This is a genomic window from Microbacterium sp. A93 (assembly GCF_051842835.1).
In genome coordinates this window covers 171,863-228,270 of record NZ_JBPXMT010000002.1, presented here as the reverse complement: position 1 = coordinate 228,270, position 56,408 = coordinate 171,863, and the positions used below count along the sequence as shown (strand labels likewise).

Here is a 56,408-nt window from a genome sequence, read left to right as displayed (position 1 = left end):
CACGGTCAGGACGGACTCCTGGTCGTAACCGGGCCGGCCCCTTCGGGGGGCCGAGGGGGCCTTGGGCGCGGTGGGCACAGGTTGCTCCTGGAGTGACAGGCCTTCCCTGGGGGTGGGTGGAGCCCAGGGAAGGCGCGGTGAGGGGTCAGAGATTGCGAAGGTCGTGGATCCGCTTCAGCTTACCGATCGAACGGGCCAGCGATTCGGGTTCCGCGACCTCGATCCGGCACGAGGACCCGATGTGGATCTTGATGAGCTTCTGCAGTTCCGACGCCGCCGCGGTGGCCCGCTCTGAGGTGCAGTCGACGCGACGCTCGATCTTCACGGCCAGCTGGTCCATCCGGTCGGGGCGGGTGATCTCCAGCTGGAAGTGCGGCGAGAGTCCCTGCACCTTCAACGCCAACTCCTCGATCTGGCTCGGGAACACGTTGACGCCGCGCAGGATGATCATGTCGTCCGAGCGGCCGGTGATGCGGCCCATGCGGCGGTGGCCGGGGCGCTCGCTGCCGGGCAGCAGGCGGCTCAGATCGTGGGTGCGGTACCGGATGATCGGCAGCGCCTGCTTGGTCAGCGCCGTGAAGACCAGCTCGCCGGGCTCGCCGTCGCCGAGCACCTTCGTCTCGTCGAAGGGGTCGAGGATCTCCGGCCGGAAATGGTCCTCCCAGATGTGGCAGCCGTCCTTGGTGCGGTAGGACTCTCCTGCTACGCCCGGGCCCATGACCTCGGAGAGGCCGTAGATGTCACAGGCATGGATATCGAACATCTCCTCCAGCTCATGCCGCATCTCCTCGGTCCAGGGCTCGGCCCCGAGTACGCCGACCTTGAGGGAGGACGCTCGCGGGTCCAGGCCCATGCGCTGCATGGCGTCCCCGATCGTGAGCAGATACGTGGGGGTGCACAGGATGGCGTCCGGCTGGAAGTCCTGGAGCAGGGTGATCTGCTTCTCGGTCTGGCCCCCGGACATGGGGATCACCGTGGTGCCCAGGTACTCGGCCGCACCGTGGGCACCCAGACCGCCGGTGAACAGGCCGTAGCCGTAGGCGTTGTGGACCTTCCAGCCCTTCTGGACGCCGGACAGGCGCAGGCAACGGGCGCCGAGCTTGGCCCAGTCGGTCAGGTCCTGCCGCGTGTAGCCCACCACGGTGGGCAGGCCCGTGGTGCCCGAGGAGGCATGGATCCGGGCGACCTCCTCCTGGGGCACGGCGAACGCGCCGAACGGGTAGGTCTTGCGCAGGTCCTCCTTGTCCGTGAAGGGGAACTTGGCCAGGTCGGAGAGCTCCTTGAGGTCGGAGGGGTGGACTCCTGTGGCGTCGTACTTCTCGCGGTACATCGGGACGCGATCGTAGGCGTAGGCGACCGTCTGCTGCAGCCGTTCCAGCTGCAAGGACTCGATCTGGTCGCGGCTCATCGTCTCCTCCGGGTCCAGGCCCGGGGTTGACGCGGTGGGGTGGAGGGTCTCGGTCATCTGGTGCCTCATTCGTACTGGCGGTGGTCGGTGGTGAGGTGAGCGGTGGGGTCAGCGGGCGGGAATCGTGCGGCTCCGGCCGCGGAACTCGGCGATGACCTCGGTGCCGCCCTCGAGGAGGGACTGGAGCACCCGGACGTCATAGATGCCGCTCCGGCCGGACTGCTGGCGGCGGTCGGCCACGGCGGTCAGCAACCGCCCCGGGATCCCGGGTTTGAGGAAGTTGATGTCGACGCCCGTGGCCACGGTGATGGTGTCCTCGGAACCCTCCGGCGGATTGCAGGCCAAGGCGAAGGCGGAGTCCGCGAAGGCGAAGACCATGCCGCCGTGGGCGATCCCGAAGCCGTTGAGCATCTCCTGACGGAGGCTCATGGTGATGGTGGCATGCCCGTCGGAGACGGACTCCACGGCGATCCCCATCCATGCGCTGGCTCGGTCCCCGGCCAGGATGGCATGGTGTTCCCCGAGCTCGGAGGTGAGAGGTGCACTGGCATCCTGGCCCGCCACGGCAGCGGTGCCAGCCTCAGCCTCAGACCTGGTACTGGATGTGGTCATGCGCACTCCCAATTTCTTGACTGAACGATCATTAGGTAATCGTACTGTGTGACGTGGGTCAAATTCCATGGCATGGCCGTTGCGGGCGGACGGTTGACTCGGGGCCGCCGAATGGATATATACTGAACGAACGGTCGGTAAATGCGACCTCAGCGACGCTGACCATGAACGGGCGGCGTGGCCGGGCTGACGTCTGGTCCCGCTGTGACGAACTCCCAGAGAATGAGGTGGGCACCATGGCCGATCACCAGCAAACCGGCAGTCATCTGACCGCTGTGCAGTCAACCGAGGATGCCGAGGGCCAGAGCCGGTTCGACGCGATCATCGCCGACGACTCGCGGATCGAGCCCCGTGACTGGATGCCGGAGGCGTACCGGAAGGCCCTGACCCGACAGATGGGCCAGCATGCGCACTCCGAGATCATCGGCATGCAGCCGGAGGCGAACTGGATCACCCGCGCCCCGAGCCTGAAGCGCAAGTCCATCCTCATCGCCAAGGTGCAGGATGAGGCTGGCCACGGCCTGTACCTGTACTCGGCCACCGAGACCCTCGGCACGGACCGTGACACGATGAACGACCAGCTGATCTCCGGCCGGGCGAAGTACTCCTCGATCTTCAACTACCCGGCTCGCACGTGGGCCGACATGGGCGCGATCGGCTGGCTCGTCGACGGCGCCGCGATCGCCAACCAGGTCCCCCTGTGCCGCGCCTCCTACGGTCCCTATGGACGGGCCATGGTGCGGATCTGCAAGGAGGAGTCCTTCCACCAGCGGCAGGGCTTCGAGATCCTGCTCGAGCTGGCCAACGGCTCCGAGAGCCAGAAGAAGATGGCCCAGGATGCCATCAACCGGTTCTATGCACCGTCCCTGATGATGTTCGGACCCTCGGACAATGATTCACCGAACTCCAAGCAGTCCATGGCCTGGAACGTCAAGAGGTTCTCCAATGACGATCTGCGCCAGCGCTTCGTCGGCATGATCGCCGAGCAGGTCAAGGTCCTGGGCCTGACCCTGCCGGACCCGGAGCTTCGTTACGACGAGGGGACCGGCCAGTGGATCCACATGGATCTGGACTGGGACGAGTTCAACCGGGTCGTCAAGGGCGGTGGCCCGTGCAACTCCCAACGGTTGGCGCGCCGCCGCGAGGCCCATGAGGAAGGCGCCTGGGTCCGTGAGGCCGCAGCCGCCTATGCACGCAAGCAGCAGGAGCAGAAGGAACAGGTGGCATGACGATGAGCACTCCCCAGGACAAGCGGCAGAACGCCTCATCCGCCAGCTGGCCCCTCTGGGAGGTCTTCGTGCGATCCTCGCGCGGGCTCTCCCACGTCCACGCCGGGTCCCTGCACGCGCCGGACGCGGAGATGGCCGTGCGCAACGGGCGGGACCTCTACACCCGCCGCAACGAGGGCGTCTCCCTCTGGGTGGTTCGCTCAACGGACATCCTGACCTCGGATCCGGATTCCAAGGACGCCATGTTCGAATCCCCCCAGGGCAAGGACTACCGGCACGCCACGTACTACACCAAGAGTGAGGGGGTGAAGCACCTGTGAGCGCCTCGACCAGCACAGACCGTAGCCTGGACAGCTTCGGCGACGCCGCGGCCTCAGCCACCCGCGTCACACCTGGCAATGCCCTCCGTCCCGAGGACATCGCCCTGCGCGACACGGCCCCGGCCACCGAGGCGATCGCCCAGTACGCGCTGTGGCTCGGAGACGACGCGCTCATCTACGCCCAGCGCAACGCACACTGGGTCTCCCGCGGCCCGGAGCTCGAGGAGGATGTCGCCCTCGGCAACATCACCCTGGACCAGTTGGGGCACGCCCGGTCGTTCTTGACCTATGCGGGCAAGAAGTGGGGCAAGACGGAGGACGAGCTGGCCTACTTCCGCGAAGAGGAGGAGTTCACCTCGCTGCACCTCGTGGAGCAGCCCAACGGCGACTTCGCCCAGTCCACGGTCCGCGGCCTGTTCCTGGCGATCTACCAGCACCTGCTGTACAGCCGGCTGCTCGAGTCCTCGGACCAGACCCTGGCGGCCATCTGCGCCAAGGCGGTCAAGGAGGTCGACTACCACCTCGAGCACGCCGAGCTGTGGACCCTGCGCCTGGGTCAGGGCACCGAGGAATCCGCCCGCCGGATGCGCCGGGCCCTGGACAAGCTCTGGCCGTACGTGGAGGAGATGTTCCAGGACGAGGCGCTGAACAGCGAGCTCGAGGGCGTGGCCCCGCGCCCGTCCACGCTGCGCGATGAGTGGCATGCCCGCCTCACCGACATCCTGGACCGCTCCGGCCTGGCCGTCCCCGAGGTCCCCGCCGCGATGTGCTTCGGCCGTCGGGGTGAGCACTCCGAGTACCTGGGGTTCATCCTGGCCGAAATGCAGGTCCTGGCGCGCAAGCATCCCGGCGCCACCTGGTAATCACCGCGACCCCACGGAGGACCACCATGACCGTTTCCACCACCAGCAGACTCCACCAGATCGCCTCGCGGGTGACCGACCCGGAGATCCCGGTGCTGACCATCGCCGACCTCGGCATCCTGCGGGACGTGACCGCGGGACCGGAGGGGGCCGTCGTCGTGACCATCACGCCGACGTACTCCGGGTGCCCGGCGATGGACGTGATCGAACAGGACCTGAAGGCCGTGTTCGCTGCCGAAGGGTACGAGAAGGTGATGGTGGACCGGGTCCTCTCCCCGGCGTGGTCGACCGACTGGATGACGGACGAGGGCAAGACCAAGCTGCAGGAGTACGGCATCGCCCCGCCCACCGGCAAGGGCCATCGCGGCACGGTGACCCTGGGCATGATCGTGAAGTGTCCCCGCTGCCATTCGCTGAACACGCGTGAAATCTCCCGCTTCGGTTCCACGGCCTGCAAGGCGCTGTACTCCTGCAAGGACTGCCTGGAACCCTTCGACTACTTCAAGGTGCTCTCATGAACGCAAGTGCAACCGAAACCGCCCCCTCGCGCCGCCGTGCCACGTTCCACGAACTCGAGGTCGCCGGGGTCCGCCGCCTGACGGCCGACGCCGTGGAGGTGACGTTCGCCGTCCCAGAGGAGCTGGTGGACGACTACGACTACGCCCCCGGCCAGTACGTGGCCCTGCGCAAGCAGTTGCCGGATGCTGAGGGGGCCCTGCACGAGGTACGCCGCAGCTACTCCATCTGCGCCGAGCCGCAGCCGGGTGAGGTGCGCGTGGCCATCAAGCGGGACCTGGGCGGCTTCTTCTCCTCCTGGGCGAACGAGAACCTTGTCGCCGGGGACACCATCGAGGTGATGAGTCCGACCGGTGCCTTCATCTCCAAGCACCAGATGACGGCACTGAACGATCCGGAGTCCATCGACACGGATGCCGAGGACACCTTCGTGGCCGTGGCCGCCGGTTCCGGGATCACCCCGGTGATCGCGATCGCCCGCACCGTGCTGGCCGCCAGCGAGAAGGTCCACTTCAACCTCATCTATTCCAACAGGGCCGCCATGGACGTGATGTTCCTGGAGGAACTGGCGGACCTGAAGGACCGTTACCCGTCCCGGTTCGCACTGCACCACGTGCTGACCCGGGAGCAGCGGATCTCACCGCTGCTGTCCGGCCGGATCGACCACGAGAAGCTCTCCACCCTGCTGTCCACCGTGATCCAGCCGGAGGCCGTGGACGAATGGTTCCTGTGTGGGCCGTTCGAGTTGGTCCAGATGGTGCGGGACGAGCTCGCGAGCCTCGAGGTGGACCCGGACAGGGTGCGGTTCGAGCTGTTCACCACGGGAGACCCGCAGAAGGGGCGCCCGGAGGGCAACATCGGCCGCCCGATCGTGGTCGACGATCAGGGGGACAACATCCAGATCTCCTTCACCCTGGATGGGCTGCAGGGAGAGGTGAAGTCCCCGAAGGGCCAGCGGGAGACCGTGCTCAACGCCGCCCTGCGCGTGCGCCCGGACGTGCCGTTCGCGTGCGCCGGCGGCGTGTGCGGGACCTGCCGCGCCCAGGTGGTCGAGGGATCCGTGGAGATGGACGAGAACTACGCGCTGGAACCGGACGAGATCGAGAAGGGCTACGTCCTGACCTGCCAGTCGCACCCGACCTCGGACACGCTCGTCGTCAACTACGACGCCTGATCCCGACGCCTGATCCCCACGCCTGATGTCCACACCGGCCCGACGCCCGCACCCACATCCGTCCCCACGCCCAGGAGGCATCTCGTGATCCAGCTGACCATCGCCGACGGCATCGCCGAGGTCGTCCTGAACGCCCCGGAGAAGATGAACGCGTTGGGCCTCACGGCGCTCGCAGAACTGCAGAAGGCGTACGACGACGCCGCTGCCGCTGCCTCCCGCGGTGAGGTGCGGGCCCTGCTGTTGCGCGGCGAGGGCCGCGGCTTCTCCGCGGGCCGGGACATCTCCGGCGTGGTCCCCGCCGACGACGATGTGATGGGCTACCTCGGCGACGCCGTCACTCCGCTGCTGCAGAGGATGGCGTCCTTCCCCGCACCGACGTTCGCGGCCGTCCAGGGCGCCTGTCTCGGCGTGGGCCTCGGGCTGGCGATCGCCACGGACGTGGTCTACGTGGCCGAGAACGCCAAGATCGGCTCGCCGTTCGCCAACCTCGGTGCCACCCTCGACTCGGGCGGTCACTGGTTGTTCACGGAGCGCCTGGGCACCCACCGCACCCTGGACCTGATCTACACGGCCGAGCTGATCAGTGGTGCAGAGGCCGTGTCCTCCGGGCTGTTCTCCCGGTCCATGCCGGCCGAGACGCTGCTGGAGGACACCCGGGCGATCGTGGCGAAAGTGGCCTCCGGCGCCACCGGGGCCTTCGTGGCGTCCAAGGAACTGGTGGCGCAGATCCGCGACGAGCGGCTGGGGCTCTGGGCCTCCATGATGAACGAGAACCGGGCCCAGGCCGACCTGTGCGACACCGCAGACTACGCCGAGGGCTTCGCTGCCTTCCAACAGAAGCGCAAGCCGGTGTTCCGGGGCGCTGTCTAGGACCGAGACCGGCTACAGGACCGTGAAGCCCTCCGGCAGGTCCCCGCGGCCCGTGATGGCCATGACCAGATCGACCGCCTGGCCGTTCTCGACCGCGAGTTCGGCCGCCAGGCTGATGACCTCGGGCCACGCCGCCGAGAGGCCCGACGGGACGTCCTGCCCCGTGGCGCGGGCCAGGTCCGCCGTGTGGACGGCCAACTCGAAGGTGCGGCTGGGCAGATAACCTGCCAGAGTCATGGTGCCGACGGGCGTGCGCAACACGGCGTCGTCCGGGGTGCGGTCCACCACGGCCATGGTCAGGACGCGGTCCCGGTCGATGGCCTGGGCGGGTTCGTCCCCCAGCGCCTGGCCGGCGAGCCGGCCGCGTTCGGCCACGCCCTCGTCGTCGTGACGGCCCCAGAAGGCCCGGTAGTACGCGACCGGCCCGTCGACGAACGGGGCGCCCGGTTCCGTCCCGGCCTCCAGATAGGCGGTGACGTTGACGATGGCACGGTTCACGTGGCCGGCCAGGTCCCGCACGGTCCATTCGCCGAGGCCAGGAGCCTCCCAATCGATGATGTTCGCACAGACCGTGGCCAGGGCCGTCGACGCGGCGCGGTAGGCCTCGACGTGGGGTCGAGGGGCGGGTCCGGTGGGCAGCGGGGTGGGGGTGGCTGTGGGCTTCATGTCCTCAGGATCACATGAGCACCCGGTCAAGGTCAGCGTCTGGTTGACGTGGCCCCCGGCGCTGCGGACGTGGTGGTGGCCTCGGCGTGGCCATCGCGCTCGAGGCGATGCGGATGGTCGAGGCGGGCGTGGCCAGTGCCGAGGAATTCGACAACGCCATGGTGCTCGGCTACAAGCGCCCCACTGGGCCGCTGCGCACCACGGACATCGTGGGCCTGGATGTGCGCCTGGGCATCGCCGAATACCTGGTCTTCACTCGAGGCGAGCTCGGCCGCAAGTCCGGGCAGGGCTTCTTCGACTGGAGCTGACCGCCCCTGGACTGCTCTCGAACCATGATCACGGCCGCGCCAGAGGTCGGGACACACCGAGCCGGTCGACAGTTGTCGCTCTCGTGATCTTGGTTGGCCTCCGGCTCAGCGGGCGTCCACGTCCTCGAAGATGAGGAACGTCTGGGTGTCGAGCACTCCGGGCATCGACTGGATCAGATCGAAGACCACGCGCCGCAGGTCCTGGTTGTCCCGCGCCCGGACCAGCATGATCACGTCGAAGTTCCCACCCACCAGACTGACATGGTGGACCTCGGGGATCGCGGACAGGGCATCCCGCATCTCCCGCCAGCCGTGCTGGCGCAGCTTGAGCGTCACGTACGCCGAGGATCGCAGCCCGGCGCGCACGGGCTCAACCACCGCGCTGTACCGGGTGATGACCCCGTCATCCTGAAGCCGGTTGATCCGGGCGTAGGCGTGGGCCCGGGAGACGTGGACCCGCTGGGCCAGGGCCGTCACGGACTGCCGGGCGTCCCGGGTGAGTTCGGCGAGGATGCGATGGTCCACGTCGTCGAGCCGGGTCGGTGTGTTCTCCATCGGATCCCCTTCGGCATTTCAGTATCAGAACATCCACCAAAGTAGCCTGCCTCAGCCAGTCCGTCCACGATATTCGGGACTTGTGGCGACGGATGCCGTGCCAGAGTCACACTGGGGGTAGCAAAGTGTCGTCAAAGGTGACGGAGCCCACTGTGGCACCCGGCCGAACCCAGGAGGAACCATGGAGATCACCGACACCGCCCGGAGCTTCGGCATCTCTCCCGAGGACTACATGCTCCCCTCGCGGCACCTGATCCGGATGGTGGATCCGAACGGGGCCCTGCTGCCGACCGCGGAGCAGGGCACCGAGCCGGGACACGAATACCCGATCCCGGACGACGAGGTCCTGGTGCAGGCCTACCGCAAGCTCGTGGCGGGCCGGCGCATCAATGACCAGAACTCGGCCCTGGTCCGCCAGGGCCGGATGGCGGTCTATCCCTCCAGCCACGGCCAGGAGGCCTGCCAGGTGGCGGCGGCCGCCTGCCTGTCCGAGGGTGACTGGCTGTTCCCCACCTACCGGGACACCGTGGCCGTGATCTCCCGCGGCGTGGACCCGATGGAGGTGATGACCATCTTCCGTGGCGACTGGCACGGCGGTTACGACCCGCAGCGGGAGAAGGTCGGCATCCAGTCCACCCCGCTGACCACCCAGCTGCTGCACGGCGTCGGGGTGGCCCACGCCGCCCGGTTGCGCGGCGAGGACACCGTGGTGGTGGCCCTGTGCGGGGACGGCGCCACCAGTGAGGGGGACTTCCACGAGGCTCTGAACTTCGCCGCCGTCTTCCAGCTGCCGGTGATCTTCTTCGTGCAGAACAACCAGTATGCGATCTCCGTGCCGCTGGCCCGCCAGACCGTCGCGCCCTCCCTGGCACACAAGGCCGTGGGCTACGGGATGGCCGGGGAGCGCGTGGACGGCAACGACCTGGTGGCGCTGCTGTCCGTGCTGGAGCGCGGTGTCCGGCTGGTCCGCGCCGGGGCCGGCCCGCTGCTGGTGGAGGCCCACACCTACCGCATCCAGGCCCACACCAATGCCGACGACGCCACCCGCTACCGCGATGATGCGGAGGTCCGCGAGTGGCTGGCCAAGGACCCGGTCACGCGGATGCGGACCTACCTGAGCGGCCGCGGCCTGCTCACCGGCGACCTGCAGTCGCAGTTCGAGCAGGAGGCAGAAGAGGTGGCCCAGGCACTACGGGACGGCATGAACCAGGAGTCCGCCCCGGACCCACAGGAGTTGTTCCGGCACGTCTACACCGTTCCCACGCCCCAGCTGGCCGAACAGGCGGAGCGGCTGGCGGAGGAACTGGCCCGTGAGGAGGCATCATGAGCAGCATTGAATTCACCGGCACGGACACCGGCGCCGTGGAGGTGGCCGTCGACGCCGCCCGTGAGTCCGCCACCCGGGCCGGGGGCGCCGGGATCCCACGGGAACGCCCGGAGTCCCCGAAGGCGCCGGTGCGGACCGGCCCGGTCACCATGGCCAAGGCGCTCAACGCGGCCCTGGCCGATGCGATGACGGCCGAGGCCGGGGTGGTGATGTTCGGCGAGGACGTGGGCACCCTGGGCGGGGTCTTCCGCATCACCGACGGGCTGGCCGATCGCTTCGGCACCGGCCGCTGCTTCGACACCCCGCTGGCCGAGTCCGGCATCGCCGGGATGGCCGTGGGCATGGCGATCAACGGGATTCGCCCGGTCATCGAGATGCAGTTCGACGCCTTCGCGTACCCGGCCTTCGAGCAGATCGCCTCGCACATCGCCAAGATGCGCAACCGCACCAGCGGGCGGATGGCCCTGCCGATCGTCATCCGCATCCCGTACGCCGGTGGCATCGGAGGGGTGGAGCACCACTGTGACTCCTCCGAGGCGTACTACGCCCACACCCCCGGGCTGAAGGTCGTCACCCCGGCCACCGTGGCGGACGCCTACCTGCTGCTGCGGGCCGCGATCGACTCCGATGACCCCGTGGTGTTCATGGAGCCGAAGAAGCTGTACTTCGCCAAGGACCCGGTGGACCTGGACGCGCTGCGCGAGCAGTACGACGCCGGCCGGTCCGGTCCCGGTGCCGGTGCGGATCCGCGCGCAGCGCTGGAATCCGGCGGGGCCGCCGTCGCGCGCCAGGGCACCGACGCCACGCTGGTGGCCTACGGTCCTTCCGTGCCCACCGCCCTGGCCGCGGCCGAGGCGTCGCAGGCCGAGGGCCGGTCCCTGGAGGTCGTGGACGTGCGGACCATCGTGCCGTTCGACGACGCCACCGTGACCGCCTCGGTGCGGAAGACCGGGCGCGTGGTGGTCATCTCCGAGGAGACCGGCTTCGGCTCGGTGGCCGGGGAGATCGCCGCCCGCATCCAGGAGCGGTGCTTCCACTCGCTGGCCGCCCCGGTGCTGCGGGTGACCGGATTCGACGTGCCGTATCCCGCGCCGAAGCTCGAGCAGTATTTCCTGCCGTCGGTGGACCGCATCCTCGACGCCGTCGACGACCTGCAATGGGAGGACTGAGATGACCGTGCGCACGTTTCTGCTGCCGGACCTGGGGGAGGGGCTGACGGAGGCGGACATCGTCCGCTGGCTGGTCGCCGCCGGGGACACCGTGGCCGTGGACCAGCCGATCGCCGAGGTCGAGACCGCCAAGTCGCTCGTGGAGGTGCCGTCTCCCTTCGCGGGGACGGTGGCGACCCTGCACGCCGAGGCGGGCACCACCCTGGAGGTCGGGAAACCGCTGCTGTCCGTGGAGGACGGCGCCGCCCCGGCCGAGGGGACCAGCGCTGGGCCGCCGGCGGAGGGCGCCCAACCCTATGGTGAGGAGGAAGAGGACGACGGCGGCTCCGGCAACGTCCTGATCGGCTACGGCACTCCGGGCGGAGCCGCGAAGGGCCGCACCCGGAGACCCAGGCGTCCGGTCCCGGCTGCTGCCTCGACCGCCGTTCCGGCCGCCTCGACCGCACCTCCGGCCGCCGAGGAGCGGCAGGCGCCCCGCGTGGTGAATCCACTCGTGCGCCGGCTCGCCCGCGAGCACGGGGTGGACCTCACCGCCGTGCGGGGGACCGGGCCCGGTGGGCTGATCCTGCGCGCCGATGTGCTCTCCTCGGCCGGCACCACGGCAGGCGCGCCGGGAACCTCTGCCAACCCGGCCGCGTCCGGAGGGGCGTCGTGGGCCCCGGAGCCCACCGAGGCACTGGACCCGCGCACGGGACTGACCGTGGCCGGCGTCGAGAAGGTCTCCGGGGTGCGCAAGGTGACGGCCGCGGCGATGACCCGCTCGCGCCAGGAGATCCCCGAGGCCACCGTGTGGGTGGACGTGGACGTCACCCCGCTGGTCCAGCTGCGGGCGGCGATGAAGGCGGGCGGTGACCAGGCCGTGCCCGGAATGCTCGCCTTCGCCTCCCGCTTCGCGCTCGCGGGCCTGGCACGGTACCCCGCGCTGACCCACCGCTTCGAACAGGACGGTGCGGGCGGACACCGGATCGTGTCCTTCGACGGGGTCAACCTCGGCTTCGCAGTGCAGGCCGAGCGCGGACTCGTGGTGCCCTCGGTCCGCCGCGCGCATGAGATGAGCGCCCGCCAGCTGGACGCGGAGCTGCGGCGGCTCACCGAGCTCGCGCGTTCCGGCAAGGCGACCCCGCACGATCTGGGCGGGGGCACCTTCACCATCAACAACTACGGGGTGTTCGGCACCGACGGCTCGGCGGCGATCATCAACTACCCCGAGGCCGCGATCCTCGGGATGGGTCGGATCATCGACCGGCCCTGGGTGGTGGACGGCGAGCTGGCCGTGCGCAAGGTCATGCAGCTGTCCCTGGTGTTCGACCACCGCATCTGTGACGGCGGCACGGCCGGCGGGTTCCTGCGCTATGTGGCCGACTGCTTCGAGAACCCGGGTGGGGTGTTGGCGGACCTGTAGGTGCCAGGAGGGGGTGTTCCGGCGAAACGGTGACGGCCCAGCCTTACGGTGTCTGGGCGCCTGTTTCGGCCAGTGGCGCCGCCCCGAAGTAGGCGGACATCAGCTGCTCTGCGGCCGCCGGGTCCATCACGGTGGCCATGCCCCACACCATCAACGCGCCCAGCAGCAGGCTGACGGCGATCCAGATCGCGGATAGCCGTCCGAGGAAACGCAACTCGCGGACCGACTCGGGGTTGCCGCCGTGGGTCAGCGAGTCCCAGGCCAAGCGGGCGCTCTCGCCGGGACGAGGTGCCAGGACGCCGCCCTCGATCCGGTTGGGGGCGGCATCCGTGGTGCCGTCTCGCAGGGTGGCCACCGTCTGGCCGGTGCGGTGGTCTTGGCGTAACCGCAGGATCTGATGGCCGTGCCGGGCGAGCAGGATGTCCTCACCGAGGCTCCCGGCGGAGGCGCCGGCGAAAGGCCGGGCGCTGGGGCGTCGCACCGGGCGGACGGGGCTCGCGTGGCCCTCGGGCGCGTGGCGGGAAGATTCAGGACTCCTCATGATTTGACCATAGGCGTCATAGTGGGCTTGGATCCCCGGAATGGCGGGCCTTGTAGCCAACTTCACCTGGAGGTGTGAGCCCGCAGACAGAATTTTTGGTAGTCAAACGACGTGATCCCTCGTGATAAAGCACAGATGATCTCGGGACATCGAGCAAAGGTCTGCTGTTTTTGACTATGCTTTGGTGATGACCATCACCACGCCTCCACGCACTGCCGGTCCCGGCAAGGGCGCGGCTCGGGCCGCGACCCCCGGCCTCGACCCGGTGGTGCTCGGCCGCCGCCTGCGCCACCTGCGCAAGGAGGCCGGACTGACCCTGGACCAGACCGCTGAAGCCGTGGGGGCCACCGGCTCCCACCTCTCCCTCGTGGAGAACGGCAAGCGCGAACCCCGGTTGTCCCTGGTCTCCAAGTTGGCCACACTCCACGGGGCCACGGTGGAGGAGCTGCTGGCCACGGAGGCGCCCAGCCGGAGGGCGGCCCTGGAAATCGCCGTGGAGAAGGCCCAGCGCACCGAGCACTACGCGAGCCTGGGGTTGCCCCAGATCAAGATCTCCCCGCGCACGCCCACCGAGGTGCTCGAGGTGATCGCCGGGCTGGAGTCGGAGCTGAACCGGCGCATGGAGGAGCAGGCCGCCACCCCGGAGGAGGCCCGGCGGGCCAACTCCGAGCTGCGCCAGGAGATGAAGGCGCGCAACAACCACTACCCGGAACTGGAGCGTCAAGCGCAAAGCCTGCTGGACGCCGTCGGGCATGCGGGGGGCCCGTTGAGCCACCATGCGACCGCCGACCTGGCGGACCACCTCGGGTTCTCCGTGCATTCGGTCTCCAACCTGCCCCACTCCACCCGCTCCGTGACGGACCTGAAGAACAAGCGCTTCTACCTGGCCCGGGCGCGGAACCCGGACCATGACCTGCGCTCCGTGCTGCTGCAGGCGATCGCCTCCTACGTGCTGGGTCACGGGGAGCCGGTGGACTACTCGGACTTCCTGCGCCAGCGGGTCTACACCAACTACTTCGCGGCCGCGCTGATGATGCCGCAGAAGGAGACCGTGAAGTTCCTCAAGAACGCCAAGGCGCAGCGTGACCTGGCGATCGAGGACGTACGGGATGCCTTCGGCGTCTCCTATGAATCCGCGGCCCACCGCTTCACCAACCTGGCCACCGAACACCTCGGCATCACCTGTCACTTCCAGAAGGTCCACGAGTCAGGGGTCATCCACAAGGCCTATGAGAACGACGGGGTGTCCTTCCCCGCCGATCACACCGGGGCGATCGAGGGCCAGCAGGTCTGCCGGAACTGGACCTCGCGCGAGGTCTTCAGCGTGGGCGACCGTTTCCGTGCCTTCAACCAGTACACGGACACCCCCGCGGGGACGTACTGGTGCACCGCCGTGGTGGAGGGCCACTCCTCCGGGTTCTACTCCCTGTCCATCGGGGTGCCCTTCGACCAGGCGCGCTGGTTCCGTGGCGCGGACACCACCTCGCGGTCCGTGTCCAAGTGCCCGGATCCCGCGTGTTGCCGCGTGCCCTCGCCGGATCTGGAGGCGGACTGGGGCGGGCACGCCTGGCCCGCCGCCCGCGCCAACGCGCACCTGCTGGCGGCCCTGCCGTCGGGTGCCTTCCCCGGCGTGGACGAGGTCGAGGTCTTCGAATTCCTCCGGGCCCAGGAAGGATGACTCCCTGCCCCGGCACCTGCTGGCGGACCCGTCGGCCGGCCGGGGGAGAAGACTAGGCCACTCGACGTCACATGTCCCGTCTCTGTGAGAAAATGGAGGTCAGCCAAACTCACGGAAGGCACCCGGCCCGTGGACGGGTCAGGTGGTGGGGGAGGCCTTCGCGCCGAAGGAAAGTGACGTATACATGCAGTTGAGTCCCGGCAAGCTGGTTGTTCACCCCCACCATGGTCCCGCGGCGGTCACGAACCGTACGCAGCGCACCGTGAAGGGGACGGAGGTGACCTACATCGAGCTCACCATCCGGAGCAACAACCTGGTGGTGTCCATCCCAGAGTCCAAGGTGGAGGACATCGGTGTGCGCGAGGTCTACGGCCTAGCCCACCTGCGCACCCTGCTCGAGGTGGTGCAGGAGCCCAGCGGCGTGGAGGAGAAGCAGTGGTCCCGCCGCATGAAGGCGAACCAGGAGAAGGTGGCATCCGGGCTGCTCGAGCAGATCGCCGAGGTGGTCCGGGACCTGGGCCGCCGCCGGGACACCAACGGTTTGTCTATGGCGGAGAAGGACCTCTTCCGCAGCGCGCAGACCCCGTTGGCCGCCGAGGTCGCCCTGGCCCTGGACGTCTCTGACGAGGAGGCCGTGGAGGTCATCGACGCCGTGGCCAACGGCGCCTCACTGGATGAGCTGGGCTTCGCCGCGGACGGTTCCGCAGCGGGTGCCGAGCCCGCGATGGCCTGACGCGCCCGGTTCACGGAGGCAACTGAGTCCCACGAATTGACACCTGTCCCTGGAGACAGGGGCCAATTCGTGGGACTCAGTTGTCTCTGACGGCCGCCAGGCGGTCAGCGGACCTTCCGGTGGATCGACTTGTAGCTCAGGTAGGCGCTGAGCCCTTCGATCCCGTACTCGACGCCCATCCCGGAATCGTGCCGGCCGCCGAAGGGTGCGGCGTGGTTGGAGCCGAAGAAGTTGATCCCCACGGAGCCCGAGTCCACCCGCCGGGCCACTTCCAGGGCCCGGGACTCATCGCCGCCGAACACGATCCCGCCCAGGCCGAACTCGGTGTTGTTGGCCAGCGCGATCGCTGCGTCGGCGTTCCAATCATCGCTCGAGGCGCCCACGGCGTCCGGTGAGCCGGAGCTGGACGGTGAGAGGCCGTCGTCGTACCTCAGGATCGAGATGACCGGACCGAAGATCTCCTCGGCGGAGACCCGCATCCCTGCGGTGACATCGGCGAACACCGTCGGCTGGATGAACACGCCATCCTCCAGTCCCGGCCCCAGCGCGGTCCCGTCCACGGCGGCGCCACCGGCCACCGCGCGCGCACCCTCGGCGTGGGCGGAGTCCACGTACTCCATCACGGTCTCGTACTGGGCGCGGTGAGCGACCGGGCCGAAGACCGTGGCCTCATCCAGTGGATCTCCCTGCGGCGCCGCGGACACGGTCTCCGCCACCATCCGCACGACCTCCTCGTAGCGGGAGGCCGGGGCGATGATCCGGCTGGAGACGTAGCAGGTCTGGCCGGTGTTGCGCAGGCAGGAACGGATCAGCACGGAGGACATGGCATCCAGGTCGGCATCCGGGAGCACGATCGCCGAGGACTTGCCGCCCAGCTCCAGGGTCACCGGCCGCAGCAGCTCGCCGCAGGCCGCCGCGATCTTCCGGCCCACCGGGGTGGATCCGGTGAAGGCGACCTTGTCCACACCCGGGTGCTTCACCAGCGCGTCACCGAAGCGGCCGGGCCCGGTCAGGAAATTCACGACGCCGGCCGGGACACCCGCCGCGTGCACCGCGTCGATGATGAAGCGCAGGGACAGGGGAGTGGGGGAGGCCGGCTTGATCACCACGGTGCAGCCGGCCAGCAGGGCCGGGGCCAGCTTGATGACGACCAGGTTGATCGGGAAGTTCCACGGGGCGATCAGCCCGCAGACGCCGACCGGGTCCCGGTCCACGAGGGATTCGGCACCGCCGGCCGGGAACGGACGGAGGTCCTCGCGGTCCAGCCAGGGCGCGAGCGAGGCGAAGTAACGGAAGATGCCCGCCGCGTTGGCTGCCGCGCCGCGGGTCTCGGTGATCGGCGACCCGTTCTCGCGGGTGTTCGTCAGTGCCAGAATCTCGGACTGCGCCTCGATCGCCTCGGCGATCCGCAACAGGTACCCGGCACGCTGCGCGGCGGTGAGCGCACCCCAGCCAGCCAGCGCCCGGCGGGCCGAGCCGACGGCGACGTCCAGATCCTCGGCGGTGGCGGCGGGGACTGAGCCCCACCGCTCCCCGGTGGCCGGGTCCGTGACCGGGTTACGGGTCTCGTCTGTGGCCTTCCGCCAGTCACCGTTGATGTAGAAGTCGTCGACGTGGGTGTACGGCAGTTCCAACGCCGCGCGGCGGGCGCGGGCATCAGGCACAGAGTGACGGGGCGACGTCACAACGGCGGGGGCGATGTCACTGTGCGCTTGGGGGGTGGGGGAGGCCGGGGTCATCGGATCACCTCGGTGCGCAGCAGGGCGTTGTTGCGGTCGAGATCTGCCTGCGCCATGCGGACCGCTGCCTCCGTCTTGAGCTCAGGAACGATCTCCTCGGCGAGTCGCGTCATGTAGAAGGCGACGTCCTGGCCGAACCACTCGCAGGACATCGCGATCCCGGCCAGGTCGAACCGCCAGAGGCGGTCGGAATCCCGCACCAGGGCGTCCTCCAGGGAGAAGGCCGCCTTCCGGGTGTCGTGGCCGTCGATGATCTCGCAGACCCGCTCGACGAAGCCGGCGTCGTAGCCGAGGTCCGGCAGGACGCGGCGGGCCACCTTCATGCCCTCGACCTCGTGCTCGAAGCGGATGACGGCCTGGCGCCAGTCCCCGGCGCCACGGAATCCCTCGGAGACGATTCGGGACTGGTCCACGTGGGCCCAACCGGTGTCATGCAGGATGATGGCCACCATCACCAGCTCCCGGTCCGCCTCTGGGTAGGCATCGCACAGCCTCGCGGCGTAGGCGGCCACGATCGGCAGGTGCAGGTCGTTCGCCCGGGAACGGGTCTCCGGCACGATGGCAGACCACAGGGCGTCATGGCCACTCGACGGAGTGAGCGCGATGGGAGAGGTGTCCACCGGCCCCACGGCCGGGATGGGAAATCCCGGTTGGCCCCGGGTGAAGGCCACCGCCCGTGGATCCGCGGCGTGCGCCGTCTGATCGACTGCCATGCGTGAGGTGATCTCCTCCGGCAGGTCGGCGTGGGCCGTGGTGTCTGCGGCGCTGGTCATGCGGCCACCTCCCGGTCCACGGCGAGGCCCTTCAACGGGACGGACATGTCCCCGGCCTGCTGGGCCGGGATGTTCTGGTTCTTCCCGAGGGCGGTGCGGACGGCCATGAAGTCCAGCGGCGCGTTGACGCAGTCGGCGGCGATGATCTGGCCCTCCCGGTAGTAGAGGACCGAGAACTTGCCCTTCTCGTCGTCCCGGCGCACCACGGTGGAGTCATAGCCGAGGGTCAGCCCGGCGATCTGGAGCTTGAGGTCCGCCTGATTGGACCAGAACCACGGGATGCCCGCGTATTCCTCGCGTTGGCCCGTCAGCGAGTAGGCGGCGATCTTGGCGTGCTCGATCGCGTTGTTGACGGACTCCAGCCGGATGCGCTCGCCGTCCGGGGCGCCGGGCAGCGGGTTCGGCATGTTGGCCACGTCTCCGACCGCCACGGTGGTGCCGTCAGAGGCTAGCGCGTAGCGGTCCACCACGATCCCGTTGTCCACCTCCAGGCCCATGGACTCGGCGAGCTCGGTGTTCGGGATGACGCCGATGCCGATCAGGACGAGTTGGGCCTTGACCACGGAGCCGTCTTCGAGCTCCACGCCGGAGACGCGGCCGGAACCGTCATCCACGAAGCGGGACATCCTGGCATCCAGTCGGATGTCGATACCCCGGGACCGGTGGGACTGAAGGAAGTACTCGGACGTGTCCTCGCCCACGGCGCGGCCGACCAGGCGGGATCCGTGCTCCAGGACCGTAGTGGACTTGCCCATGCCGTGCAGGGAGCAGGCGGCCTCCAGACCGATGAACCCGCCACCGACCACGACCACGTCCTCGAAGTCGCCAAGGCGTGCTTTCAGGTCCAGGGCGTCGTCCGCGCTGCGCAAGTACACCACGCCGTCGAGGTCCGCGCCGGGCAGCTCCAGCCGTCGGGCGCGGGCGCCGACAGCCAGGGCCAGCCGGCGGAACGGGTACTCGGTGCCATCGGTGGCCGTGGCCACGCCGGAACCGTCGGCGTTCTTGGTGACGGATTCGATCCTCGCCCCCTTGACGAGCTCGATGTCGTGATCGTCCCAGTACTCCTGGGAACGGAAGATCAGGTTCTCCTTGTCCACGGCGCCCTGGAGGAATTCCTTGGACAGGGCGGGACGCTGGTAAGGCCGGTGGTTCTCCTCGCCCAGCAGCGTGATGTGCTCGGCGAAGCCGGTGCCGCGCAGGGAGACGGCCAATTGCACGCCGGCCTGGCTGGCGCCGATGATCAGCAACCCCGTTTCGGGGCTGTCGGTTCGGGCCACAATGTTCTCGGTGGTCATGGTGCTCCTCGAATCGGCCTGGGTTCAGACCTGGGTCTCGGGGGTGGTCACATGGAGGTCCATGTCCTCGGTGACCTTGATCTGGCAGGACAGGCGCGAGCAGTCCTCGCGGTCCACGGTGGTGCCGTAGAGCATCTCGTCCTCCATCTCGGACATCTCCGGCAGGGACTCGGCGTCTTCTTCGCGGACGAAGACGTGGCAGGTGGCGCAGGACAGCGAACCGCCACATTCGGCGACGATGCCCGGCACGCCGTTGCGTACCGCAGTCTCCATGACGGAATCGCCCTGGTTGGCATTGATGTCAAGGGTGGTGCCCTCGTGGTCGGTGTAGTGGATGGTAGGCATGTGGTCCTCCTGGAATCTGGTCAGATGAACTGTCGTCCGCCGTCGACCACAAGGGTCTGGCCGGTGATGTAGCCGGCACCGGGGGAGGCCAGGAACAGGGCGGCGCCCACCATGTCTCCGGGTTGGCTGGCCCGCTTGATGGAGCCTCGGTCCACGCCATACGTCTCGGCGTTTTCCATGTGGCCGTAGCTGGCCTCCGTGAGCGTGAACCCCGGGGCCAGGGCGTTGACGGTGATGTTCCGGGTGCCGAGCTCCTTGGCCAGGACCCGGGTCAGGGCCACCACACCTCCCTTGGAGGCCACATAGTGCGCCCATTCGGCGGAACCGGAGAAGATGGTGGCGCTGGCGAGGTTCACCACGCGTCCGCCGTCCGGTAGGTAGGGGCTCGCGGCGCGGGTGACGAGCCAGGGTCCCTTGAGGTTGACTCCCATGACCTGGTCCCATTCGGCCGGGTCGATGTCCTCGAACGGTGACCGCTTGATGGTGGCGTAGATGGCGGCGTTGTTGACGACCACATCGATGGCCCCGTTCCCGAAGTCGGCCACCTGGGCGGCGAGCTCGGTGACGGAGGACAGATCGGTGACGTTGACCCGGAAAGCACGGGCATCGGTGCCGGAGGAGCGGATGGCCTCGGCCGTCGCCTCCGCCCCCTCGAGGTTGATGTCCGCGACGGCGATGCGCTCGCCCTCCGCCGCGAAGCCCTCGGCGAAGGACCGCCCGAGACCGCCGGCGGCGCCGGTGACGAGTACGGTGCGCTCAGACATGGGTGGCGGCCCCCTCCTCGGCGGTCACAGCATGCTGATGGCTGTGGGCGCCCGGGCCCTCGACCACGGTCGCGGCGTGGTCTCCGTCAAGGATCAGGACGGTGCCCTTGTTGCCGTCCACGCGCAGCAACTGGCCGGTCTTGATCGTCGTGGAGGCACTGCCGGTGCCGGTGACAGCGGGCAGGGCATACTCGCGGCAGACGATGGCAGCGTGGCTCATCATGCCACCGATGTCCGTGACGGTGGCCTTGATCTTGCCGAAGATCGGGCCCCAGGACGGTGCTGTCACCGGGGCGACGAGGATCTCGTCCTGCTGGATCTGGGAGAGGTCGTCCGCGTCCATGATGACTCGGGCCACGCCCTCCACGATCCCGGGGGAGGCGGCCATGCCCTTGAGCACGCCCTCAGAACCCTCCTCACCGGCATCGAGCCAGGACTCCACCTGCTCGGTGGTGATGCCCCACAGCATGCGGGTGAACGGTTCGGTGATGGCCTCCGGCGGGGTGTTCAGCGCCGGGGCCGGCCGGGCGCTCTTGAGGGCCGTGACCAGCCGGGCGCGTTCGGCGATGATCTCGGGCCAGACGTGGGGGCCGATGGGCCCCTCTGGGTTCCCGACGCCCCAGGAGGCGACCAGGTCGAACAACGCGTCGCGGACCTCGTTGCGGCCCAGGTAGAGCAGGTCGTCCTCGTGCTCCCAGAAGCCGTAGCCGTGCATGGTCCGGGACAGCTCCCGGACCTTGCGCCAGAAGACGCCCATGGTCCAGTGTTCGATATAGAAGTTGTGGTTCTCCACGTAGGGGTAGGCGGTGGCCGCCAGACCGCGCTTGGCGTCGAAGGTGGTTAGCTGGTCCCCGTCCAGCAGGTCGCGGTATTCCTCCACGATCCGATCCTTCTCCGCGATGAGCGCCTCCTTGGGGCGCATGATGTCCTGTCCCTCATCCAGGCGGCGGATGTAGTCGGCGATGTAGCCGAGCGGGATCTCCAGATATTCGTTCCAGTACTTGTCATGGCCATAGAAGCCATTGCCCACGGTGAAGTTGAACCAAGGGTCCTGGGCCTCGGCCCAGCGGTCCAGCCACCTCTGGCCGCCGTCGGCTGCACCGATCGATGCCAGGGTGAGGTCGACGTCGTCGGGCTTTGCGAAGCTGCCCTGCAGGCCGAGCTCGACCGCGAGGGTGGCGAGGTGCTTGAGCTCGTCGTCCGGGCGGAACAGTTCCATGTCCACGCCCTGGACCATGGTCGCGATCGACTGGTCCGGGATGTCCGGGAAGATCTCCTTGCAGTAGTTGAAGAAATCCAGGTAGGCGATGTAGCCGAGGTTGAGGAACTCGAAGTGGTACTGCCAGTTCTGGTAGGCCAGCTGGATCAGGCGGTCGTAGTTCTCCAGCAGCACCTCGGATCCGTCCGTGCCCTTGCCGGAGATGATGTCCTCCATGGGCACCATGTCCGGAAGTGGTTTGAACTCCAGCGTCTCCATCTCGTCGATGGTGCCCAGGACCTTGGTCTTCCACTGCTGAAGCAGGGTGTCCCAGTTCTGGAAGTAGTGGCCCACGCGGGCCTGGAACTCAGGCACGCGGGCGGCGATCTCCTCCTCGGGCACCGGCAGGGGGGAGAAATACAGGTAGCCCAGGTGGATGCGGAAGTCGATGCCCTTGGCCGTGGGGATCATCAGGTGCCGGGCGTTGTACTGGCCCAGGCACTTGGAGGCGAACTCGGTGCCCACGGTCTCGAACGGCTTGAACACGGTGGGCCAGTGCTGGGAATCGCAGAACCAGAACTTCTCGTCCTCGACGGCCTTCAGCTTGTCCTGGAAGACGAGATAGTAGGGGTACAGCTTCTCCCAGCCCTCGGCGCCTTCGGGCACCGGCAGCTCGGACGGCTTGGGGAACGACTTCGCGGACATGGTGTCTCCAATGCGTTGGCCACCCGGAACGGTTCCGGGGGTGTGGAGTGAAGCGGAGAAGTGGCTCGGGCGGTGGGGGCGTAGCGGCCCTACCGGCCCGTGCCCATGAGGGACTGGGTGATGGAACTGAGGTCGAAGGCCCCGGGGGCCGGGTTCGTCGGCTGGGACGAAGCTGTCGGCTGCTGCCCGGCGGTGCCGTTCGAGTGCACGGTCTCCGGCCGGGACTGCAGCAGCAACAGGTTCTCGCCGTCCGGCAGATCGGCATCGATGGCCCACTCGATGTCCTGCGGGCACTTGTAGTGTTTCTCGGCCTTTTTCGCCATCTTCGCCACCTGCATCAGCTCCGCATCCGTCAAGGACCGGATCGCGGCCCGGTCGGCGGGTACCTCGCGTTCGACCAGCGTGGCGGCTGCCGCGTCGGGAACCAGCTCTGCGTGCTTGTCCCCGATGTGCTCGGAGACGACCTGCAGGGTGATCTTGTCCATGACGATGTTGTCGGGGGTGACCTGTCCGGAGACGACCATCTCGCCGACGCCCCAGGAGGAGTCGATGGTGAGCTTGGAGCGGTCGCCGTTGGCCGGGTTCATGGTGATGGCCACACCGGCCACCCGGGCATTCACCATCTTCTGGACCACCACGGCCATGGAGAGCCCCTCGTTGGCGATGTTGTTCTTCAGTCGGTAGATGATGGCCCGGGAGGTGTAGAGGGAGGCCCAGCACTGGCGGATGTGCTCGGTCACGGCTGGCAGCCCGGTCAACCACAGGTAGGTGTCCTGCTGGCCCGCGAAAGAGGCATCCGGCAGATCCTCTGCGGTGGCGGAGGAACGCACGGCAACCGGGACCTCGTCCCCGCAGACCTGCATCAGGGCGGTGTACGCCTCGACGACGGCCTGGCGGGTCGCGTCCGGAACCGGGCGGCTGCACAGGTCCTTGCGGATGGCTGCGGAGACGCGGTCCACCTCGTCCACGTTGTCCGCGTCAAGGCCGTCCAGCAGCGTGGTGATCTGCCGGGCGATGCCGGCCTCCGCCACGAAGGCGTCATAGCTGGCGGTGGTGACCACGAAGCCGGGCGGCACGGGCATGCCGGCGGCGGTCATGGACACCAGGGACGCCCCCTTGCCACCGAGGTTCTCAAGCACGGGTTCGCGGCCGTCGTCGAAGGTCTGGATGTATTGGGTGAGATCGGGAGTCATGGTAATCCTGACGGGTCAGGCGGTCCAGGTGACCGGAACGGTCTCGGGAACGCGGAAGGACAGGTTTTCGCGGAAGGGGATGTCGGCGTTGTCGGCGACACGGAGTGAGGGGATGAGGCGGGTGGCCTCCTCCAGGCAGATCTTCGCCTGCAGCTTGGCCAGCTTGTTGCCGAGGCAGTAGTGGATGCCGAACCCGAAGGACAGGTGCTCACGGGCATTGGCGCGGGTGATATCGAACTCCTCGGGCTCCTCGAAGTGGCCCAGGTCCCGATTGGCCGATCCCACCACCAGCAGCAGGCCCTCGCCCTCCTTGATATCCTGCCCGGCGACTACGGCGTCCCGGGTCGCCTTGCGGCGCCAGGCGACGATGGACCCGGCGTAGCGCAGGACCTCCTCGATGGCACCGGGGATCGTCTTCGGGTCCTCGATGAGAGCCTTCCACTGGTCCCGATAGGTCGGCAGCAACCGGAAGCAATTCGCGATCAGCGTGGTCGTGGTCTCGTGGCCGGCGAACAGCAGTGAATAGAGCAGCGAGGCGATCTCGTGATCCGAGATTTCGGCACCCTCCGCCTGGGCACTGACGATGTCAGCGGTGAGGCTGTCCCCGCCCTGTTCCTTGGCCTGGGTCACCAGGGACTGGCATTCCTGCCAGTACTCCACGAGGTTGTGGGCATGCGGCACCTGTTCCTCATTGGAGAGGTTGCCCCAGGTCATAGCGGCGCGGGAGTCGCTCCAGCGCTTGTAGTCGTCGATCTTCGCCAGATCCGCCCCGATCAGGGTGAGGATGGTGATCGTCGGGATCTCATAGGCGAGGTCCCGGAACATGTCCCCGGTGGCGCTCTCACGGGCCAGCATCCCCTCGAGCCGGGACACCACGTTGGCGCGGATCTCCGGCTCCATCACCTTGAATCGGCGCGGCGTGAAGGCCTTCTGGGCGATCGCCCGGATGCGAGTGTGCTCCGGGGGGATGCGGGCGGACAGGCCTGAGTAGGCGGTGAATCCGCCGTCGGCCATGACCTTCGTGGCCTGCGGGCCACGGGGACGGACGGGGGCCTGGGCGTTCTGCGAGGAGAAGGTCTCCCAGTCGTCGAAGACGGCCTTGATGTCGTCGTAGCGGGACACCACCCAGAGGTCGGTCCGGGCGTCGTAGAAGATCGGGGCCTCCTCGCGGAGGTTGGCGTAGGCGGGGAAGGGATCCTTCTGGTCGAAGGGCCGGTAGCCGTGGTATTCGGCTGCCTCCCCGCTCCGGTCTTTGCCGCCGTGTCCTAAGGGGCAGGTGCCGGCGGGTGCCTCGGTGCTGCTGGTCGACTCGGTGGTCATGTCGTCTCCTGTCCGTGGCCTGTATGGGAACCTATCTCCGGCGGGCCACCTGTGGGGCTGTGACGTGGGTCACGCTTAGGGCTTGCACACCATCATTGGTCGCCCGCCGAGGGGGTGTCATGATTCTTTTCACTGAGTGGAAACGACTTGGTGGGGTACGCGGTGGACAGACGAGGAGGCGTGGGCGAGGAGGCGGGGAAAAGACGGCTCGGGTCGGTTACGATCCGCGGTCCGGGTCCAGGCCCGGGTCCCGGTGTGCCTTGAGCAGGGTCTCCAGGGGGATGGACCTGGTGGCCTCCTCGATCCGCGCGCTGACGGCTTTCAGCACCGGCACGTGCTTGGCCAGGGTGCCCGAGCGCTCCAGCGGGAGGACGATCCCCAGGGCGGCCCCGATCCGACCTGTGTGGAAGACGGGGACGGCGATCGAGCAGGTGTCCGGGTTCTGCTCACCCTGGGTGACGGCGAAGCCCCGTGCCCTGGTGCGGTCCAGGTCGGCGGCGAGTGCGCGGGGGCTGGTGATGGACCGCGGCGTGGAGGGCGGCAGCTCCAGGTCGAGGTAGGCGCTGCGGACCCAGGGTTCCTCGAAGGCGAGGATCACCTTGCCGACCGCCGTGGTGTGCAGCGGGAGCCGGCCGCCGACCTGGGCGGACTGCGGGACCCGCCGGGTGTCGAAGACCCGCTCGATGTACACCACCTCACGGCCATCCCGGATGGCGATGTGCGAGGTCTCCCGGGTCAGCGAGAAGACGTCCTGGACGAACGGCTTGGCCGTGTCCCTCAACTGGCGTCCGACGTTCTGGGCCATCTCCCACACGCGTAGGCCGAGCTGGTAACGGCCGTTGGTGGTGCGGGAGATGAACTGCCACTCGGTCAGCTCGCCCACCAGCCGGTGGGCCGTGCTGACCGGGACGTCGGCGATCGTGGCGATCTCCGTCAGGGCCAGTGGTCGTTTCTCCGACTCGAAGGCGGTCAGCACGGATAGCAGTTTGTCCGTGACCGACCGCCCCGCCTCGCGGTTGCCCCCGGCCATCAGGACCGGTTCCGATGGGCGCGGGCCGCGGCGACGAACCAGTCGACGGAGCCGGGATTGGCCAAGGAGCCCCGATTGAGGACGTCCTCCGGTGCATGCCCCAGGAACAGCCGCTTGATGGGGATCTCGATCTTCTTCCCGGCGTGGGTCACCGGCATCTCCGGGGTCTGGATGACCGCGTCCGGCACGTGACGGGCACTGGTGCGGGCGCGGATGGTGTCCGTGATGCGTTCCGTCAGGTCGTCCGTCAGCTGCTGTCCCTCCTGCAACACCACGAACAGCGGCATGTAGTAGCCGCCGCCGGCCTCCTCGACGCCGATGACCAGGGAGTCCACCACCTCGGGCACGCGCTGGACGGCCGCGTAGATGTCCGCGCTGCCCAGCCGGACGCCCTGCCGGTTGAGGGTGGCATCAGACCGGCCGTGCACCACGAAGCCGCCCCCGAGGGTCTCGGTGATCCAGTCGCCCTGGGTCCATTCCCCGGGGAACGTCTCGAAGTAGGAGCCGCGATACCGGGAACCGTCCGCATCGCCCCAGAAGGACACGGGCATGGACGGCATCGGCCGGGAGACCACGAGCTCGCCAACCTCGCCGACGACAGCCTCGCCGGCCTCATTGCGGGCGCTCACGGCCACCCCGAGCAGGGGACCCTGGAGGTGGCCGAGGTATACGGGCTCCAGCGGGTTGGAACCGATGAAGCCAGAGCAGATGTCTGTGCCGCCGGTGTCGGAACCGAGGTGGACGTCCGGCTTGACCTCATCGTGCACCCACTGCCAGGTCGACTCCGGTAGCGGGGACCCGGTGGACAGGATGGACCGCAGGGCTGAGAGGTCCCAGTCCCGGCCGGGGTGGACCCCGGCGTTCTGCGCCAGGGTCAGGTAGGCGGCACCGGTGGCGAACATGGTGGCCCCGGTGCCGGCCAGGATCTCGAACTGGTGGTCCTTTCGCCCGTAGGTGGGGGACCCGGGATAGGTCACCACGGAGGCGCCGACCATGAGATTGTTGACCAACGTGTTCCACACCATCCAGGAGGTGTTGGCGGCCACATAGTACAGGTCTCCCGGACCCATGTCCTGGTTCAGCCCGCAGCCCTTCGTGGCCTCCAGGGCCATACCGCCGTGGCCGTGCACAATCCCCTTGGGGGCACCGGTCGTCCCCGAGGAGAACAGGACCCACAGGGGGTGGTCGAAGGGCAGCCGCGTGAAGACCGGATCCACCGCGTGCGCGGTGATCGCCGTCGAGTCCTGGTGCGCGAAGCCGACCCGCTCGGAGGGCAGCTCCGGATCGAGCTTCTTCACCAGGATGGTGTGCTTCAGCGTGGACAGTCCGGCACGGATCTGGGCGAGATGGTCCAGCCGCGGGTACTTCTTGCCGTTGAAGCGGTAGCCGTCGGTGCCGATCAGCACGGTCGGTTCCAGCTGGACCAACCGATCCAAGGTGGCCTGGACGGAGAGGTCCGGGGAGTTGATGGTCCACACCGCCCCGATGGAGGCCGAGGCGAGCAGCCCGACGATGGCCTCCGGGATGTTGGGCAGCACCGCGGCGACGCGGTCGCCCGGCTGGACGCCGACGTCGCGCAGGTGCCGGGCCAGGGCACCCACCCGCCCGGCGAGCTGAGTCCAGGTGATGTCCCGGCGGAAGCCGTCCTCGTCCACGTCGACAATCGCGGGGATGTCCGCCAGGTCCGGGTCCTGGGCGTGGCGCAGGACGTTCTCGGCGAAGTTCAGCCGGGCCCGCGGGTACCAGACGGCTCCGGGCATCCGCTCCTCCGCGAGGGCCGGGCCGTCGAAACCATCACCGAGGATCCCGAAGTACTGGCGCACCGAGTCCCAGAAGTCCGACAAGTCGGTGACGGACCAGGTCCAGACCTCCCGGTAGTCCGCGAGGCTCACTCCATGCCGGTCCTCGGCCCAGCGCATGAAATCACTGAGCCGGGATCCGGCAGCCTGTTCGGGGGTCGGACGCCACGTGACGGGGGGACGGTCGGCTGCGGTGCTCACGGTCCCTCCGTTCCGCTCGGTGCAGCGGTGGCCTCCGCGGCCCCCGCCGGTTCCCGCAACAGCTCGGACAGCTCCTCCAGCGAATCCAGGACGAGGTCCGGGGTGTTCTCCGCGGCCGCGCTGCGGGCGTCCTCGCGGGAGTTCGTCCCCGTGGTCATCAGGACGCCCACGGCGCCGTTCTGCCGGGCCATGCCCGCCTCCATGCGCAGGTCGTCGCCGACGATGAGCAATTGTCCGGCACTGGCGCCGGTCTTCCGGCAGATGGCCTGGAAGGCCTCGGTGGAGGGCTTGCCGAGGACCTTGTACGGGCGTCCGGTCACGTGGGTCAGCCCGGCGGCGATGAATCCGGAGACCCCCACGTTGAGGCGTTCGTGCGAGGCGAAGGTCGGGGCCGCGGAGGTGGTGTACAGCTCGGCGCCAGCCAGGACGGCCTCGGCGGCCGCCACGATCTTGGACCGGCCGAACTCCGTGTCCCAGCCGACCACGACGGCGGCCACGTCACCGGCGCGTCCGGCGATCGCCTCGTCCACGTCCACCATCGGCACCCCGCGGGCCGCGAACGGCTCGGTGACGCCCTCGCCGCCGAAGACGAGGACCTGACGGCCCGGGTACCGGCTGGCCATGGTCTCGGCCGCCACGACGGCGGGGGTCATGACCTGGTCGTTGGCCACGTCCAGGCCGAGCTCGCGCAGGGTCGTGGCGATGGCGGAGGGGGTCTGGAACGAGCCGTTGGTGAAACACACGACGTCCCGGCCGGTGGAACGGGCCGTCTCCAGGGCTCGGCGGGCGCCCGGCAGGACGGTGCCGCCGTAGCCGCTCGGTTGGTCGGCCAGCAGCAGGCAGCCGTCGATGTCGAACATCACCCCGCGGGTGGCGGCGATGCGCTCGGCCAGCGGCCGGTCCAGAGTCGCTGAGGAGGTCGCGGCGGTCGCGGTCATGTCGGTTCCTGTCGTTGGAGAGGTGGTTTCGGGCGAGGCCATCACGAATCCTCCCGATGGACGTGGTCCCGCCGTGTCAGTCGGAGGTGCTGGTGGCCGCGGCGGATCTGCACGGAGCGCCAATTCGGCAGCGCGTTGACCGCACGGATGGCGTCCCCGAGGCTGTGCACCGGACCGGTGGCACCGCCCGTGACGGAGGACCCCGCACCACCCCACGCCGGGGCCGGCCCGGCAGCGAGGACGGCTTCCAGGACGTCCGGGGCCATCACGAGGCGCAGCAGCAGCTCCTCGTCCTCCACCGTCCGACCCAGCCGGGCCTGTTGCTCCGCCCGGAGCTCCTCGAGCGGCTTGTCATGGACGGGGTCCATGCTGAGTTCTCGGGCACGGGGAAGGGCGGCGACGCGCTCGCGGACCGAGGGGCTGATCTCGCCGACCGGTTCGCCGTAGTGGCCCAGCACGAAGCGGACCACCTCGTCCGGGATGTTGCTGTACCGTTCCCGGCCGGACTTGGCGGCCAGGACGTTCATCAGCGCCTGGCTGCCGACGAACTGGCTGAACGGGGTGACCATGATCGGGTACCCGAGCTCCGCCCGGACCCGGCCGGTCTCGGCGATGACGGCCGGAAGGTCGTCCTCAATCTTCAGCTCCCTCAGCTGGCGTTTGAGCGTGCCCATCATCCCCCCGGGGACCTGGTGCGCGTGCGGGGCCAGGTCGAACGGCATGGTCTGGCCAGCCGGCAGGTCGTTCTCCTCGGAGATGCGCCGGATGGTCGCCGCGGCCCGCTCGACGGCGGCCCGGTCGGCCCGGTAGGGGATGCCCAAGGCGTCGAGGTTGTCCAGGACGGACAGCATCTCCGGCTGGGCGGTGCCGTTGCCGAGTGCACCGATGCCCGTGTGCAGGACATCGACGCCGAGCTGCGCGGCCCGCATGTAGACCTGTGGGGCCTCCCCCGTGGTGCAGTGGCTGTGCAGCTCCAAGGGCTTGTCCCCCACTGCTTCGCGCAGGGCCGGGACGAGGTGGCCGATGCGGTCGTAGGTCAGCAGCCCACCGGGGTCCTTGAGGTAGACGGCATCGATGTTCGGGTCCTCGGCGTAGGCGCGGGCCGCCTGGACGTAGGCGTCGTCGGTGTGGACCGGGGATTCGGTGAACGTCGTGGCGGCCACGATGTACCCGATGCCCTCGTCCTTGGCCCAGGCGGCGATGGTCTGGTTGGCCGCGACATCGTTCAGGGGGTCGGCGATCTGCAGTCGTCCCAGGCCATGACGGGCCATGAGCCGCAGGGACAGGCGCATGACCGTCTCGGAGGCCCGGTCCCAGGACATGAACCGCATGCCCGTGGTGATGGCGGACAGGGGTACGCCGCCGGCGACGGCATGCATGCGCGAGATCCGTTCCCAGGGGTCCTCCCGGTGCGTCTTGGAACCCATCAGCAGATTGGTGGAGCTGGTGAAGTCGATGCCCTCGAGTCCGATCTGGGCCAGGTCTGGTCCCAGCGCCTCCACCATGCCGGTGGTCAGGCCCGTGGCGCCCCACAGGGACTGATTGCCGTCCCGCAGGGAGGTGTCCACGAAGCGCACGGGCGGCCGGGTGGCGGCGGGTGTGCGGCCGATCTCGGGGCTGGTCTCGGGGGTGGCGGTCATCGGTCCGCCTCCTTTCCTGGCGTGGCGGGCGCTGCGGGCTCCTGAGCGCCGGCGATGTGCTCCTCCCAGACGGGGCCGAACCAGGTGGTGGGAATGCCTCCGGCCCGGAAATCAGGATGGTTCAGGATGAAGTGGTGCAAGGCCAACGTGGTGGAGACTCCCTCGATGTGGGTCCGGCCCACTGCCGAGCTCAAGGCCGCCACCGCGGAGTCCCGGTCATGGGCGCGGACGATCAGCTTGGCCATGAGGCTGTCATAGAAGGGTGGGAACGAATAGTCCTCCTGCAGGTGGGTGTCCACCCGGATCCCGGGGCCCCGAGGCCACCTGATGGTGCTGATGCGTCCCGGGGCCGGACGGAAGTCCTGCAGCGGGTCCTCGGCGTTGATCCGCACCTCGATCGCGGTGGCGGGCGGCACCGGGGGGACCTCGGGCAGGCCGGGGTCTCGGCCGAGGGCCAGCAGCAGCTGTGCCGCCACGAGATCCACGCCGAAGGCCTCCTCGGTGACCGGGTGCTCCACCTGGATGCGGGCGTTCACCTCGAGGAAGATCACATCCTCCGAGCGCGTGTCCACCATGAACTCCACGGTCCCGGCACCGCGGTACCGCAACTGGCGGACCAGGGCCCGGGAGGCGTCATGGAGGATCCGGCGCCGGCCCTCCGACAGGCCGGGTGCTGGACACTCCTCGACGAGCTTCTGGTGGCGCCGCTGCACCGAGCAGTCGCGGTCACCGAAGATGAGGGCGTTGCCCTCACCGTCGCCGAAGACCTGCACCTCCACGTGGCGGGCCGCGCCGTAGTAGCGCTCCATGTAGAGCTCACCGTTGCCGAAGGCGGCAGTGGCCTCGGCGGCGGCCTGCGGGGCGAGCGTCAGTAGGGAGTCGACATCGGGGGCCAGCCGGATGCCACGTCCGCCGCCGCCGTGGACGGCCTTGACGAGCAGGGGGTAGCCGACCTCCTCGCCGAGGGCCCGCAGATGGTCGGCATCGTGCGGATCGTCGATCGCGGCGGCCACGGCCACCGGGGCACCCGCCTCGACGGCGACCCGGCGGGCGCTGGACTTGTCGCCCACGGCCCGCAGCGTCTCGGCGCGCGGCCCGGCGAAGGCGATGCCCTCGGACTCCAGCATCTCCGTCAGTTCGGGCTGTTCGCTGAGGAATCCGTAGCCGGGGTGGACCACGTTGGCGCCGGTCTGGACGGCGGCCTGGGCGATGAGCTCTGGCCGGAGATAGGATTGGCCGGCTTGGGCCGGGCCGATGACCACGGTCTCATCGGCCAGCTTCGCCCCGAGGGAGTCCCGGTCTGCGGCACTGACGGCCAGGACGGCGCGGGCTCCGATCCGGTGGGCGGCCTCGATGACGCGGACGGCGATCTCACCGCGGTTGGCCACGAGGACCGTGGGCACCTCGGCCTCCGGCGCGGGGCTCATGAGTCCTCCGGGGTGATGTACAGCAGGTCCTCACCGAACTCCACGGCCTGGCCGTCCTCGGCGGCGAAGCCGGAGACGGTGCCGGCGACCCCGGCCTGAACAGGGTTCATCAGCTTCATGACCTCGATGATGCCGATGGTGGTCTCCGCCGTGACGCTGTCCCCCTCGGTGACGAACGGCAGGGCGCCGGGGGAGGGGCTGCGGTAGAAGAAGCCGACCATCGGGGATGTCACCGGAGTGCCGCGGGAGGCCATCGTGGCGGACTCAGCGGCGGGTTCAGCGGCCGGTGCGGCGGCAGCGGCGGGCGGGGGGGCCGGCGTCGTGGGCTGCGGAACTGCTGCGGGGGTCACCGGGGCGATTGTCGGCTCGGGGAGCGCACCCCGGGACATCCGCACCGAGATGTCGTCGTACTCGACCGCGACGTTGTCGAAGTCGGAGCCGTCGAGCTCGGTGATCAGTTGGACCAGGTCGTCCCAGGAGGGGCGTGAGTTCTCGGTCATTGTTCAGGATCCTTTCGAGGCGGACGAGATCATGCCGAGCAGGCCGGCGGTGGCGCCCTTGTCCTTCGTGCGGGCGTTCTGTTCTTCCTTGCGCTTCTTCCAGTTCGTCTCCGGGCGTGACTGAAGGAGCATGACCTGACTGCTGCCGTCCGGGCGGCGTTCCAGGGCCCATTCGATGTCCTGGGGCTGGCCGTAGTGCTTCTCCACCCGGATGGCGATCTCGGCCAGCTGCAGCACCTCTTGCTCGGTCAGGCAGGCCCGGCTGCGCCGCTCCGGGTCGACGTCGCGCAACTCGATGCCGGTGGCAGCGGCATTGGGGACATACTCATGGGCCTTGTCTGCGACGCGGGTGTCCCGGAGGGTCGGCCCGATCTTGGAGAGCCAGTACTCATCCGGGGTGACCTCGCCGGAGACCACTGCCTGGCCGAGGCCATAGCTGGCATTGATGGCGATCACGGAGCGGTCGCCGGTGGTCGGGCTGACGGTGAAGGTCACGCCGGCGACATCGGCATCTGCCATCAGCTGTACGGCCACGGAGATGCGGGAGGCCTCGGCGCCCTCGGTGTCTTCCATGCCCGCGCGGTAGGAGATCGCCTGGGGCGTGTACAGGCTGGCCCAGCACTCGCGGACCTTCGCCACCACGTCCTCGGCGCCGCTGACCCAGAGAAAGGTCTCCTGCTGGCCGGCGAAGCTTGCCGCATCGCCGTCCTCGTCCGTGGCGGAGGACCGGACGGCGACGGGGATGCGCTCCGACTCGGTGTCGGTGAGGCCGCGCAGCTCAGCGGTTTCGGCGGCGAGCGCACGGTAGGCGTTGGTGATCTCGCGCTCGAGGGACTCCGGCAGCGGCCGGTGCAGGATGAGCTCCACGGCCCGGTCGTGGGCCTGCTGCAGCTGCTGTGGGCCGGCATCCCGGGTGCCCTGGACGAGGTCCTGCAGGTCTTGGCGCAGGCTCGAGGCATCGCGGAAGTCCTCGAAGGCCGCCACGGTGATGGCGAAGCCGTCCGGAACGGGCAGTCCGGCGCCGACCATCTCACCGAGGCTGGCGCACTTGCCGCCCACTGTGTCGCGGTCGGTGGCGCGCAGTTCGCCGAAGGGGCGTACATAGGTGGTCATCGCGCTGCCTCCACTACTTCCTGGTCCTCGGGTGCTGACGGGTCATCGAGGAGCGTCACGGTTCCGGCGTTGCCGTCCACGCGGATCAGCTGGCCGGTGGTGATGTTGGAGGTGCCGAATCCGACACCGACGACGGCCGGCAGCTCGTACTCGCGGGAGACGATGGCGGCGTGGCACATGATCCCGCCGATGTCCGACACGGCGCCGCGGATGCGGCCGAACACGGTGGTCCAGCTCGGGCTGGTCACGGGGGCGACGAGGATCTCGCCGTCCTGGACCGTGTCCAGCTCATCCGGGCGCATCACCACACGGGCGCGGCCCTCGGCCACGCCGGGGGACCCGGCGAATCCGGTGAGCACATTCGAACCGGAGCCCCCGTCCTGGGCGTCAAGCCAGCGGTCCACGGTCTCGGGGGTGATGCCCCACAGCATGATCGTCAGCGGTTCGTTGACCTCGCCCGGAACGGGGCCCAGGGCCGGCGGCGGGGACCAGGCATCGAGGGCCTTGTAGATCTCGCGGCGGCGGGCGATGATCGCGGGCCAGTGGAAGCCGCCCTGCGGCGTGCCCCCGGCGCCCCAGGCCATCTGCAGGTCGTAGACGGCCTCCTCGACCTCGGCCCGGCGCAGGTAGAAGAGGTCCTCGACGTCGTCCCAGAAGCCCCACTCGACGAACTTCGCGCTGAACTCGCGGACCTTGTTCCAGAAGCCGGTGAGGAACCAGTGCTCCACGTAGAAGTTGTGGTTCTCCACGTAGGGGAAGACCGTGCGGGCCAGGCCGAGTGCCTCGTCGAAGCCGGACAGGTCGTCCGCGTCCAGCAGCTCACGGTAGTTCGCCGTGATCTTGTCCCGCTCGACCTGAAGCCGCTCCAGGGGGCGGGTCAGGTCGTGTCCGGCGCGCAGCTGCCCGATGTAGTCGCCGATCGCCTGCAGGGGCATGGACAGGTCGTCCACCCAACTGCGATGTGAGTGGTACATGCCCGAGCCGTACGAGAAGTTGAACCAGGGGTCCTTGGCCTGGTCCAGGGCTGCCAGCCAGGTCTTCCCGGCCTCGTCCACCAGGTTCGAGCGCAGTTGATCCTCCGAGGACGAGGCCATGACGGCCTCTGAGACCCCGAGCTCCTCGGCCCGGCGGGCCAGGGCACGCAGCTCGTCGTCGGGCCGGAACAGGAGCACGTCGATCCCGGAGACCATCCGGGACACCGTCTGGTCGTCGATCTCGGGGAAGTGTTCCTTGCAGAGGGTGAGGAACTGCAGATATGCGGCATAGCCGAGGTTGAGGAACTCTGAATGCAGCGTCCAGATCTGGTCCCCGGCCTCCAGCAGACGGTGGTATCCGGACAGCAGCAGATTGCCCTGAGTGGGTCCGCGGTCCTCCAACACCCTCTCGACGGGTTCGAATTCGCTGAGTTCGGGCACCTCGATCTCGTAGACGCTCTTGATGGCGTCGGTCACCCGGGTCTCCCACTCCGCGTAGAGGCTGTCCCAGTTCTGGAAGTAGTGACCGGCGCGCCGGGCGAACTCCTCGGCGCGGCGGGCCTGGGTCTGCTCGTCCGGCGCGGGAAGTGCGGACATGTAGGTATAGCCGTTGATGACCCGCACGTCCAGGCCCAAGGCCGGCGGCAGGGCGAAGACTCGGGTGTTGGTGACGCCCGTGCCGGTGAAGGACCCGTCGATCACCGCGTGATCGAAGGGGTAGGAGACCTCGGGGAAGTGCAGCGAGTTCCGGAACCAGGTCTTCTGAGAGTCCTCCTCACGGCGGGCCTCGAGGAACAGGTTGTGATAGGAGTACATCTCCTCCCAACCCTCGGCACCCGCCGGCGTCTCGATGCCGTAGGGATCGGGGAAGGTGCGTGCGCTGGCGGGTGCCGCCGGATCGATGGCCATGGTTGCTCCTGAGAACGGATGGGACTTCTCGTGTCTCCACGAGCATGGGCGAAGGTGATGGGGATCACGAGCTTGCTTTCCACTGAGTGAAAAAGGGATCATGGGTCGAGCCCACGGAGGGATACTCATGAGCGCTGCCGGAACGCCGATGCCGGAGGTCGGGAAGACCACCGTCCCCGCCGGGGGCAGCTCCGTGGCGGAGCGTGTCTTCATGGTGCTGCTGGCCTTCGGGCCCCGGCACCGTCTGATGACGCAGTCCGAGATCGCTCGGCGCATTGATCTGCCGGTGGCCACGGTGCATCGGATGCTGCACAAGCTGGAGGACATGGGTGCCGTCGAACGGAACGCCGAGGGGCGCTACGGGATCGGGCCCTTGATGTGGCGAATGGGCATTCTGGCTCCCACCCACGACGTCATCGGGCGGGGCGGGCGTCCCTTACTGATGTCCCTCAGTGCCCGGAGCGCTGCGGACGTGAGGGTGCTCAGCTATTTCGACGAGGCCGCCATGTGCGTGGATGAGATCCACCAGGCTTCCTTGTCCGCAGACTCCGGCCTCGGGGAGATGCACCCGCTGCACGCCAGCGCTGGGGGCATCGCCGTGGCAGCTCAATTGACCTCGGAGGTCCGGCAGCGGCTGCGGTTGACCCGGCCCGTCTACGAGGACCTCGAGCGCTCGGTCGCCCTCGCCGGGAGGCAGCTGCACGTGGAGGTGCACCGACCGGCCACCACCGAGCTGGCCGTGGTACTGGAGGTCACGGACCGCCCGCCCATGGCGCTGCAGATCAGCTTTCCCATGGCGCCCGGAACGGAACGCCGCTCCGTCCAGAGGCTGCCGCTCCTGCGGGAGGCGGCTCGCTCCCTGACCACCATCCTCAACGAAAGGCCCCGGCCATGACCCCACGAGTCAGCGCCGAGGGACTGCCTCCGGCGCCGAAGTCCGTGGTCGCACGGGCCCTGCTGATCCTTGGCCAGTTCAGCGCGACCACGCCGTCCATGACCATCAGCCAGCTGTCGCGCGCCACTGGTCTGCCGGTGGCCACGGTGTTCCGGCTGTTGGGGGAACTCGAGACCGGTCAGTTCGTCCAACGGGCAGGCCATGGCCAGTTCCGACTGGGCAACCGATTGTGGGAGATGGGTCTGCTGACCCCATTGCACGGCCGGCTTCGGGAGACGGCCCTGCCCTTCCTCCTCAACCTCCAGTACAAGACCCGGGAGACGGTCCAGTTCGCCATCCCCAATGGGGATGCCGCCCTGTACATCGAGAAGCTGACGCATGAGGAGGCCGTGCCCCAGCAGAGCCGCATCGGATCGCCCATGCCGTGGCACGGAACCGGGGTCGGCAAGGTGATGCTGGCGTTCGGTGACGACGCCACCCGTGATGAGGTCCTGGGCCAGCCCCTGATCGCACACACGCCTGAGACCCTGGTGGACCCGGATGCCTTGCGCCGCGAACTGCTCGCCATCCGGGAACGCGGGTACTCCACGAGCGCCGGGGAATACGTGGCCGGCTCGACCTCCATTGCCGCGCCGGTGATGGTCCACGGGGTGGTCCTGGCCGCCGTCGGAATCGTCAATTACCGCATGGATGCGGGCCTTGAGCGCTTCAGCGAAGCTCTTCTGCATGCCGCGCACGGTATCTCCCGGCGGCTGGAGGACACGGACGGCCTCGTCGGGCAGTAGTCTCCGCCCGACCGGGGCCTCGGTCAGTCTCCGGAGCCGCCCAGCCCGCCCAGGTCGAAGACCCGGAACACCACCGCGTGGTCCACGCCCGCGCGCACGCCGCCCTCCCGCAGGATCTCGGGGATGAACTCCTCCGGCTTCGGATGACCGGTCACGTGTTTCAGATAGGCCTCGTGGCATTCCAGAGAGGCGACGGCGGCGCCCACCGCCGCGTCGTCCACGGCTGCCGCGTGGGTCGGGCGCTCGTGGCCGGCCACCAGCAGGGCGTCGGTGTGCCACGCCGGAAGGCCTTCCTCCTCGGCCAGCTCGCGGAAGACCCACGGGTTGTCGGCGTCCCGGACGGCGTCCACCACGGCCATCCCCGCGGCCCGGTGGTCGGCCTGGTTCAGCCCGCCATAGGCCTCGAAGTCGAAGTTGGCCGTGACCACCGCATCGGGCCGGACGGTGCGGACCACGCGGGCGATGTCCCGGCGCAGGCTCAGCCCGTACTCGAGCATCCCGTCCGGATGGTCCAGGATCAGCAGGTCCCCCACGCCCACCTCGTCACAGGCGTTGCGCTGTTCGGTGGCCCGCAGCGGCCCGACGACGTCCGGCGGCTCGGCCATGCCGGCCTCTCCCGCGGTCAGCTGCAGGTAGGTGACCTCCACGCCCCGGGCGGTCCAGGCCGCCACGGCCGCCGAGGTGCCGTACTCCATGTCATCCGGATGGGCGACCACGCAGAGCACGCGGGACCAGCCGGCGTCGGGTAGCGGGGCGAGCAGCGGTTCGGTGCCGGTCATTTGTTCTCCCGATCTGAGGGGTGCTGTTCCAACCCAGCGTACGTGGGCCGCGGGCCCCTGTCGGCGGTCCGCCGCTGCCCCTAGGGTGGCAGCAGGAGACCGACACGATCCCACGGACAGAGGACACCATGAACCACGAGGACATGACCCAGGCCGGGCGGCACGCACAGTCCATGGCGGGATCCGACGGCACCATGCCGGCTCAACAGCAGGAGCCGCCCGGGCTGACGGCGCCGATGGACCCGGTGCCGGACCACGGGGAGTCCAGCTGGGTGGGCCGGGGCCGGCTGGAGGGTCTCAAGGCGCTCATCACGGGCGGGGACTCGGGCATCGGCCGGGCCGTGGCGATCGCCTTCGCCCGGGAGGGCGCGGACGTGGCCATCAACTATCTGCCGGAGGAGGCCGAGGACGCCTCGGACACCATCGGCTGGATCGACAAGGCCGGCCGGAACGCCGTGGCCGTGCCCGGGGACCTGCGGGACGAGGACGCCTGCCGGCGCATCGCGGAGGAGGCGGTGGCGGGCCTGGGCGGACTGAACATCCTGGTCAACAACGCCGGATATCACTGGGCGCGCGGCGAATCCGGGCTCGGCGGGCTGCGCACCGAGGACCTGGACCGCGCGGTGAAGACGAATCTCTACGGGACCCTGTGGCTGAGCCGGGCCTGCCTGCCCCACCTGGGCGCGGGGGACAGCATCATCATCACGACGTCGGTCCAGGCCTACCAGCCCTCCGAGACGATGATCGACTACGCCGCCACCAAGGCGGCCCTGAACAACGTGACGGCGAACCTGGCCGGTGAGCTGGGACCACAGGGAATCCGGGTGAACGCGGTGGCCCCGGGGCCGGTGTGGACGCCGCTGCAGCCGGCCACCAAGGAACCGGAGGCGGTGTCCCACATGGGCGCAGACACGCCGTTGGGTCGCATCGGCCAACCGGCTGAACTCGCAGGGGCCTACGTGTTCCTGGCAAGCCCGGCGGAGGCCAGCTTCGTCTCCGGATCGGTGCTCGGCGTGACCGGCGGTCTGCCGGTCTTCTAAGCCGTGGGCGCTCTGAGCCGTCGGTATCAGTACTATCAGCGGCCGAGCAGGTGCTTCAGCGCCGCGGTCAGTTCAGTGTGGCGGAAGGTGTACCCGGAGTCGACGGCACGGTCCGCGCGGGCCTTCTGGTCAGCCTCCACGAGCAGGCGGTTGCCCTCAGAGCCGAGGACCGCGGTGGGGGCGGCCGCCGGCAGGGGCACGGCCGAGGGGCGGCGGAGCACGGTGCCGAGGGTGGCGGCGAAGTCGCGTGACTGCACCGGATGCGGCGCCACTCCGTTGAGGGGCCCCTGGACCTCGCGGCCCAGGGCGGCATGGGCGAAGAGCCCCACGATGTCCTCGATGGAGATCCAGCTCTGCCACGGGTTGCGGTCCCTGCCCGTGCCGAGCGGGCCGCCGGCCCCGAGCAGGAACAGCGGCAGCACCTGCTGGAGGATGCCGCCGGCAGGCGTCAGGACCAGACCGGTGCGGATCATGGCGGTCCGGACCCCGGCTCGCGTGGCCGGTGCCGTGGCCCGCTCCCACTGCTGGCACATCTCGGCCAGGAAGTCGTCACCGGGCTGATCGGTCTCGCGCAGCCCCTGTCCGTCCGGGCCGGCGCCGGCCTCGGCGCCGTAGTAGCCGATCGCCGAGGCGTTGACGAGCGAGCGCTCCCGGCCGTCCTCGGCCAGCTCCGCGAGGGTCCGGGCGAGCAGCCCGGTGGCGGTCAGCCGGGACTGCAGCATCTCCGCCCGGTGAGTTTCGGTCAGTCGCCCCCCGATGGTCTCCCCGGAGAGGTTGACCACGGCGTCGACCTCCCGGAGGGCCTCGGTATCCAGGCGACCGGCTGCCGGATCCCAGGACACGGTGTCCACCGCCGTCGCAGCGGCGGCCCGGGACCCGCCGCGGACCAGCCGGATCACCCGGTGGCCGCCGCCGGTCAACAGCGCGCACAACTGGGTGCCGATCAGCCCGCTGGCCCCGGAGACGGCGATCGTCAACGGGCCGCCGGCGACCTGCCCGTGGTAGCCGGTGTGGAAGTCCAGGTCACCGATCAGTTGCGCGGCCCGGAAGTCGAACTGCCGCTCCAGTTCGTCCTCGAGGCGTTCCTCCGTCCACCGGCCGGCCCGGGACCAGGCGGCACCTTTGCGGCGCAGCACGGCGCCGGCGGGCAGCTCGTACTCGATGTGGTCCACCACCACGCAGCCCGGCGCGCCCTCGGCCGTGTCCGCCTCACCGGGCGCGGCATCCTCGAAGGTGTGCGTGTGGACCCAGGACTTCAGGGGACCGGAGGACATTTCGTCGCGGAACATGTGTCCCGGATCCAGGGCCGTGTGGAGTGAGGTCCACGGGGCCTCGGGGGCGAACCACTGGGGCAGTCGGAAGGGCAACACGGTCTTGGCCAGGCCGGCCGCGGACTCCAGGCCCAGGCCCAAAGAGCCCGGGGCGCCCACGCCCAATCGGGCGACGGAGCCGACGTCGAGCCCCTCCGGTTCCCGGCGGACGGAACCGGCGAACGGCGGCGTCAGGCGGACCAGAGCACCCGGCCTGGAATGCCAGCGAAACACGGTGGAACGGTCGTGGGGGACCAGCGTACGGCGTTCGAAGACGGGCATGTGACCACTCTTCCACACGCTTCCACTGCCCCACACGGACTTCCCCTTCAGGCACAGAGTGACCCCGCCCCCGCCGTGGTGACGGGGTGGGGTCACTCTGTGCCTGGTGGTCAGTCGGTGATCAATCGGTGGTCAGTCGGTGGTGGTGAGGTCGTACTGGTACATGACCTTGGCGACCTCCCCGCGGTTGATGGGGGTGAACGGGCGGTAGTCCCCGTCGGTGTAGCCGTTGACCAGTCCCTCGGAGGCGGCCCAGGCGATCGCCTCGTAGTGGGTGCTGGAGGTCGGCACGTCTTCGAACGCCGACTCTTTCGGGGCCGTGAAGTCCTCTGGGCCCGCCGCCCGGTAGAGGAACGTCACGAACTCCGAGCGGGTCACGTCCCGGCCCGGGCGGAAGGTGCCGTCCGTGTAACCGGTCGTGACCTCGTGGGCGTCGTCGGCGGCCCAGGCGATCGGGGTGAAGTGCGGGGCACCGACCGGCACGTCCGGGAAGACTGCCACCGCCGGGTCCGCGGTGTAGTCCGGGGCCAGGTACCGCTGCAGGAAGGCCACCGACTCACCGCGGGTGATCTCCTGGCCCTTGCGGTAGGTGCCGTCGGCGTAACCGGTCGTCACGCCCTCGGTCTGCATCCACCGCACCGGGGCGTAGTACACGGACCCCGGCAGGTTGTCCGAGAAGTCCTCCGGGGCGGGGGCGGGGGCGTCGGCACCGTCCCGATCCGTGGTGAAGGTGACCACGTCGTCATAGACCCGGCGTTCGGTGCCCACCAGGTTGTACTCGCTGTCCAGCTCCGGGAAGACATAGACCGGGGTCAGGGTGACCTCGGTGCCTTCGGCCACGTGCTTCAGGTCGATCTGCAGGTGGCCGTAGTGCAGGCCCCCGTCCTCGAGCTGGAGCACACCGTCGCGCTCCACCCACGTCTCGGGTTCATCGGCGGCGGCCGTCCACTCGGAGGAGCTGTTGAAGCGCAGTGGCTCGTAGACGCCGTCCTCGTTCTGCGCGAGCTGCTCGCCGCGCAGGCCGTCGGCGGCCACACCCACGTCGAAGGAGTGGAAGCCCTGCCCGTCTCCGTCGGCGTCCACCCAGGACCGCTCGAACATCTCGTCATGGCCGGAGATCACGGCGGAGACGCCGTAGTCCTCGAACATCGGGGTGTAGGCGCGCATGGCGGTGCCAGACTGGTTGTCCGGGTGCTCGTGGTTCGGCGGGGTGCCATGGACCCCGTTGGAGTAGGCGGCGTGGTGGAACTGGACCAGGACCACCTGGTCCCTCTCCCGGGCGTCCGCCAGCTGCTCCTCGGCCCAAGCCCACTGCTCCGTGCCCTCATTGAAGTTGGGCAGGTCCACGTCCTCGTCGTTGCTGCCCGGGAAGACGTCTTTGAACGCCTCTGTGTAGGTCTCCATGGTGAACATGCCCTGGGTGTCCGTGGAGAGGTTCTCATCGGTCAGGTTCGAGTCGTCGCCGGAGAACACCTCGCCGGATAGCTCGCCGGTGCGGGTGTCCTCATCCGGGAGGCCGTTGGTGGAATCGAGGGACAGGATCGTCACCGGTCCGTAGTCGGTCCGGTAGTAGGAGCCGCGGTACTGCGCGTTCTCCGGATCCGCTCCGGCACCGGTCCGTTCGAAGTAGGAGTGGTACTTGTTGCGGGAGATCACGGCGGGGGACTGGTCCTCGGCCGTGCCGTAGCCCCCGTTGATGGAGGCGAAGGTCTCCCAGTTGCCCAGGGCGGTCAGCAGCGGGACGCGGGAGGCCAGATCACCGTGCTCGCCGGCGAAGTAGCCGAAGAACTCGTCCCACCCCGGCTGGTACCCGCCGCCCTGGGCCAGGTCCCCGGCTACCAGCATGAGGTCCGGCTCGGCGGCCTCGATGTGCTTGAGGTTCTCCTGCAGCGCGGTGTCCTGGTCCAGCGGGTAGTTCAGGGTGAAGGCGCCGTAGCGGGTGGCGTGGCCGAACTTCTCATCCCAGGCGGAACCTTCTCCGGGCCGATCCAGGGAGTCCTCGGTGTAGCCGTTGACGGGGGACTGCTCCCACTCCCGGTGCTCCGTCCGGCCGTAGGGCTCGGTCTCGGTGTCGGAGAAGGCCACGATGCGCAGCTCGTCCCAGTCCGCCCCGGGGCCCGTGGTGACGGTGGACTCGTGGGTCTGAGAGCCCTGTGTGACCGCATAGTCCACGGTGAGGCCGGGCTCCAGGTTCGGGATGGTCACCCGGTGCTTGTAGTTGTCCGCGCCCTTGAGCCAGGAGCCCTGCTCCAGCCCGTCGATATCCTGGGCCAGTTCCGCCTCGGTGTAGCCGAGCAACGGCTGATGCTCCGGCTCCGAGGTCAGCGTCATATCGGGGGAGTCCTCGCCGGGGTAGCGCACCACCACGGTGCCCGGCTCCTCGGTCTCCGAGAACCAGACCAGGTCCGCGGACTCGTCTGAGGGCTCCATGATGTACGGCAGTACACGGAATCCGCTTCCCGATGACTGCGTGGACTGCGTGGCGGTGACAGCCGTGGCATCCTGCGCTGTGGCAACCGGGGTGGTGGCGCCGGCCGGGGTGACGGCCACGGTGCCGACCAGCACGGCGGCGGCCAGGAGGCCGAGGCCGACACGGCGGACCGGACGGTGGGGAGGGTGGGCGCGGAGATGCATGGGTTCCTCTGCGGTGGTGCGGGCGGGCGGGTGACCACGCCAGTGTCTCGTCCACAGGCGACGAGAGGGTGGCCGCCGGGTGTCCGGCAGGCGGCCGCCGGGCGCAAGGTGACGACGCCAGGTCACGACGGTGGGGGTGCCGTCACTTTGCGCCTGAGGGCTGAGGGCTAAGGGCTGAGGGCTGAGGGGCGCGGAGTGCCTAGGGTGAGGGGGTGACTACCGAGACGACGTCCTCCCGGGGCCCCACGGGACTGATGGGCCTGTTGTGGATCGCAGTGTGGGGCTTCTCCGGATTCTTCCTCAGCTACTCGACCATGGTGCCGATCGGCCTCGCCCGTGGTCTGAGTGCCGTGACCGGCGGCACCCTGTTGACGGTCATGATGCTCAGCGTGATCGTGGTGCAGCCGGCGGCGCCCGTCCTGCGGCAACGCTGGGGTCCGCGCCGGACCGTCGGGACGTCCCTGCTGCTGATGGCCGCCGGGCACGGGGCGAGCCTGGTCATCCCCCATCCCGTGGCGGCACTGCTGGTGACCGGACTGGCCGTCGGATGCGGTTTCGGGATCCTCGTGGTGGTGGCGACGGCGGCCGTCCCCCTGGTCTCGCAGCCCGGCCGGGCGGGCCGGGCCCTGGGGCAGTTCGGTGCGGCGACCTCCGGTGCCGCCGCCGTGGGCGCCCCGTTGGGCCTGTGGTTCAGCGGGGTGGTGCCGTTGGAGAACTTCCGTCTCGCGGCCGCCGTCTGCGTGCTGCTCGCGTTCGTCACCCTGCGGGGGATCCCGGACCGGGTCGCGGGCGCCACCGCCCCCAGCGCCAGCACCGCGGAAGGCGAAGCGGGGCAGGGGGGTGCGGCCCGCGCGTCGGGCACGGGTTCCGAACCGGCGGCCACGGGGTGGTGGGCCGCACTGGGACCGGTGCTGCTGCCGTTCCTGGTCAGCATGGCCGCCTACGGCCTGGTGATTGCCTTCGGACCGGGCGGAGACACCGCACACCCGGCCGTGTTCATCGCGACCATGCAGGCGGCCTCCGTGGCGGGGCGCTGGGTCTCCGGATCACTGACGGACCGGCTCGATCCCACGGCGGTCTACACGGCCGGGATCGCGATGACGGCGGCTGGCCTGGTGGCCGTGGCCCTGACGGAGCCGCCGTGGCTGTTGGCCGCCTGCCTGGTGCTGATGGGTGTGGGGATCGGCACCGTGCAATCGGCCAGCCTGGTCATGGCCTTCGCCCGGGCCGGCAGCCACGGTCAGGCCAGCGTCGGTTGGAACATGAGCTTCGACACCGGCCTGGGCCTGGCGGGGGTGTTCGGCGGGGTGGGGTTCACCTACCTCGGGTCCGGGATCACCTTCGCCGGGGTGGCCGGCCTGATCCTGCTCGCGGGGATCCCGCTCTGGCTCAGTCGAGCCCGATGAGGATCCGGGCCGCTCGGTGTCGTCTCATGACGAGGCCGGTCAACCAGAGGACCAGTCCGGGCCAGCCCCAGGACAGCGCCAGTCACCACCCCACGCCCACGTCAGCCGGCCTTCTGGTGTCCAGCGCCGGATTCTGGGACGGGCCCCCGGCACCCCGGCCGTCATCGAAACCCCTGCCCGGCGGCGGGATCTGTCCGGTTGTGCCAGACTGGGCGCACGTCAGGCACCCCGCGCGGGAGAGCGCCGTGACCCGTCGTCGGTCGGCCGGAAGGTCCGCCGCGGTACGGGATCACAGCCGCCGAAGGAGCAATTTCTCCCCGAGAATCTCTCAGGCCCCGGTACCGCGCAGGGCATGGCGACTCTGGAAAGCTCCGCGGGGCCAGCGGCCCCCGGACACCGACGGTGCAAGCACGTATCCTCCAGATACGGGCGGAATCTCTCAGGTCCATGACAGAGCGGGGAGGTACCGATCCGTGCCCACCGCGCCCTGGAGGAGACCCCATGAACGCCAGCTACGCCCCCGACGCCACCACGCCGACGCCCACGCAGACCGTCCCGCCGGCCATGAGCCAGCGCCACGAGCCGCGGGACACGGCCTCAGCACCGTTCACCAGCCGTCACATCGGCCCCCGCCCCTCGGACGCCGAGCACATGCTCTCCGTGCTGGGCTTCGACTCCCTCGCGGATCTGGTGGACGCCGCCGTCCCGGCGGACATCCGCCAGGACACCCCGCTGAACCTGCCCCCGGCCCTGACCGAGGCCGCCGTCCTGGAGGACCTGCGGGCGATCGCGAACCGCAACATCGTCAAGACCCAGATGATCGGGCAGGGCTTCTTCGACACGGTGACCCCGCCCGTGGTGCTGCGCAAGGTGCTCGAGAACCCGGCCTGGTACACCGCCTACACCCCCTACCAGCCGGAGATCTCCCAGGGCCGTCTGGAGGCCCTGCTGAACTTCCAGACCATGGTCTCCGACCTCACGGGGCTGGAGATCGCCAACGCCTCCATGCTGGACGAGGCCTCCGCCACGGCCGAGGCCGTACTGCTGATGCACCGCGCCAACAAGAAGTCCGCCAGGACGGCGTCAGGCGGCATCACCCTGCTGGACGCCGACCTCTACCCGCAGACCCGCGCGGTCATCGAGGGCAGGGCCCGGGCTCTGGACCTGGACGTGCGCACCGCCGACCTCACCTCCGGCCTGCCCGCCGAACTCTCCGCTGAGCTGGAGGAGAGGGGCCTGTGCGGCATCGTGCTGCAACAGCCCGGAGACTCCGGGCGGATCCACGACCACACGGCGGTCATCGCGCAGGCCAAGGAGCATGGCGCGATGGTGACGATCGCCGCCGACCTGCTCTCCCTGGCCCTCATCACCCCTCCGGGCGAGCAGGGCGCGGACATCGCCGTCGGCACCACCCAGCGCTTCGGCGTCCCGCTGTTCTTCGGCGGGCCCCACGCCGCCTACATGGCCGTGCCCAAAGGCCTCGAACGTCAGCTGCCCGGCCGCCTGGTGGGTGTCTCCCAAGATGCCGCCGGCCGCCCGGCCTACCGCCTGGCCCTGCAGACCCGCGAGCAGCACATCCGCCGTGAGAAGGCCACGTCCAACATCTGCACCGCCCAGGCACTGCTGGCCATCACGGCCTCCATGTTCGCCGTCTATCACGGCCCGGAGGGCGTGAGAGCGATCGCCGAGCACGCCCACCGCCAGGCCTCCCGCCTGGCCGCCGCCCTGGAGTCCTCCGGGTTCACGCTCACCCAGGACGCGTTCTTCGACACGGTCCAGGTCTCCGTGCCGTCCCTGGCCCGCACCGTGGTCACCGCCGCGGAGGCGGCCGGGGTCAACCTGCGCCTCGTGGACGTCGGGACCGTTGGCATCTCCTGTGACGAGACCACCACGGACGAGGACCTCGTGGCCGTGCTCTCGGCCTTCGGCGCCCCGAGCCAGTCCTTGGACGCCGGCGGCGCGCAGGCCGGCAGTCACCCCCAGAAGGACGACGCCGGCCGGTCGGCCTCGGCGCGTATCCCCGCCTCCCAGCGGCGCAGCAGCGCGTTCATGACCCACCCGGTGTTCAACACCTACAAGTCCGAGACCCAGATGCTGCGCTACCTCAAGCGCCTCTCCGGCTACGACCTGGCTCTGGACCGCACCATGATCCCGCTGGGTTCGTGCACCATGAAGCTCAACGCCACCGCGGAGATGGAGTCCATCTCCTGGCCCGAGTTCTGCTCCATCCACCCCTTCGCACCGGACCACCAGACCGAGGGATGGCGCTTCCTGCTGGGCGACCTCGAGGAGAAGCTGGCCGAGATCACCGGATACGCGGCGGTCTCCGTCCAACCCAACGCCGGTTCGCAGGGTGAATATGCGGGCCTGCTCGCGATCCGCCGCTATCACCTGGACCAGGGTGAGGGCGAGCGGGACGTCTGCCTGATCCCCGCCTCCGCCCACGGCACCAACGCCGCCTCGGCGGTGCTCGCCGGACTGAAGGTCGTGGTGGTGGCCACCGCATCGGACGGCACCATCGACTCGGAGGACCTCGCCGCCAAGATCGAGGCGAACGACGGCCGGGTCGCGGCCATCATGATCACCTACCCCTCCACGCACGGCGTCTATGACGCGGACGTGCGGGAGGTCTGCCGCACGGTCCACGAGGCCGGCGGCCAGGTCTACATCGACGGCGCGAACCTCAACGCCCTCGTCGGCCTCGCGCAGCCGGGCCAGTTCGGCGGGGACGTCTCCCACCTGAACCTGCACAAGACCTTCTGCATCCCCCACGGCGGCGGCGGCCCGGGGGTGGGCCCCGTGGCCGTGGCCGAGCACCTGGCGCCCTACCTGCCCAGCGCCGAGCGGCCGATCACCTCAGCTCCCTACGGCTCGGCCGGCGTCATGCCGATCTCCTGGGCGTACCTGTACCTGATGGGCGCCGAGGGGCTCACGGACGCCACCCGCCACGCGCTGCTGAGCGCCAACTACGTGGCCAAGCGGCTCGGGGACAAGTTCCCCATCCTCTACACGGGCGAGACCGGGCTCGTGGCCCACGAGTGCATCCTGGACCTGCGCGAGCTCACCGCGACGTCCGGTGTCACCGCGGAGGACGTCTGCAAAAGGTTGATCGACTACGGCTTTCACGCCCCGACGCTGGCGTTCCCGGTGGCGGGAACGCTCATGGTGGAGCCGACCGAGTCCGAGGACCTGGCCGAGATCGAGCGCTTCATCGACGCCATGGTCTCCATCCACGCCGAGATGGAGGCCACCACGCCCGACACCCTGGATGCCTCCGTGCTGCGCAACGCCCCCCACACGGCCGAGGTGCTCACTGCGGACGAGTGGGACCGTCAGTACCCGCGCTCGCAGGCGGCGTACCCGGTGGACTCGCTGCGCCGGGACAAGTACTTCGCCCCGGTGGGACGCATCGACGGCGCGTGGGGGGACCGCAACCTGTTCTGCTCCTGCCCGCCGATCGAGTCCTTCGAGAACTAAGCCCGAACTGAGGATGCAGCACATGCCTGAGAACAACAATCCGAACACCACCCCGCTGCACGGGGTCCATGTGGAGGCCGGCGCCTCCTTCACGGACTTCGGCGGCTGGCAGATGCCCCTGAAGTACGGCTCGGAGCTGGCGGAGCACCAAGCCGTGCGCACCTCCGCCGGGCTCTTCGACCTCTCCCACATGGGGGAGATCCGGGTGACGGGCGCTCAGGCCGCCGAGGCACTGGACTACGCCCTCACCGCCCGGATCTCCGCGGTGGAACCGGGGCAGGCCAAGTACTCCCTGATCTGCACCGAGGCCGGGACCGTCCTGGATGACCTGATCGTCTACCGGCTGGATGACGGCCGTGAGGCCGAATCAGGCGATGCAGGGCGTGAGTACCTGGTGGTTCCCAACGCCGGCAACGCCTCCGCGGTGGCCTCCGCGCTGACCGAGCGTGCGGCGGACTTCGCGGCCACCGTGCGCAACGAGTCCTCGCAGACCGCCCTGATCGCCCTGCAGGGCCCGGAGGCCGCACGCATCCTCTCCGCGGTGCTGCCCGAGGGGGAGGCGGCCGAACTGGAGGGGCTGGCGTACTACGCCGCGCGCCCGGCCACCGTCCAGACCGGTGCCGAGGCCGGCCACGGTGGTGACGTCACCGTCCTGCTGGCTCGCACCGGTTACACGGGGGAGGACGGCTTTGAGCTGATCATCGGCCCCGTGGCAGACCGCGGCGTGCTGTCCACGGAGGCCGAGGCCGTCTGGAACGCACTGCGCGGAGCCGCTGACTCGGTGGGCGCGGAGCTGCTGCCGTGCGGGCTGGCCTGCCGGGACTCGCTGCGGCTGGAGGCCGGGATGCCGCTCTACGGCAATGAACTGGGCCTGGGTCACCTGCCCAGTGAGTCCGGGGCCGGGATGGCCGTCCCGCTGAAGTCCAAGGAGGCGGACTTCGTGGGCCGGGACGCCCTGCTCGCCGCCCGCGAGGCCGGAACCGGTGTCACCACCGGCCAGCGGATCGTGGCACTGCAGGGCGGTGGACGCCGGGCGGCCCGTGCCGGCTACCCCGTGCTCGACGCCGAGGGGCAGCGGATCGGCGAGGTCACCTCCGGCATCCCCAGCCCGACCCTGGGCTATCCGATCGCCCTGGCCCGGGTGGACGTCGGCTTCCGGGAGATCGGCACCGAACTGACGGTTGACCTGCGCGGCAAGGCCGAGCCGTTCACCGTGGTGCGGAGCCCCTTCTACCGCCGGGCGGAATAGCAAGGGCCCCCGGGTCCGCTTGCTAGACTTTCCGGAGCCTGCGGGCCCGCCTGATCCCTCGCCGCACCGGCCTCACTCCACTGCAGGAAGACCATGACAGAACAGCAGACTGCCCGACGGTTCCCCGTCCTGGCCATCATCGCGTTCGTTGTGGTGGCCGCACTCTTGCTGACGCTGGCCGTCCTGAGCACCATCAAGGGGGTCCGCACCGCTGCCGCCGTGGGCAGCGTGGTGCGGGTCCAGGATGGCCAGACCCTCGTGGTGAACCATGACGGTACCGAGGAGACCGTGACGCTTGCCGGGGTGCTGGCGCCGTTGCCGGCAGCCGAGGGGCAGGACCCCACGGTGGAGAATTGCCTCGCCGACGAGTCCATGACGAACCTGGCGGCAATCCTCGAACCGGGGGACTCCGTGCGGCTGGAGTATCCGGACGGGTCCGACGGGCCCAACGGCACCCGGCTGGCCATGGTCCATCATGACGGCCAGATCACCAACACCCAGCAGGTCGAGGCAGGGCTGGCCGTTCCGCTGCGCGAACAGCCGGTGGAGCAGCTCGGCAGCGATCTGCGGGAGGCGCAGAAGACCGCTCGCACGGAGGAGTCCGGCCTGTACTCCCCGGCGGAGACCTGCACCCTGGCCGGGCAGATCGCCCCCGCCGTGAACGTCCTCCAGGACCTGCAGGAGGATCGGCCCACCACCTCCGAGGCGGCAGTCGCCCAGATCGAGACGGTCGAGGCCGCCGTGGAACAGGGCATCACCGCCGAGAAGGTCTTCGCCACCATCGACCCGGAGGGCGGGTCCCTCGCCTCGCTCGCCTGGGGCGAGGACCTCCCGCGGCTGCAGGAGCGGCTCAGCGGAGCGCTGTCCTCGGCTCAGTCCGAGCTCGACTCGCTGAAGTCCACCCGCAACGTCCTGCTGACCCGGGAACGCGAGGAGAAGGCCCGCCTGGAGGCGGAGGCCCGCCAGGCCGAAGCCGCCCGTCAGGCGGCCGCGCGAAAAGAGGCTGCACGTCAGGAAGCTGCACGCCAGGAGGCCGCCCGCCAGTCCGCAGCAGCAGACGCCAAGGCGGACGCGGACCAGCAGAAGGCCGAAGAAGAACAGAAGAAGAAGGAAGCCGAAGAGAAGAAGGCCGAGGAAGAGAAGAAGAAGAAGGAAGCCGAGGCATCGGCATCAGCCTCGCCGACGCCGACTCCGACTCCGACTCCGACTCCGACTCCGACTGAAACGGATGCCGCTTCCGACTGAGCCCCGACCTTCAAGTCAGCAGTCCGAGGTGCTTCCGGCCGCAGTGTCGGGGTCAGTCCAGGGCCAGGGTGACGAGCCCCAGCTGCGCGGCGCGGATGATCACCTGGACGCGGTCCCGGACCTCGAGCTTGTCCATGATCTTGGTGAGGTTCGCCTTGACGGTGGACTCGGAGAGGTGCAGCTCCTCGGCCATCTCGGGATTGGACCGGCCGCGGGCGAGCAGGCGGAGTACGTCGAGCTCGCGCGGCGTCAGGTCAGAGCCGTCCGGGTCTCCTTCGGACACGGTGGTCGTACCGATGCCGGACCCGTCACCTTCGATGGAGGAGAGCAGCTTGCGCGTCACGGCGGGGGAGAGGACGGACTCCCCGCGGTGCACACTCCAGATGGCGCCGATGATGGTCTCCGGATCGGCGTCCTTGAGGAGGTAGCCGGCAGCGCCTGCGCGCAATGCGGGCACCAGGTAGGGCTCAGAGGTGAACGTCGTGATGGCCAGAACCTTGGTATTGGGTAGTTCGGCCGTGATCCGCTCGGTGGCCTCCACCCCTCCCATGACGGGCATCTGCATGTCCATCAGCACCACGTCAGGGCGGATGGCCAGGGAGGACTCCAGGCCCTCCTCGCCGTTGGCGGCGATGCCCACGCACTCCATATCGGAGGACGACTCCACGAGCATCTTGAGTGCTCCGCTCATCAGGGGCTGGTCGTCCACGATGAGAACCTTCAGGGGGGACGTGCTGAAATCGGGCATGGGCTCAGACTAGTCGCTGGCTGGGGAACCCGCGTCTGACCAGCGCGGAGGAAAAGGCGGCGCTGCGGGAGAAGCTGGTGGACCTGAACCTTTGAATATCCTGGCAGCTTGCACTGAATGTGGAGAACGTGACGCTGGCCAGTGATAATGAGGGTATGAAATATCCCCTCAAGGCCGTTGCGGCCGCCGTGCTCGTCTCCTCCGCCCTCTTCGCTGCCCCGGCTGCCGCCGCGGACGCCTCTACCGGTTCCGTACTCCCCTCCACGTTCCAGACCCAGCCTGTATCCAAGTCCTCTGGTGGGGCCTCCACCATGGGCTTCGGGGAAGGCGCCAAGATCATCGTTTGTGGCTGGTGGGGTCTCTGCTGATAGGCCATTCGTGAGTCTTGAGATTGCGGCCGGCCCCTCGAAGGGGCTGGCCGCCTTCTGGTCTGCCCGCAGATTAGGGCGGGTGATTTTGGTGGTTGTGACGCTATTCGTCTCAGCCTCAGTCATCTCAGATTTTGCATCGGTTGCTGCAGGCAACGGGTGGACTAATGAGGCTGACTCCCTAGTCACCTTGCTAGTCGCCATCTCCTATTACCTGTTATGGACCAGGACGACCATCGCTTTTATGGCGATGATTCCAGCCATGGTCGTCAGCCATATGCTGGGCTCCTTTTCTATTCTGGTTTTCGCGTTGCCCTTTATGTTGGGCATCGTGGCTGCCACGACAACACGTCTATACAGCTACGTCGCCCTGACAATCTCAGTCTTCTGGGCCGTGTTCTTCTACTGGTCATTCCCGGGGAACCCTGGGATCGTTTGGGCCTCCTTGCTGTTCATCACCTTGGCTTGGGGTGTGGGCTATTTCGTGTCATGGCTGCTGGAGCGGAGAGAGCACGATCGGTTGCGGGTCGCTGAGGCCACCCGTAGGGCCGCTGCAGCCGCTCAGGACGAGCGCCGCTCGCTGGCCCGGGACCTGCATGACATCGTGGCGCACAACCTGACGATCATCTCGATGCAGGCCCGCGCCGCCGAGTACGCCGGCACCGACGCCTCCGCCCATGATGCGATCGCCGTGATCGGTGACTCTGCCGGAGAGGCCCTGGGGGACCTGCGCCGTATGCTGTCACTGCTCCAGGCCGAAGGCCTCGTCGCCGGCGACGAGGAGGGCGCGCAGCGGGACCTCGGGGAGGGTGCCTCAGCGCTGGACCTCGAATACGGGGCGGTGAAGTTCGGTCGCATGCTGGAAGGCCTCGGCATCGAGACCACCGTGGAGACCTCCGGGTTGGACCAGGACATCCCCCAGAGCGTGGAGACTGCCCTGTACCGCGTCCTCCAGGAGGCCATCACCAACGTGGCCAAGCACTCGGCCGAGGGTGGCCAGTGCCACCTGGTGGTCAGCGCCCGTGAGGGAAATCTTGAACTCGCCGTGGACAACACGCTTCCTCCGCGCGGCACCGCCAGCCGGGCCGGCTGGAACTCCTCCGCCAGCGGACTGATCGGGATGCAGGATCGCGTGGATGCCTTCGGTGGGACCATGTCCTCCGCCCGCGACGGCCGCTGGTGGCGGGTCCGCGCGAGCGTCCCGCTCCGCGGGGCAACGGTCTGAAAGAGCCCGGGTGTGATGTACGTCACATTCAGGTGCGAACACTGGCCAATGGTCCAATGGCGGCAAGTGCCTCGCGCTGGTTAACCTAGAAGGGCCCCATGAGACGGTGCACACGGATCGGAACGGTGGAACTAGCCCGGGGGGATACGGGCCCACCAATCCAATATCCGCTGAGAGGCGGTGGCCTAGCCACCGCCTCTCAGGTGTTTAAGACGCAGGTCACCTTGCGGTCTGAACGAGTATTAGGGTGTCAAGAATGAACGCCCCGTCTGGCGCGGTCGCTGGACACCCAGCACACGCGCGCACCGCTTGGATCCCCATCGTCATCGCCGGCGTCGCCGCGGCCATGCACATCTGGAAACTTCCCGAGGCCTTGTCCTTCGTCCAGGAGGACCTGGGCATGACCCTGATCGAATCGGGTGTCCTGCTGGGCATCGTCCAGGTCGGCTCGATGCTCCTCGGCCTGGGTGTCTCCCTCTTCTCCGAGGTGATGGGCCTACGCCGCACCCTGCTGATCGGGCTCACGCTGTTGTCCGCGGCGTCCCTGACCGGGGCTTTCGCCGAGACCACGGGCTTCCTGATGGCCACCCGGGCCGTGGAGGGCGTGGGCTTCCTCATGGCCACGGTGGTGTGCCCGCCGCTCATCCGCCTCATCACGCCCCGGGCCCGGACGAACATCGCCATGGGCTGGTGGGGTTCCTTTCAGGGGCTGGCGACCTTTGTGGCGGTCCTGCTCTCCACCCTGCTGCTCACCAGTGTCAGCTGGCAGGTGTGGTGGATCCTGATGGCCGTGGTCACCGCCGCGACCATCCCGTTGATCCTGACCTTCGTGCCGCCGCCACCCTCCGACCGCGACTCCAACGTCCAGCTGGCGGTGCGGCGGGTGGGGGCCACGGTCAGGACCCTGACGCCGTGGATCGCCGGTCTGGTCTTCGCCTGTTACTCCCTGCAGTGGGGTTCCGTGATCGGCTTCCTGCCCACCATCTTCGACGAGGCCGGTGTCGGCGGGCTCTGGCCCGGGATCGTCACTGCCGTGGTGGGCGGTGTGAACGGGGTGGGGAACATCATCACCGGCCGGTTGCATCAACGCGGTGTGCCCATGCGACGGCTCATCTTGATCGGCCTGGCCACCATGGGCGTCACCTCAGTCATCACGTTCGCACCGGACTGGTCCGGCATCCCGGGTGGACTAGCCGTTCAGATCCTGGCGGTCGCGCTGTTCTCCGCCGTCGGTGCGCTGGTCCCCGCCACCCTGAACCGGATCGCCGTGGACATCGCCCCGCCGAACGGATCGGGCGCGGCGGCCATGGGGCTCATGGTGCAGATCTACAACGGCGCCAACTTCGTGGGGCCCATCATCATCGCCGCCATCGCCACCGCCACGGGTGGCTGGCACTTCTCCTGGACCATGACCTTCGGTGCCAGCCTGCTCGGCATCCTGCTGGCCTGGCGGTTCCTGTCAGCCCGCCGCCTGGGCATCGACTTCCAGCACCGCGGCTAGTCACCGCAGGCCGCCGCGCGACCCAACGAGGTCACACGAATGACCCCGATCCCTCGTCCGCGAAGGGGCAATTCGTGTGACCCAGTTGTCCAGCCAGGGTGGGTGGCGTCAGTCGCAGCCGTTGGGGCCGCAGGCTTGGCCGTTGAGGCCGTCGGGATACCCGTCCGCACCAGCCGCGCCGGTGGGCTGCACCATCTGCAGGGGCTGGGACTCGGCCCAGGACTGTTCCAGGGCCTGGGTGAAGACCTCCACGGGCTGAGCCCCGGAGATGCCGTACTTGCGCTCCAGCACGAAGAACGGGACGCCGGAGACACCCAGCGCCCGGGCGGTGGCCAGGTCCTGCTTCACGGCGGTCTCCCACCGATCATCGTCCAGGGCCTCGCGGACCTGCTCGGCGGTCAGCCCGGCGGCGGTGCCGAGTTCCACGAGCACGTCCTCGCTGCCGATGTCCTTCCCGTCCTCGAAGTGGGCCTGGAACAGCTGTTCCTCAAGGCGTTCGGCTGTCTTCAGCGAGACCGCCTTGGCGCGCTGGATCACCCGGTGGGCCTTCCATGAGTTGGCCACCACCAGGGCCTCGAAGTCATAGTGCAGCCCCTCGCCGGTGGCCTGTTCGGTCACATGACCCAGCATCTGGGTCACCTGCTCGCGGGGCATGCCCTTGGTCTGGACGAGGTAGTCGATCTCGTTGCGGTGGTCATGCTCGGGCAGGCTCGGGTCCAGTTGGAAGCTCTTCCACTCGACCTCCACCTGGTCCCGATGCTCGAAGGAGGCCAGGGCCGTCTCGAAGCGGCGCTTGCCGATGTAGCACCACGGGCAGGCCACGTCAGAGAAAATCTCGATCTTCATATCAGCCACAACCCCGTCTCCCGGCCGGGTATTCCGGGAGGTGTGGGGCGCACCCGAGCCCGGGGCCGGCGTCGGGAATCAAAGCCACGGCGCCGGCCCCGCACCGTGCGGAGGCACCGCGCCTCAGGCGCGGCGCAGGCCGCCCTGCCACAGGGCGTCGAAGGGGGTGTTGCCGGTGACGCGCTGCTTGATGCCCTCGGTGACGAACTCCTTGGCACGGCGGGCGGCCTGAAGCGGGGTGGCGCCCTGGGCCAGCTCCGCGGTGACCGCGGCCGCCAGGGAACAGCCTGCCCCGGAGACCGCGTGCTCGCCGACCTTCGGCGCGGAGAGCACCTCGAGGACCTCACCGTCGTAGAACACGTCCTGGGCGTCCGGGCCGTCAAGCCGGATGCCGCCCTTGGCCAGGACGGCGGCGCCGGAGACCTCATGGATGCGCTTCGCGGCCTCCTTCAGGTCCTCCAGGTTGCGGATCTGCAGGCCGGAGAGTTGCTCGGACTCGAAGTGGTTGGGGGTGGTGAAGGTGGCCAGCGGTAGTAGGTCCGCCTTCAGTGCCCGGTCCGTGTCCAGGGCGTGGCCGGGCTCCTGACCCTTGCAGATGAGCACCGGGTCCAGGACCACGTGGTCCCAGTCCTGACTCTTCAGGGCGGTGGCCACCGTGGAGATGGTCTCCGGAGAGCCCATCATGCCCAGCTTGGTGGTCTTCAGGGCGCCGGCATAGTCGGCCTGGATGGCCTCGAGCTGGTTCGCGATGACCTCCTGCTGGATCGGCACGAAGCGGTGGTTCCAATGGTCCTTCGGGTCGAAGGAGACGATGCAGGTCAGGGCCACCATGCCGAAGGCGCCGAGCTCCTGGAAGGTCTTCAGATCGGCCTGGGCGCCGGCGCCGCCGGTCGCCTCGGATCCGGCGATGGTCAGGGCGAGGGCGGGGGTGTTGGGAGCGGTGGAAGACATGCCCACCATGTTAAACCCCGGGGCGCACCACGGTGACCAGCGGCCGGGCGAGGGTACGGCCCAGGGCCATCAGGATGGCTGCCGGGAAGCCGACCACGGGGATGAGCATGGGCACCAGTCCGCCGGCCCCGGAGAACAGCACGGCCAGGCCGTAGAGCATCCCGACGAGGGCGTAGCCCAGGATGTGGATCCACTGGTTCATCTGGTGCCGGAAGAGCCAGTTCACCAGCAGGCACAGGGGCAGGCCGATCACCATGCCGGCCACACCGACCACCGTCAACAGGGGGGCGAGCGAGCCGTAGGACTGCAGCGCGGGGATGAGGTTGAGGACCAGCACGAGCCCCGCCATGATCAGGTTCGGGACCAGCCAGGCCACCAGGAACCCGTATAGGGACATCTTCAGCCGGGGGCGGGGTCCGGAAGCCGGCCGCGT

At 69.0% G+C, this 56,408-nt stretch carries 50 protein-coding genes, 1 pseudogene and 1 riboswitch (2 of these 52 running past the window's edge); of the genes and pseudogenes, 22 read left to right on the top strand and 29 right to left on the bottom strand.

Annotated features, from left to right (window positions below):
• From ACSU1G_RS05320 to paaI, 3 genes are all read right to left on the bottom strand, one after another.
• On the bottom strand, positions 1–78 hold the beginning of the coding sequence (locus tag ACSU1G_RS05320) for a TetR/AcrR family transcriptional regulator (RefSeq protein WP_439278879.1). 537 nt of this gene lie to the left of the window's left edge; the window shows 78 of its 615 coding nt (coding positions 1–78); it begins with the start codon at positions 76–78; its stop codon lies beyond the left edge, outside the window.
• A gap of 67 nt (positions 79–145) precedes the next feature.
• Positions 146–1,465, bottom strand: a complete 1,320-nt coding sequence (locus ACSU1G_RS05315) for a phenylacetate--CoA ligase family protein (protein ID WP_439278878.1) — start codon at positions 1,463–1,465, stop codon at positions 146–148.
• Between the two features lie 51 nt (positions 1,466–1,516).
• Positions 1,517–2,020: a hydroxyphenylacetyl-CoA thioesterase PaaI gene (gene paaI / locus ACSU1G_RS05310; RefSeq protein ID WP_439278877.1), complete on the bottom strand. Its 504-nt coding sequence runs from the start codon at positions 2,018–2,020 to the stop codon at positions 1,517–1,519.
• Between the two features lie 236 nt (positions 2,021–2,256).
• On the opposite strand from paaI, the gene paaA reads away from it, so the two are divergent.
• From paaA to ACSU1G_RS05280, 6 genes are all read left to right on the top strand, one after another.
• Positions 2,257–3,249 (top strand): 1,2-phenylacetyl-CoA epoxidase subunit PaaA, encoded by a 993-nt coding sequence (gene paaA / locus ACSU1G_RS05305; RefSeq protein WP_439278876.1) that lies wholly within the window; start codon positions 2,257–2,259, stop codon positions 3,247–3,249.
• On the top strand, positions 3,246–3,569 hold the full coding sequence (gene paaB, locus ACSU1G_RS05300) for a 1,2-phenylacetyl-CoA epoxidase subunit PaaB (RefSeq protein WP_439278875.1): 324 nt from the start codon (positions 3,246–3,248) through the stop codon (positions 3,567–3,569). Before paaA ends, paaB begins: the two co-directional genes overlap by 4 nt.
• Complete coding sequence (paaC, locus tag ACSU1G_RS05295) at positions 3,566–4,432, top strand: 1,2-phenylacetyl-CoA epoxidase subunit PaaC (RefSeq protein ID WP_439278874.1); 867 nt, start codon at positions 3,566–3,568, stop codon at positions 4,430–4,432. Before paaB ends, paaC begins: the two co-directional genes overlap by 4 nt.
• 26 nt (positions 4,433–4,458) lie before the next feature.
• Positions 4,459–4,950 carry a 1,2-phenylacetyl-CoA epoxidase subunit PaaD gene (gene paaD / locus ACSU1G_RS05290; protein ID WP_439278873.1) on the top strand — a complete coding sequence of 164 codons (492 nt, stop codon included), beginning with the start codon at positions 4,459–4,461 and terminating at the stop codon, positions 4,948–4,950.
• Positions 4,947–6,122 carry a 1,2-phenylacetyl-CoA epoxidase subunit PaaE gene (gene paaE / locus ACSU1G_RS05285; protein WP_439278872.1) on the top strand — a complete coding sequence of 392 codons (1,176 nt, stop codon included), beginning with the start codon at positions 4,947–4,949 and terminating at the stop codon, positions 6,120–6,122. The genes paaD and paaE overlap by 4 nt, the downstream gene beginning before the upstream one ends.
• 84 nt (positions 6,123–6,206) lie before the next feature.
• Positions 6,207–6,992 (top strand): enoyl-CoA hydratase/isomerase family protein, encoded by a 786-nt coding sequence (locus ACSU1G_RS05280; protein WP_439278871.1) that lies wholly within the window; start codon positions 6,207–6,209, stop codon positions 6,990–6,992.
• Between the two features lie 12 nt (positions 6,993–7,004).
• Here ACSU1G_RS05280 and ACSU1G_RS05275 read toward each other — a convergent pair whose 3' ends face one another.
• A complete protein-coding gene (locus ACSU1G_RS05275) occupies positions 7,005–7,658 on the bottom strand; it encodes a maleylpyruvate isomerase N-terminal domain-containing protein (protein ID WP_439278870.1) in 654 nt (217 codons plus the stop codon).
• A gap of 80 nt (positions 7,659–7,738) precedes the next feature.
• Here ACSU1G_RS05275 and ACSU1G_RS05270 point away from each other — a divergent pair.
• A pseudogene (locus ACSU1G_RS05270) lies at positions 7,739–7,966 on the top strand (3-hydroxyacyl-CoA dehydrogenase family protein); the annotation flags it as partial.
• A 105-nt stretch (positions 7,967–8,071) separates the two neighbouring features.
• On the opposite strand, the gene ACSU1G_RS05265 reads toward ACSU1G_RS05270, so the two are convergent.
• Entirely contained in the window at positions 8,072–8,521 is a 450-nt protein-coding gene (locus tag ACSU1G_RS05265) for an Lrp/AsnC family transcriptional regulator (RefSeq protein WP_439278869.1), read from the bottom strand.
• 181 nt (positions 8,522–8,702) lie between these two features.
• On the opposite strand from ACSU1G_RS05265, the gene ACSU1G_RS05260 reads away from it, so the two are divergent.
• Genes ACSU1G_RS05260 through ACSU1G_RS05250 form a run of 3 tightly spaced genes read left to right on the top strand, consistent with a single transcriptional unit; the run spans position 8,703 to position 12,419 of the window.
• Complete coding sequence (locus ACSU1G_RS05260; protein WP_439278868.1) at positions 8,703–9,848, top strand: thiamine pyrophosphate-dependent enzyme; 1,146 nt, start codon at positions 8,703–8,705, stop codon at positions 9,846–9,848.
• Positions 9,842–11,017, top strand: a complete 1,176-nt coding sequence (locus tag ACSU1G_RS05255; protein ID WP_439279400.1) for an alpha-ketoacid dehydrogenase subunit beta — start codon at positions 9,842–9,844, stop codon at positions 11,015–11,017. The genes ACSU1G_RS05260 and ACSU1G_RS05255 overlap by 7 nt, the downstream gene beginning before the upstream one ends.
• A 1-nt stretch (position 11,018) precedes the next feature.
• The gene (locus tag ACSU1G_RS05250; protein WP_439278867.1) at positions 11,019–12,419 is read left to right on the top strand and encodes a dihydrolipoamide acetyltransferase family protein; all 1,401 of its coding nucleotides are present in this window, start codon (positions 11,019–11,021) and stop codon (positions 12,417–12,419) included.
• Between the two features lie 43 nt (positions 12,420–12,462).
• Here ACSU1G_RS05250 and ACSU1G_RS05245 read toward each other — a convergent pair whose 3' ends face one another.
• Entirely contained in the window at positions 12,463–12,960 is a 498-nt protein-coding gene (locus tag ACSU1G_RS05245) for a hypothetical protein (RefSeq protein WP_439278866.1), read from the bottom strand.
• Between the two features lie 187 nt (positions 12,961–13,147).
• Here ACSU1G_RS05245 and ACSU1G_RS05240 point away from each other — a divergent pair, with 187 nt between their 5' ends.
• Both ACSU1G_RS05240 and ACSU1G_RS05235 read left to right on the top strand, forming a co-directional pair.
• Positions 13,148–14,638: a helix-turn-helix domain-containing protein gene (locus ACSU1G_RS05240; protein WP_439278865.1), complete on the top strand. Its 1,491-nt coding sequence runs from the start codon at positions 13,148–13,150 to the stop codon at positions 14,636–14,638.
• Between the two features lie 184 nt (positions 14,639–14,822).
• Entirely contained in the window at positions 14,823–15,371 is a 549-nt protein-coding gene (locus tag ACSU1G_RS05235) for a CarD family transcriptional regulator (RefSeq protein WP_439278864.1), read from the top strand.
• Between the two features lie 104 nt (positions 15,372–15,475).
• Here the strand turns inward: ACSU1G_RS05235 and ACSU1G_RS05230 are convergent, their stop codons facing one another.
• The 16 genes from ACSU1G_RS05230 to ACSU1G_RS05155 form a co-directional block, all read right to left on the bottom strand.
• Positions 15,476–17,110, bottom strand: coding sequence for an aldehyde dehydrogenase family protein (locus ACSU1G_RS05230; protein ID WP_439278863.1), 1,635 nt, complete (start codon positions 17,108–17,110; stop codon positions 15,476–15,478).
• Positions 17,107–17,883 (bottom strand): HD domain-containing protein, encoded by a 777-nt coding sequence (locus ACSU1G_RS05225; protein ID WP_439278862.1) that lies wholly within the window; start codon positions 17,881–17,883, stop codon positions 17,107–17,109. The genes ACSU1G_RS05230 and ACSU1G_RS05225 overlap by 4 nt, the downstream gene beginning before the upstream one ends.
• Entirely contained in the window at positions 17,880–19,178 is a 1,299-nt protein-coding gene (locus ACSU1G_RS05220; protein ID WP_439278861.1) for an NAD(P)/FAD-dependent oxidoreductase, read from the bottom strand. Before ACSU1G_RS05220 ends, ACSU1G_RS05225 begins: the two co-directional genes overlap by 4 nt.
• A gap of 24 nt (positions 19,179–19,202) precedes the next feature.
• Positions 19,203–19,523 (bottom strand): 2Fe-2S iron-sulfur cluster-binding protein, encoded by a 321-nt coding sequence (locus ACSU1G_RS05215; RefSeq protein WP_439278860.1) that lies wholly within the window; start codon positions 19,521–19,523, stop codon positions 19,203–19,205.
• Between the two features lie 20 nt (positions 19,524–19,543).
• On the bottom strand, positions 19,544–20,287 hold the full coding sequence (locus ACSU1G_RS05210; RefSeq protein WP_439278859.1) for an SDR family NAD(P)-dependent oxidoreductase: 744 nt from the start codon (positions 20,285–20,287) through the stop codon (positions 19,544–19,546).
• On the bottom strand, positions 20,280–22,190 hold the full coding sequence (locus ACSU1G_RS05205) for a PEP-utilizing enzyme (protein ID WP_439278858.1): 1,911 nt from the start codon (positions 22,188–22,190) through the stop codon (positions 20,280–20,282). Before ACSU1G_RS05205 ends, ACSU1G_RS05210 begins: the two co-directional genes overlap by 8 nt.
• Positions 22,191–22,279: 89 nt before the next feature.
• Positions 22,280–23,383, bottom strand: coding sequence for a PEP/pyruvate-binding domain-containing protein (locus tag ACSU1G_RS05200; RefSeq protein ID WP_439278857.1), 1,104 nt, complete (start codon positions 23,381–23,383; stop codon positions 22,280–22,282).
• 15 nt (positions 23,384–23,398) lie between these two features.
• Positions 23,399–24,703: a cytochrome P450 gene (locus ACSU1G_RS05195; RefSeq protein ID WP_439278856.1), complete on the bottom strand. Its 1,305-nt coding sequence runs from the start codon at positions 24,701–24,703 to the stop codon at positions 23,399–23,401.
• Positions 24,704–24,920: 217 nt separating this feature from the next.
• Entirely contained in the window at positions 24,921–25,733 is an 813-nt protein-coding gene (locus tag ACSU1G_RS05190; protein ID WP_439278855.1) for an IclR family transcriptional regulator, read from the bottom strand.
• Positions 25,733–27,733 (bottom strand): acetoacetate--CoA ligase, encoded by a 2,001-nt coding sequence (locus ACSU1G_RS05185; RefSeq protein WP_439278854.1) that lies wholly within the window; start codon positions 27,731–27,733, stop codon positions 25,733–25,735. The genes ACSU1G_RS05190 and ACSU1G_RS05185 overlap by 1 nt, the downstream gene beginning before the upstream one ends.
• Complete coding sequence (locus ACSU1G_RS05180) at positions 27,730–28,671, bottom strand: HAD-IIA family hydrolase (RefSeq protein WP_439278853.1); 942 nt, start codon at positions 28,669–28,671, stop codon at positions 27,730–27,732. The genes ACSU1G_RS05185 and ACSU1G_RS05180 overlap by 4 nt, the downstream gene beginning before the upstream one ends.
• 41 nt (positions 28,672–28,712) lie before the next feature.
• Positions 28,713–30,311: a hypothetical protein gene (locus tag ACSU1G_RS05175; RefSeq protein ID WP_439278852.1), complete on the bottom strand. Its 1,599-nt coding sequence runs from the start codon at positions 30,309–30,311 to the stop codon at positions 28,713–28,715.
• Positions 30,308–31,738: a biotin carboxylase N-terminal domain-containing protein gene (locus tag ACSU1G_RS05170; protein WP_439278851.1), complete on the bottom strand. Its 1,431-nt coding sequence runs from the start codon at positions 31,736–31,738 to the stop codon at positions 30,308–30,310. The genes ACSU1G_RS05175 and ACSU1G_RS05170 overlap by 4 nt, the downstream gene beginning before the upstream one ends.
• Positions 31,735–32,238, bottom strand: coding sequence for an acetyl-CoA carboxylase biotin carboxyl carrier protein (gene accB / locus ACSU1G_RS05165; protein ID WP_439278850.1), 504 nt, complete (start codon positions 32,236–32,238; stop codon positions 31,735–31,737). The genes ACSU1G_RS05170 and accB overlap by 4 nt, the downstream gene beginning before the upstream one ends.
• Before the next feature lie 3 nt (positions 32,239–32,241).
• Entirely contained in the window at positions 32,242–33,351 is a 1,110-nt protein-coding gene (locus ACSU1G_RS05160; protein WP_439278849.1) for a PEP/pyruvate-binding domain-containing protein, read from the bottom strand.
• A complete protein-coding gene (locus ACSU1G_RS05155; protein ID WP_439278848.1) occupies positions 33,348–35,234 on the bottom strand; it encodes a PEP-utilizing enzyme in 1,887 nt (628 codons plus the stop codon). The genes ACSU1G_RS05160 and ACSU1G_RS05155 overlap by 4 nt, the downstream gene beginning before the upstream one ends.
• Before the next feature lie 127 nt (positions 35,235–35,361).
• Between ACSU1G_RS05155 and ACSU1G_RS05150 the strand changes: the two genes are divergently transcribed.
• Both ACSU1G_RS05150 and ACSU1G_RS05145 read left to right on the top strand, forming a co-directional pair.
• Positions 35,362–36,129, top strand: a complete 768-nt coding sequence (locus tag ACSU1G_RS05150) for an IclR family transcriptional regulator (RefSeq protein ID WP_439278847.1) — start codon at positions 35,362–35,364, stop codon at positions 36,127–36,129.
• The gene (locus ACSU1G_RS05145) at positions 36,126–36,914 is read left to right on the top strand and encodes an IclR family transcriptional regulator (protein ID WP_439278846.1); all 789 of its coding nucleotides are present in this window, start codon (positions 36,126–36,128) and stop codon (positions 36,912–36,914) included. Before ACSU1G_RS05150 ends, ACSU1G_RS05145 begins: the two co-directional genes overlap by 4 nt.
• A gap of 23 nt (positions 36,915–36,937) precedes the next feature.
• On the opposite strand, the gene ACSU1G_RS05140 is transcribed toward ACSU1G_RS05145, so the two are convergent.
• Complete coding sequence (locus ACSU1G_RS05140; protein ID WP_439278845.1) at positions 36,938–37,693, bottom strand: PIG-L deacetylase family protein; 756 nt, start codon at positions 37,691–37,693, stop codon at positions 36,938–36,940.
• Positions 37,694–37,821: 128 nt separating this feature from the next.
• Between ACSU1G_RS05140 and ACSU1G_RS05135 the strand changes: the two genes are divergently transcribed.
• Positions 37,822–38,733, top strand: a complete 912-nt coding sequence (locus ACSU1G_RS05135; RefSeq protein ID WP_439278844.1) for an SDR family oxidoreductase — start codon at positions 37,822–37,824, stop codon at positions 38,731–38,733.
• A gap of 35 nt (positions 38,734–38,768) precedes the next feature.
• Here the strand turns inward: ACSU1G_RS05135 and ACSU1G_RS05130 are convergent, their stop codons facing one another.
• Together ACSU1G_RS05130 and ACSU1G_RS05125 are read right to left on the bottom strand one after the other, a co-directional pair.
• Entirely contained in the window at positions 38,769–40,325 is a 1,557-nt protein-coding gene (locus tag ACSU1G_RS05130; protein ID WP_439278843.1) for a TIGR01777 family oxidoreductase, read from the bottom strand.
• 132 nt (positions 40,326–40,457) lie between these two features.
• Complete coding sequence (locus ACSU1G_RS05125) at positions 40,458–42,959, bottom strand: S-layer homology domain-containing protein (RefSeq protein WP_439278842.1); 2,502 nt, start codon at positions 42,957–42,959, stop codon at positions 40,458–40,460.
• A gap of 212 nt (positions 42,960–43,171) precedes the next feature.
• Between ACSU1G_RS05125 and ACSU1G_RS05120 the strand changes: the two genes are divergently transcribed.
• From ACSU1G_RS05120 to ACSU1G_RS05105, 4 genes are all read left to right on the top strand, one after another.
• Positions 43,172–44,365, top strand: a complete 1,194-nt coding sequence (locus tag ACSU1G_RS05120) for an MFS transporter (protein ID WP_439278841.1) — start codon at positions 43,172–43,174, stop codon at positions 44,363–44,365.
• 223 nt (positions 44,366–44,588) lie between these two features.
• A riboswitch (glycine riboswitch) is annotated at positions 44,589–44,719 on the top strand.
• Between the two features lie 210 nt (positions 44,720–44,929).
• The gene (gene gcvP, locus ACSU1G_RS05115) at positions 44,930–47,842 is read left to right on the top strand and encodes an aminomethyl-transferring glycine dehydrogenase (protein WP_439279399.1); all 2,913 of its coding nucleotides are present in this window, start codon (positions 44,930–44,932) and stop codon (positions 47,840–47,842) included.
• 22 nt (positions 47,843–47,864) lie between these two features.
• Positions 47,865–49,091: a glycine cleavage system aminomethyltransferase GcvT gene (gene gcvT / locus ACSU1G_RS05110; protein WP_439278840.1), complete on the top strand. Its 1,227-nt coding sequence runs from the start codon at positions 47,865–47,867 to the stop codon at positions 49,089–49,091.
• A 93-nt stretch (positions 49,092–49,184) separates the two neighbouring features.
• Positions 49,185–50,336 carry a thermonuclease family protein gene (locus ACSU1G_RS05105; protein ID WP_439278839.1) on the top strand — a complete coding sequence of 384 codons (1,152 nt, stop codon included), beginning with the start codon at positions 49,185–49,187 and terminating at the stop codon, positions 50,334–50,336.
• A 52-nt stretch (positions 50,337–50,388) separates the two neighbouring features.
• Here ACSU1G_RS05105 and ACSU1G_RS05100 read toward each other — a convergent pair whose 3' ends face one another.
• Positions 50,389–51,084 (bottom strand): response regulator, encoded by a 696-nt coding sequence (locus ACSU1G_RS05100; RefSeq protein WP_439278838.1) that lies wholly within the window; start codon positions 51,082–51,084, stop codon positions 50,389–50,391.
• Between the two features lie 155 nt (positions 51,085–51,239).
• Here ACSU1G_RS05100 and ACSU1G_RS05095 point away from each other — a divergent pair, with 155 nt between their 5' ends.
• The 3 genes from ACSU1G_RS05095 to ACSU1G_RS05085 all read left to right on the top strand — a co-directional run bounded on the left by ACSU1G_RS05095 (position 51,240) and on the right by ACSU1G_RS05085 (position 54,178).
• Positions 51,240–51,452, top strand: a complete 213-nt coding sequence (locus ACSU1G_RS05095) for a hypothetical protein (RefSeq protein ID WP_439278837.1) — start codon at positions 51,240–51,242, stop codon at positions 51,450–51,452.
• Positions 51,453–51,783: 331 nt separating this feature from the next.
• On the top strand, positions 51,784–52,677 hold the full coding sequence (locus ACSU1G_RS05090) for a sensor histidine kinase (RefSeq protein ID WP_439278836.1): 894 nt from the start codon (positions 51,784–51,786) through the stop codon (positions 52,675–52,677).
• Between the two features lie 256 nt (positions 52,678–52,933).
• Positions 52,934–54,178 (top strand): MFS transporter, encoded by a 1,245-nt coding sequence (locus tag ACSU1G_RS05085; RefSeq protein WP_439278835.1) that lies wholly within the window; start codon positions 52,934–52,936, stop codon positions 54,176–54,178.
• A 108-nt stretch (positions 54,179–54,286) separates the two neighbouring features.
• On the opposite strand, the gene ACSU1G_RS05080 is transcribed toward ACSU1G_RS05085, so the two are convergent.
• From ACSU1G_RS05080 to ACSU1G_RS05070, 3 genes are all read right to left on the bottom strand, one after another.
• Positions 54,287–55,024: a DsbA family oxidoreductase gene (locus tag ACSU1G_RS05080; RefSeq protein ID WP_439278834.1), complete on the bottom strand. Its 738-nt coding sequence runs from the start codon at positions 55,022–55,024 to the stop codon at positions 54,287–54,289.
• Positions 55,025–55,147: 123 nt separating this feature from the next.
• On the bottom strand, positions 55,148–55,984 hold the full coding sequence (thiD, locus tag ACSU1G_RS05075; RefSeq protein WP_439278833.1) for a bifunctional hydroxymethylpyrimidine kinase/phosphomethylpyrimidine kinase: 837 nt from the start codon (positions 55,982–55,984) through the stop codon (positions 55,148–55,150).
• A 1-nt stretch (position 55,985) separates the two neighbouring features.
• Positions 55,986–56,408, bottom strand: the 3' portion of a protein-coding gene (locus ACSU1G_RS05070) for a hypothetical protein (RefSeq protein ID WP_439278832.1). Its footprint extends 36 nt past the window's final position; the window shows 423 of its 459 coding nt (coding positions 37–459); the start codon falls outside the window, past its right edge; the stop codon is at positions 55,986–55,988.

Bases quoted from the DNA above. Each gene is read 5' to 3' on its own strand.
- ACSU1G_RS05315 (WP_439278878.1), bottom strand. From the start codon at position 1,465: ATGACCGAGACCCTCCACCCCACCGCGTCAACCCCGGGCCTGGACCCG.
- paaI (WP_439278877.1), bottom strand. From the start codon at position 2,020: ATGACCACATCCAGTACCAGGTCTGAGGCTGAGGCTGGCACCGCTGCC.
- paaA (WP_439278876.1), top strand. From the start codon at position 2,257: ATGGCCGATCACCAGCAAACCGGCAGTCATCTGACCGCTGTGCAGTCA.
- paaB (WP_439278875.1), top strand. From the start codon at position 3,246: ATGACGATGAGCACTCCCCAGGACAAGCGGCAGAACGCCTCATCCGCC.
- paaD (WP_439278873.1), top strand. From the start codon at position 4,459: ATGACCGTTTCCACCACCAGCAGACTCCACCAGATCGCCTCGCGGGTG.
- paaE (WP_439278872.1), top strand. From the start codon at position 4,947: ATGAACGCAAGTGCAACCGAAACCGCCCCCTCGCGCCGCCGTGCCACG.
- ACSU1G_RS05275 (WP_439278870.1), bottom strand. From the start codon at position 7,658: ATGAAGCCCACAGCCACCCCCACCCCGCTGCCCACCGGACCCGCCCCT.
- ACSU1G_RS05265 (WP_439278869.1), bottom strand. From the start codon at position 8,521: ATGGAGAACACACCGACCCGGCTCGACGACGTGGACCATCGCATCCTC.
- ACSU1G_RS05260 (WP_439278868.1), top strand. From the start codon at position 8,703: ATGGAGATCACCGACACCGCCCGGAGCTTCGGCATCTCTCCCGAGGAC.
- ACSU1G_RS05250 (WP_439278867.1), top strand. From the start codon at position 11,019: ATGACCGTGCGCACGTTTCTGCTGCCGGACCTGGGGGAGGGGCTGACG.
- ACSU1G_RS05245 (WP_439278866.1), bottom strand. From the start codon at position 12,960: ATGAGGAGTCCTGAATCTTCCCGCCACGCGCCCGAGGGCCACGCGAGC.
- ACSU1G_RS05240 (WP_439278865.1), top strand. From the start codon at position 13,148: ATGACCATCACCACGCCTCCACGCACTGCCGGTCCCGGCAAGGGCGCG.
- ACSU1G_RS05235 (WP_439278864.1), top strand. From the start codon at position 14,823: ATGCAGTTGAGTCCCGGCAAGCTGGTTGTTCACCCCCACCATGGTCCC.
- ACSU1G_RS05230 (WP_439278863.1), bottom strand. From the start codon at position 17,110: ATGACCCCGGCCTCCCCCACCCCCCAAGCGCACAGTGACATCGCCCCC.
- ACSU1G_RS05225 (WP_439278862.1), bottom strand. From the start codon at position 17,883: ATGACCAGCGCCGCAGACACCACGGCCCACGCCGACCTGCCGGAGGAG.
- ACSU1G_RS05220 (WP_439278861.1), bottom strand. From the start codon at position 19,178: ATGACCACCGAGAACATTGTGGCCCGAACCGACAGCCCCGAAACGGGG.
- ACSU1G_RS05215 (WP_439278860.1), bottom strand. From the start codon at position 19,523: ATGCCTACCATCCACTACACCGACCACGAGGGCACCACCCTTGACATC.
- ACSU1G_RS05210 (WP_439278859.1), bottom strand. From the start codon at position 20,287: ATGTCTGAGCGCACCGTACTCGTCACCGGCGCCGCCGGCGGTCTCGGG.
- ACSU1G_RS05205 (WP_439278858.1), bottom strand. From the start codon at position 22,190: ATGTCCGCGAAGTCGTTCCCCAAGCCGTCCGAGCTGCCGGTGCCCGAA.
- ACSU1G_RS05200 (WP_439278857.1), bottom strand. From the start codon at position 23,383: ATGACTCCCGATCTCACCCAATACATCCAGACCTTCGACGACGGCCGC.
- ACSU1G_RS05195 (WP_439278856.1), bottom strand. From the start codon at position 24,703: ATGACCACCGAGTCGACCAGCAGCACCGAGGCACCCGCCGGCACCTGC.
- ACSU1G_RS05190 (WP_439278855.1), bottom strand. From the start codon at position 25,733: ATGGCCGGGGGCAACCGCGAGGCGGGGCGGTCGGTCACGGACAAACTG.
- ACSU1G_RS05180 (WP_439278853.1), bottom strand. From the start codon at position 28,671: ATGACCGCGACCGCCGCGACCTCCTCAGCGACTCTGGACCGGCCGCTG.
- ACSU1G_RS05175 (WP_439278852.1), bottom strand. From the start codon at position 30,311: ATGACCGCCACCCCCGAGACCAGCCCCGAGATCGGCCGCACACCCGCC.
- ACSU1G_RS05170 (WP_439278851.1), bottom strand. From the start codon at position 31,738: ATGAGCCCCGCGCCGGAGGCCGAGGTGCCCACGGTCCTCGTGGCCAAC.
- accB (WP_439278850.1), bottom strand. From the start codon at position 32,238: ATGACCGAGAACTCACGCCCCTCCTGGGACGACCTGGTCCAACTGATC.
- ACSU1G_RS05160 (WP_439278849.1), bottom strand. From the start codon at position 33,351: ATGACCACCTATGTACGCCCCTTCGGCGAACTGCGCGCCACCGACCGC.
- ACSU1G_RS05155 (WP_439278848.1), bottom strand. From the start codon at position 35,234: ATGGCCATCGATCCGGCGGCACCCGCCAGCGCACGCACCTTCCCCGAT.
- ACSU1G_RS05150 (WP_439278847.1), top strand. From the start codon at position 35,362: ATGAGCGCTGCCGGAACGCCGATGCCGGAGGTCGGGAAGACCACCGTC.
- ACSU1G_RS05145 (WP_439278846.1), top strand. From the start codon at position 36,126: ATGACCCCACGAGTCAGCGCCGAGGGACTGCCTCCGGCGCCGAAGTCC.
- ACSU1G_RS05140 (WP_439278845.1), bottom strand. From the start codon at position 37,693: ATGACCGGCACCGAACCGCTGCTCGCCCCGCTACCCGACGCCGGCTGG.
- ACSU1G_RS05135 (WP_439278844.1), top strand. From the start codon at position 37,822: ATGAACCACGAGGACATGACCCAGGCCGGGCGGCACGCACAGTCCATG.
- ACSU1G_RS05130 (WP_439278843.1), bottom strand. From the start codon at position 40,325: ATGCCCGTCTTCGAACGCCGTACGCTGGTCCCCCACGACCGTTCCACC.
- ACSU1G_RS05125 (WP_439278842.1), bottom strand. From the start codon at position 42,959: ATGCATCTCCGCGCCCACCCTCCCCACCGTCCGGTCCGCCGTGTCGGC.
- gcvP (WP_439279399.1), top strand. From the start codon at position 44,930: ATGAGCCAGCGCCACGAGCCGCGGGACACGGCCTCAGCACCGTTCACC.
- gcvT (WP_439278840.1), top strand. From the start codon at position 47,865: ATGCCTGAGAACAACAATCCGAACACCACCCCGCTGCACGGGGTCCAT.
- ACSU1G_RS05105 (WP_439278839.1), top strand. From the start codon at position 49,185: ATGACAGAACAGCAGACTGCCCGACGGTTCCCCGTCCTGGCCATCATC.
- ACSU1G_RS05100 (WP_439278838.1), bottom strand. From the start codon at position 51,084: ATGCCCGATTTCAGCACGTCCCCCCTGAAGGTTCTCATCGTGGACGAC.
- ACSU1G_RS05095 (WP_439278837.1), top strand. From the start codon at position 51,240: ATGAAATATCCCCTCAAGGCCGTTGCGGCCGCCGTGCTCGTCTCCTCC.
- ACSU1G_RS05085 (WP_439278835.1), top strand. From the start codon at position 52,934: ATGAACGCCCCGTCTGGCGCGGTCGCTGGACACCCAGCACACGCGCGC.
- ACSU1G_RS05080 (WP_439278834.1), bottom strand. From the start codon at position 55,024: ATGAAGATCGAGATTTTCTCTGACGTGGCCTGCCCGTGGTGCTACATC.
- thiD (WP_439278833.1), bottom strand. From the start codon at position 55,984: ATGGTGGGCATGTCTTCCACCGCTCCCAACACCCCCGCCCTCGCCCTG.